60 protein-coding genes, 1 tRNA gene and 1 pseudogene (2 of these 62 cut by a window edge) are annotated in these 55,241 nt (G+C 68.5%); 21 read left to right on the top strand and 41 right to left on the bottom strand.

Translation table 11 applies throughout. The features are described 5' to 3' along the window. Positions 1-68, bottom strand: partial view of an excinuclease ABC subunit UvrB gene (gene uvrB, locus IU459_RS20755; protein WP_195131208.1) — the 5' end (the start) only. Its footprint begins 2,122 nt before the window's first position; only the first 68 of its 2,190 coding nucleotides appear in the window; it begins with the start codon at positions 66-68; its stop codon lies beyond the left edge, outside the window. Positions 69-495: 427 nt separating this feature from the next. Between uvrB and IU459_RS20750 the strand changes: the two genes are divergently transcribed. From IU459_RS20750 to IU459_RS20730, 5 genes are all read left to right on the top strand, one after another. Beyond that, entirely contained in the window at positions 496-1,146 is a 651-nt protein-coding gene (locus IU459_RS20750; protein WP_195131207.1) for a DUF402 domain-containing protein, read from the top strand. Positions 1,147-1,203: 57 nt separating this feature from the next. Continuing rightward, on the top strand, positions 1,204-1,728 hold the full coding sequence (locus IU459_RS20745) for a DUF402 domain-containing protein (protein ID WP_195131206.1): 525 nt from the start codon (positions 1,204-1,206) through the stop codon (positions 1,726-1,728). A gap of 99 nt (positions 1,729-1,827) precedes the next feature. Continuing rightward, a complete protein-coding gene (locus IU459_RS20740; protein ID WP_195131205.1) occupies positions 1,828-2,166 on the top strand; it encodes an ArsR/SmtB family transcription factor in 339 nt (112 codons plus the stop codon). Then, positions 2,163-2,699, top strand: a complete 537-nt coding sequence (locus tag IU459_RS20735; protein ID WP_195131204.1) for a pyridoxamine 5'-phosphate oxidase family protein — start codon at positions 2,163-2,165, stop codon at positions 2,697-2,699. Before IU459_RS20740 ends, IU459_RS20735 begins: the two co-directional genes overlap by 4 nt. Further along, positions 2,696-3,145 (top strand): SRPBCC family protein, encoded by a 450-nt coding sequence (locus IU459_RS20730; RefSeq protein WP_195131203.1) that lies wholly within the window; start codon positions 2,696-2,698, stop codon positions 3,143-3,145. Before IU459_RS20735 ends, IU459_RS20730 begins: the two co-directional genes overlap by 4 nt. Here IU459_RS20730 and coaE read toward each other — a convergent pair. Then, entirely contained in the window at positions 3,142-4,344 is a 1,203-nt protein-coding gene (coaE, locus tag IU459_RS20725) for a dephospho-CoA kinase (protein ID WP_195131202.1), read from the bottom strand. The genes IU459_RS20730 and coaE overlap by 4 nt on opposite strands. A 342-nt stretch (positions 4,345-4,686) precedes the next feature. Between coaE and IU459_RS38600 the strand changes: the two genes are divergently transcribed. Next, the gene (locus tag IU459_RS38600) at positions 4,687-4,899 is read left to right on the top strand and encodes a hypothetical protein (RefSeq protein ID WP_067467476.1); all 213 of its coding nucleotides are present in this window, start codon (positions 4,687-4,689) and stop codon (positions 4,897-4,899) included. A 79-nt stretch (positions 4,900-4,978) separates the two neighbouring features. Here the strand turns inward: IU459_RS38600 and IU459_RS20720 are convergent, their stop codons facing one another. The 3 genes from IU459_RS20720 to IU459_RS20710 all read right to left on the bottom strand — a co-directional run bounded on the left by IU459_RS20720 (position 4,979) and on the right by IU459_RS20710 (position 7,480). Further along, entirely contained in the window at positions 4,979-5,896 is a 918-nt protein-coding gene (locus tag IU459_RS20720) for an SDR family NAD(P)-dependent oxidoreductase (protein WP_195131201.1), read from the bottom strand. Then, on the bottom strand, positions 5,893-6,630 hold the full coding sequence (locus IU459_RS20715) for a TetR/AcrR family transcriptional regulator (RefSeq protein WP_195131200.1): 738 nt from the start codon (positions 6,628-6,630) through the stop codon (positions 5,893-5,895). The genes IU459_RS20720 and IU459_RS20715 overlap by 4 nt, the downstream gene beginning before the upstream one ends. A gap of 148 nt (positions 6,631-6,778) precedes the next feature. Next, positions 6,779-7,480: a TetR/AcrR family transcriptional regulator gene (locus tag IU459_RS20710; RefSeq protein ID WP_324198956.1), complete on the bottom strand. Its 702-nt coding sequence runs from the start codon at positions 7,478-7,480 to the stop codon at positions 6,779-6,781. 86 nt (positions 7,481-7,566) lie between these two features. Here IU459_RS20710 and IU459_RS20705 point away from each other — a divergent pair, with 86 nt between their 5' ends. Both IU459_RS20705 and IU459_RS20700 read left to right on the top strand, forming a co-directional pair. Then, positions 7,567-8,244: an NAD(P)-dependent oxidoreductase gene (locus IU459_RS20705; protein WP_195131199.1), complete on the top strand. Its 678-nt coding sequence runs from the start codon at positions 7,567-7,569 to the stop codon at positions 8,242-8,244. 140 nt (positions 8,245-8,384) lie between these two features. After that, the gene (locus IU459_RS20700; RefSeq protein WP_195131198.1) at positions 8,385-8,942 is read left to right on the top strand and encodes a hypothetical protein; all 558 of its coding nucleotides are present in this window, start codon (positions 8,385-8,387) and stop codon (positions 8,940-8,942) included. Between the two features lie 63 nt (positions 8,943-9,005). On the opposite strand, the gene rpsA is transcribed toward IU459_RS20700, so the two are convergent. Then, the gene (gene rpsA / locus IU459_RS20695; protein ID WP_195131197.1) at positions 9,006-10,472 is read right to left on the bottom strand and encodes a 30S ribosomal protein S1; all 1,467 of its coding nucleotides are present in this window, start codon (positions 10,470-10,472) and stop codon (positions 9,006-9,008) included. A gap of 241 nt (positions 10,473-10,713) precedes the next feature. Here rpsA and IU459_RS20690 point away from each other — a divergent pair, with 241 nt between their 5' ends. Continuing rightward, positions 10,714-11,559: a class I SAM-dependent methyltransferase gene (locus tag IU459_RS20690; RefSeq protein ID WP_195131196.1), complete on the top strand. Its 846-nt coding sequence runs from the start codon at positions 10,714-10,716 to the stop codon at positions 11,557-11,559. Here the strand turns inward: IU459_RS20690 and IU459_RS20685 are convergent. The 4 genes from IU459_RS20685 to IU459_RS20670 form a co-directional block, all read right to left on the bottom strand. Next, complete coding sequence (locus IU459_RS20685) at positions 11,546-11,854, bottom strand: hypothetical protein (RefSeq protein WP_195131195.1); 309 nt, start codon at positions 11,852-11,854, stop codon at positions 11,546-11,548. The two genes, IU459_RS20690 and IU459_RS20685, sit on opposite strands and share 14 nt — an antisense overlap. Before the next feature lie 154 nt (positions 11,855-12,008). After that, positions 12,009-12,197: a hypothetical protein gene (locus IU459_RS20680; protein ID WP_195131194.1), complete on the bottom strand. Its 189-nt coding sequence runs from the start codon at positions 12,195-12,197 to the stop codon at positions 12,009-12,011. Positions 12,198-12,209: 12 nt separating this feature from the next. Continuing rightward, positions 12,210-13,094, bottom strand: coding sequence for an SPFH domain-containing protein (locus IU459_RS20675; RefSeq protein ID WP_195131193.1), 885 nt, complete (start codon positions 13,092-13,094; stop codon positions 12,210-12,212). An 82-nt stretch (positions 13,095-13,176) separates the two neighbouring features. Further along, on the bottom strand, positions 13,177-14,532 hold the full coding sequence (locus IU459_RS20670) for an FAD-binding oxidoreductase (protein ID WP_195131192.1): 1,356 nt from the start codon (positions 14,530-14,532) through the stop codon (positions 13,177-13,179). Positions 14,533-14,603: 71 nt separating this feature from the next. Between IU459_RS20670 and IU459_RS20665 the strand changes: the two genes are divergently transcribed. Beyond that, the gene (locus IU459_RS20665; RefSeq protein WP_195131191.1) at positions 14,604-15,503 is read left to right on the top strand and encodes a LysR family transcriptional regulator; all 900 of its coding nucleotides are present in this window, start codon (positions 14,604-14,606) and stop codon (positions 15,501-15,503) included. Between the two features lie 21 nt (positions 15,504-15,524). Here the strand turns inward: IU459_RS20665 and IU459_RS20660 are convergent, their stop codons facing one another. The 4 genes from IU459_RS20660 to IU459_RS20645 all read right to left on the bottom strand — a co-directional run bounded on the left by IU459_RS20660 (position 15,525) and on the right by IU459_RS20645 (position 19,486). Then, the gene (locus tag IU459_RS20660; protein WP_195131289.1) at positions 15,525-16,277 is read right to left on the bottom strand and encodes an amino acid ABC transporter ATP-binding protein; all 753 of its coding nucleotides are present in this window, start codon (positions 16,275-16,277) and stop codon (positions 15,525-15,527) included. 32 nt (positions 16,278-16,309) lie between these two features. After that, complete coding sequence (locus IU459_RS20655) at positions 16,310-17,269, bottom strand: amino acid ABC transporter permease (RefSeq protein WP_195131190.1); 960 nt, start codon at positions 17,267-17,269, stop codon at positions 16,310-16,312. Positions 17,270-17,272: 3 nt separating this feature from the next. Further along, on the bottom strand, positions 17,273-18,196 hold the full coding sequence (locus tag IU459_RS20650; protein WP_195131189.1) for an ABC transporter substrate-binding protein: 924 nt from the start codon (positions 18,194-18,196) through the stop codon (positions 17,273-17,275). A 195-nt stretch (positions 18,197-18,391) separates the two neighbouring features. Then, positions 18,392-19,486, bottom strand: a complete 1,095-nt coding sequence (locus IU459_RS20645) for an isocitrate/isopropylmalate dehydrogenase family protein (RefSeq protein WP_324198954.1) — start codon at positions 19,484-19,486, stop codon at positions 18,392-18,394. 79 nt (positions 19,487-19,565) lie between these two features. Between IU459_RS20645 and IU459_RS20640 the strand changes: the two genes are divergently transcribed. Further along, positions 19,566-20,096 (top strand): 2'-5' RNA ligase family protein, encoded by a 531-nt coding sequence (locus tag IU459_RS20640; protein WP_195131188.1) that lies wholly within the window; start codon positions 19,566-19,568, stop codon positions 20,094-20,096. A gap of 47 nt (positions 20,097-20,143) precedes the next feature. After that, entirely contained in the window at positions 20,144-20,515 is a 372-nt protein-coding gene (gene trxA / locus IU459_RS20635) for a thioredoxin (protein ID WP_040777328.1), read from the top strand. A gap of 128 nt (positions 20,516-20,643) precedes the next feature. Here the strand turns inward: trxA and IU459_RS20630 are convergent, their stop codons facing one another. Next, entirely contained in the window at positions 20,644-21,081 is a 438-nt protein-coding gene (locus IU459_RS20630; RefSeq protein ID WP_195131187.1) for an alpha-isopropylmalate synthase regulatory domain-containing protein, read from the bottom strand. A 429-nt stretch (positions 21,082-21,510) separates the two neighbouring features. Here IU459_RS20630 and IU459_RS20625 point away from each other — a divergent pair, with 429 nt between their 5' ends. Further along, positions 21,511-21,822, top strand: a complete 312-nt coding sequence (locus tag IU459_RS20625; RefSeq protein WP_195131186.1) for a DUF6191 domain-containing protein — start codon at positions 21,511-21,513, stop codon at positions 21,820-21,822. A gap of 66 nt (positions 21,823-21,888) precedes the next feature. On the opposite strand, the gene IU459_RS20620 is transcribed toward IU459_RS20625, so the two are convergent. The 9 genes and pseudogenes from IU459_RS20620 to IU459_RS20585 form a co-directional block, all read right to left on the bottom strand. Continuing rightward, complete coding sequence (locus IU459_RS20620) at positions 21,889-22,383, bottom strand: beta-class carbonic anhydrase (protein ID WP_195131185.1); 495 nt, start codon at positions 22,381-22,383, stop codon at positions 21,889-21,891. A gap of 200 nt (positions 22,384-22,583) precedes the next feature. After that, positions 22,584-25,328, bottom strand: coding sequence for a DNA polymerase I (gene polA, locus IU459_RS20615; RefSeq protein ID WP_195131184.1), 2,745 nt, complete (start codon positions 25,326-25,328; stop codon positions 22,584-22,586). Positions 25,329-25,406: 78 nt separating this feature from the next. Continuing rightward, a complete protein-coding gene (locus IU459_RS20610) occupies positions 25,407-27,083 on the bottom strand; it encodes a DUF885 domain-containing protein (protein WP_228838256.1) in 1,677 nt (558 codons plus the stop codon). A gap of 49 nt (positions 27,084-27,132) precedes the next feature. Then, on the bottom strand, positions 27,133-27,828 hold the full coding sequence (locus IU459_RS38595; protein WP_228838255.1) for an ABC transporter ATP-binding protein: 696 nt from the start codon (positions 27,826-27,828) through the stop codon (positions 27,133-27,135). Positions 27,829-28,002: 174 nt separating this feature from the next. Then, positions 28,003-28,956: pseudogene (locus IU459_RS38590) on the bottom strand (ABC transporter ATP-binding protein); the annotation flags it as partial. Further along, entirely contained in the window at positions 28,953-30,371 is a 1,419-nt protein-coding gene (locus tag IU459_RS20600; RefSeq protein ID WP_195131181.1) for a branched-chain amino acid ABC transporter permease, read from the bottom strand. The gene IU459_RS20600 and the pseudogene IU459_RS38590, both read right to left, overlap by 4 nt. Beyond that, entirely contained in the window at positions 30,368-31,405 is a 1,038-nt protein-coding gene (locus tag IU459_RS20595) for a branched-chain amino acid ABC transporter permease (protein ID WP_195131180.1), read from the bottom strand. Before IU459_RS20595 ends, IU459_RS20600 begins: the two co-directional genes overlap by 4 nt. 94 nt (positions 31,406-31,499) lie before the next feature. After that, complete coding sequence (locus IU459_RS20590) at positions 31,500-32,741, bottom strand: branched-chain amino acid ABC transporter substrate-binding protein (RefSeq protein WP_440446515.1); 1,242 nt, start codon at positions 32,739-32,741, stop codon at positions 31,500-31,502. Positions 32,742-32,930: 189 nt separating this feature from the next. Then, positions 32,931-33,548, bottom strand: a complete 618-nt coding sequence (locus tag IU459_RS20585) for an ANTAR domain-containing response regulator (RefSeq protein ID WP_040777220.1) — start codon at positions 33,546-33,548, stop codon at positions 32,931-32,933. A 222-nt stretch (positions 33,549-33,770) separates the two neighbouring features. Between IU459_RS20585 and IU459_RS20580 the strand changes: the two genes are divergently transcribed. The 3 genes from IU459_RS20580 (at position 33,771) to IU459_RS20570 (ending at position 35,919) form a co-directional block, all read left to right on the top strand. Then, positions 33,771-33,854: transfer RNA gene (locus tag IU459_RS20580), tRNA-Leu, on the top strand. 875 nt (positions 33,855-34,729) lie between these two features. Beyond that, a complete protein-coding gene (locus IU459_RS20575; RefSeq protein ID WP_195131179.1) occupies positions 34,730-35,350 on the top strand; it encodes an arsenate reductase/protein-tyrosine-phosphatase family protein in 621 nt (206 codons plus the stop codon). 143 nt (positions 35,351-35,493) lie between these two features. Then, a complete protein-coding gene (locus IU459_RS20570; protein WP_195131178.1) occupies positions 35,494-35,919 on the top strand; it encodes a hypothetical protein in 426 nt (141 codons plus the stop codon). A 42-nt stretch (positions 35,920-35,961) separates the two neighbouring features. On the opposite strand, the gene IU459_RS20565 is transcribed toward IU459_RS20570, so the two are convergent. The 11 genes from IU459_RS20565 to IU459_RS20515 all read right to left on the bottom strand — a co-directional run bounded on the left by IU459_RS20565 (position 35,962) and on the right by IU459_RS20515 (position 47,507). Continuing rightward, positions 35,962-36,780 carry an acyl-CoA thioesterase gene (locus tag IU459_RS20565; protein ID WP_228838254.1) on the bottom strand — a complete coding sequence of 273 codons (819 nt, stop codon included), beginning with the start codon at positions 36,778-36,780 and terminating at the stop codon, positions 35,962-35,964. A gap of 95 nt (positions 36,781-36,875) precedes the next feature. Next, positions 36,876-38,294, bottom strand: a complete 1,419-nt coding sequence (pyk, locus tag IU459_RS20560) for a pyruvate kinase (RefSeq protein WP_195131177.1) — start codon at positions 38,292-38,294, stop codon at positions 36,876-36,878. Between the two features lie 103 nt (positions 38,295-38,397). Continuing rightward, entirely contained in the window at positions 38,398-39,066 is a 669-nt protein-coding gene (locus IU459_RS20555) for an amino acid ABC transporter permease (protein WP_195131176.1), read from the bottom strand. A gap of 10 nt (positions 39,067-39,076) precedes the next feature. Then, on the bottom strand, positions 39,077-39,802 hold the full coding sequence (locus IU459_RS20550; protein ID WP_228838252.1) for an amino acid ABC transporter substrate-binding protein: 726 nt from the start codon (positions 39,800-39,802) through the stop codon (positions 39,077-39,079). A gap of 218 nt (positions 39,803-40,020) precedes the next feature. Then, positions 40,021-40,515 (bottom strand): TM2 domain-containing protein, encoded by a 495-nt coding sequence (locus tag IU459_RS20545; protein ID WP_195131174.1) that lies wholly within the window; start codon positions 40,513-40,515, stop codon positions 40,021-40,023. A 253-nt stretch (positions 40,516-40,768) separates the two neighbouring features. Continuing rightward, entirely contained in the window at positions 40,769-41,881 is a 1,113-nt protein-coding gene (lgt, locus tag IU459_RS20540) for a prolipoprotein diacylglyceryl transferase (RefSeq protein ID WP_195131173.1), read from the bottom strand. Positions 41,882-42,065: 184 nt separating this feature from the next. Continuing rightward, on the bottom strand, positions 42,066-42,869 hold the full coding sequence (gene trpA / locus IU459_RS20535) for a tryptophan synthase subunit alpha (RefSeq protein ID WP_195131172.1): 804 nt from the start codon (positions 42,867-42,869) through the stop codon (positions 42,066-42,068). After that, positions 42,866-44,134, bottom strand: a complete 1,269-nt coding sequence (gene trpB, locus IU459_RS20530) for a tryptophan synthase subunit beta (protein ID WP_195131171.1) — start codon at positions 44,132-44,134, stop codon at positions 42,866-42,868. The genes trpA and trpB overlap by 4 nt, the downstream gene beginning before the upstream one ends. Next, positions 44,131-44,949 carry an indole-3-glycerol phosphate synthase TrpC gene (gene trpC, locus IU459_RS20525; RefSeq protein ID WP_195131170.1) on the bottom strand — a complete coding sequence of 273 codons (819 nt, stop codon included), beginning with the start codon at positions 44,947-44,949 and terminating at the stop codon, positions 44,131-44,133. Before trpC ends, trpB begins: the two co-directional genes overlap by 4 nt. Positions 44,950-45,132: 183 nt before the next feature. Then, complete coding sequence (locus tag IU459_RS20520) at positions 45,133-45,951, bottom strand: TIGR02234 family membrane protein (protein WP_195131169.1); 819 nt, start codon at positions 45,949-45,951, stop codon at positions 45,133-45,135. After that, positions 45,948-47,507 carry an anthranilate synthase component I gene (locus IU459_RS20515; protein ID WP_195131168.1) on the bottom strand — a complete coding sequence of 520 codons (1,560 nt, stop codon included), beginning with the start codon at positions 47,505-47,507 and terminating at the stop codon, positions 45,948-45,950. Before IU459_RS20515 ends, IU459_RS20520 begins: the two co-directional genes overlap by 4 nt. Positions 47,508-47,664: 157 nt before the next feature. Here IU459_RS20515 and IU459_RS20510 point away from each other — a divergent pair, with 157 nt between their 5' ends. The 3 genes from IU459_RS20510 (at position 47,665) to IU459_RS20500 (ending at position 49,732) form a co-directional block, all read left to right on the top strand. Then, entirely contained in the window at positions 47,665-48,120 is a 456-nt protein-coding gene (locus IU459_RS20510) for a peroxiredoxin (protein ID WP_195131167.1), read from the top strand. Positions 48,121-48,529: 409 nt separating this feature from the next. After that, positions 48,530-49,078: a permease gene (locus tag IU459_RS20505; protein ID WP_195131166.1), complete on the top strand. Its 549-nt coding sequence runs from the start codon at positions 48,530-48,532 to the stop codon at positions 49,076-49,078. Positions 49,079-49,279: 201 nt separating this feature from the next. Then, a complete protein-coding gene (locus IU459_RS20500) occupies positions 49,280-49,732 on the top strand; it encodes a MarR family winged helix-turn-helix transcriptional regulator (protein ID WP_195131165.1) in 453 nt (150 codons plus the stop codon). Between the two features lie 6 nt (positions 49,733-49,738). Here the strand turns inward: IU459_RS20500 and hisI are convergent, their stop codons facing one another. The 4 genes from hisI to priA all read right to left on the bottom strand — a co-directional run bounded on the left by hisI (position 49,739) and on the right by priA (position 52,479). Beyond that, positions 49,739-50,086 carry a phosphoribosyl-AMP cyclohydrolase gene (gene hisI, locus IU459_RS20495; protein WP_195131164.1) on the bottom strand — a complete coding sequence of 116 codons (348 nt, stop codon included), beginning with the start codon at positions 50,084-50,086 and terminating at the stop codon, positions 49,739-49,741. A 71-nt stretch (positions 50,087-50,157) separates the two neighbouring features. Beyond that, the gene (hisF, locus tag IU459_RS20490; protein ID WP_195131163.1) at positions 50,158-50,931 is read right to left on the bottom strand and encodes an imidazole glycerol phosphate synthase subunit HisF; all 774 of its coding nucleotides are present in this window, start codon (positions 50,929-50,931) and stop codon (positions 50,158-50,160) included. A 4-nt stretch (positions 50,932-50,935) separates the two neighbouring features. Continuing rightward, positions 50,936-51,751 carry an inositol monophosphatase family protein gene (locus IU459_RS20485; protein WP_195131162.1) on the bottom strand — a complete coding sequence of 272 codons (816 nt, stop codon included), beginning with the start codon at positions 51,749-51,751 and terminating at the stop codon, positions 50,936-50,938. Further along, positions 51,748-52,479: a bifunctional 1-(5-phosphoribosyl)-5-((5-phosphoribosylamino)methylideneamino)imidazole-4-carboxamide isomerase/phosphoribosylanthranilate isomerase PriA gene (gene priA, locus IU459_RS20480; protein WP_195131161.1), complete on the bottom strand. Its 732-nt coding sequence runs from the start codon at positions 52,477-52,479 to the stop codon at positions 51,748-51,750. The genes IU459_RS20485 and priA overlap by 4 nt, the downstream gene beginning before the upstream one ends. A gap of 269 nt (positions 52,480-52,748) precedes the next feature. On the opposite strand from priA, the gene IU459_RS20475 reads away from it, so the two are divergent. Both IU459_RS20475 and IU459_RS20470 read left to right on the top strand, forming a co-directional pair. Further along, positions 52,749-53,267 (top strand): nuclear transport factor 2 family protein, encoded by a 519-nt coding sequence (locus IU459_RS20475; RefSeq protein WP_195131160.1) that lies wholly within the window; start codon positions 52,749-52,751, stop codon positions 53,265-53,267. 273 nt (positions 53,268-53,540) lie between these two features. Next, positions 53,541-54,002 carry a hypothetical protein gene (locus tag IU459_RS20470; RefSeq protein ID WP_195131159.1) on the top strand — a complete coding sequence of 154 codons (462 nt, stop codon included), beginning with the start codon at positions 53,541-53,543 and terminating at the stop codon, positions 54,000-54,002. A 40-nt stretch (positions 54,003-54,042) separates the two neighbouring features. Here the strand turns inward: IU459_RS20470 and hisH are convergent, their stop codons facing one another. After that, complete coding sequence (hisH, locus tag IU459_RS20465; RefSeq protein ID WP_195131158.1) at positions 54,043-54,675, bottom strand: imidazole glycerol phosphate synthase subunit HisH; 633 nt, start codon at positions 54,673-54,675, stop codon at positions 54,043-54,045. Further along, a protein-coding gene (gene hisB, locus IU459_RS20460) for an imidazoleglycerol-phosphate dehydratase HisB (RefSeq protein ID WP_040777163.1) crosses the window boundary here: on the bottom strand, positions 54,672-55,241 show its 3' portion. Its footprint extends 45 nt past the window's final position; only the last 570 of its 615 coding nucleotides appear in the window; the start codon falls outside the window, past its right edge; the stop codon is at positions 54,672-54,674. Before hisB ends, hisH begins: the two co-directional genes overlap by 4 nt.

Raw genomic sequence — 55,241 nt, 5'->3', positions numbered from 1 at the left:
CGCGCGAGCGGGTGCTCCGCGGCCCGGTCCTCGTAGCCCTCCGCCGGAATCTCGGTTGCGAATGCCATGTTCACCAGCCTAGGCCCAGCCACCGACAGATTCCTCCGGCGGCGAATCCGCCCGATCCGATGACGCGGGCGGCCCGCTGTCGCGCGGCCATAGCGCCCGGGGCGGCATTACGGGCAGCCCGGCATCGGCCGCATTTCGCAACCCTCGGTGTGGACGAGATGCGCCGCGATCCCACCGTCGCGAGGTGTTCTCACAGCTGTCGCCAGCACTCTGGGCGCAATCGGTTACGTGTCCGAAATGTCCGTTACCGCAACATGTTTCGTGTTCGAGAACACTTTATCGGGAACCCCGCGAACGCCTCGCCCCGGGTGTAGCCTGACGGGGTTGTTCGGATGTTGAAGGATGAACCATGAGCGAGCGAAGCGAGCGAATCATCAACACGGCGCGCACCGCGCATGACGGAGCCGAGCGGAGCGAGGCGCAGTCATGAGCGGTTTGCTTCCCTTACTCGTCGCCGCACCCGCCGTCACCGGTCTTGCCGGATACGTCGCCAGAGATCTCCGCACGATGGTGCCCGCCATGTCCAGTGCCACCACGACCGCACCACCGGGGCCTGCCGAGCCGGCCACTCCGGCGCCGCACCGGCCCAGGGTCGAGTACTTCAATCTCGCCGAGCTCACCAATACCGACGCCAAGGGATTCGTCCGGCCGGTCGAACGCTTCCACGTCGAACCGTGGGGCCTGTACATGGGGCGCATGGTCGGCGGCCCCGATTCGCACTATCTCGAATCCTGGTTGCTGCCGGGACTCTCGCTGCGCGTCTCGGTCGCCCGGCCGAACCCGGCACACCATCGGGACCCCGGTTATCGCCTGGACGTCGGCGAGTTCAGCCGCATCGGCCCCAAGCGCTGGAAGTCGGTGGACCACTACCTGGACATCGTCGTGCGCCGCGGCCGCCCCGCCGAACTGCTCGGCGTCGACGAGCTGCTGGCCGCGCACGCCGCCGGGCTGGTCGACACGGCGCAGGCGCATGGCGCCTTCGACCGCGCCACGGCGGTACTGGACGCACTGGCGGCGCACGATCACAGCGTGGAGGACTGGCTCGCCACCCGCGGCATCACGCTCAGCTGGATGTAGCCGGCCGATTACCGCGTCCGGCTCGACGTGGTCGGGGCGGCGGTAGATTCTTGATGCATGACGCAGGCACCTTCCGTCGACGTGCACCGGCCCAAAGTCGAGTACTTCAATATCGCGGACCTGACCAACACGGACCCGAAAGGCTTCGTACGCCCGGTCGAGCGATACCACGTCGAGCCGTGGGGCCTGTACATGGCGCGCACCTCGGATCATCCGCAGTTCCACTACATCGAGTCCTGGCTGCTGCCGAAGCTGTTCCTCCGCGCGACCGTCTTCCACTACCTCCCCGCACATCGGCGCGACCAGGACTACTACCTCGACGTCGGGGAATTCACCGTGGTCGCGCCGAAGAAGTGGAAGTCCGTCGACCACTATCTCGACATCGTGGTGCGCTCGTCGCGCGAAACCCAGCTGCTGGACGTCGACGAACTGTTCGCCGCGCACGCCGCCGGACTGGTCACCCTCGCCGAGGCCGAGGCCGCCGTGCAGCACGCGACGGCGGCCATCGATGGCATCGCCGCCAACGGCCACACCTTCGAGGGCTGGATGGAGTCCATGGACATCAACCTGACCTGGCTGTAACGCCGTCCGCCCAGGAATGTCACGAACCGCTTGACACGGCTCTACATCGGGCCCAGTATTTAACCAGCAAGTTAATTAGCTAGCTGGTTAAATGAAGTCATGACGGACGATGCCCTCAGTCGAACCTTCGCCGCCTTGGCCGACCCGACCCGCCGGGCGATCCTCGCCCGGCTGGCCGAGGGCGAAGCCACCGTCGGCGAACTAGCGGAGCCGTTCGCGATGAGCCTGCCCGCGATTTCCAAGCATCTGAAGGTGCTCGAACGCGCCGGGCTCGTCACCCGCGGCCGCAACGCCCAGTGGCGCCCGTGCCGCCTGGACGCCGCGCCGCTCGGAGCGGCGACCGACTGGCTGGACCGCTACCGGAAGTTCTGGGATGCCCGCTTCGACCGCCTCGACGAACACCTGCACCGGATACAGAAGAAGGACCGCTCGATATGACCGACCTCCTCGACCTGCCGCAAGGCGACTTGCGCCTGCTCGGTACCGAACTCGCCCAGCGCTTGCTCGCCGCGGATCTCCCCGCGCGCCTCGCCTTCACCGCCGCCGACGGCACACCCCGCGTAATTCCGGTCAACTTCTGGTGGAACGGAACCGAACTCGTGATGGCCGGCTTCGCGCCCTCGAAGCGCTCGCGGCTGCTGCGCACCCGCCCCGATGTCGCGATCACCATCGACACCGACGGCGTCCCACCGGAGGTCCTCCTGATCCGCGGGCGCGCCGAAGTCGGCGAAGCGGACGGGCTGCTGCCCGAGTACGCCGCGGCGATGCGGAAAGGGGGATCCGAGCAGGTCGCCGAGTACCTGGACTTCCTGTCCGATCTGGCACCCCGGATGGAGCGCATCGCGGTGCGCCCGACCTGGGTCGGCCTGATGGACTTCCGGACCCGCTACCCCGAACGAGCGCCCGAATGGATGAAGGAACCGCCGGCCCCCGCGCCGCACCCCGCCCACGAGGAGACGACCCGACCATGAGCGACCGCGAATTCACCATCGTCCGCGTCTTCGACGCACCACGCGAGCTGGTCTTCCAAGCCTGGGTGGACCCGGACCAGCTCACCGAATGGGCCGGGCCGCAAGGCTTTTCCGCGCCGCGCGACCGGATCGTCGTCGAGCCGCGGGTCGGCGGCAGATACGACGCTGTGCTGGTGTCCGACGCCGACGGCAGCAGCTATCCGACCGCGGGCGTGTTCCGCGAGATCGTCGCACCTGAGCGCCTGGTGTTCACGTGGAGCGATCCGACGGGCAAGGAAAGCGTGACGCCCGAATCCGTCGTCACCGTGACCTTCGCCGAGACCCACGATGGCAAGACCAGCGTGTCCTTGCACCTGCTCGCACCTGGCCCGCTCAGCGCGGAGGACGGCGCCGAGGACGGCTGGGCACAGAGCCTGGACCGACTCGCCGCGCTGCTTCGGCTCTAGCGGTCCCGCCAGGCCACGGCTCGCGGATAGGCGGCGTCGAACCACGGCTCCTTGACCGCGAGGTAGGCCGAGGTCGCCTCCGCACCGGCCAGCCCCGCGGCCTTGGCCTCGCCTTCCCGTTTCACCGCGAGATACTCAGCGCGGGCGGCGGCGTCGTCGCGCAGCCAGTCGCGCAGCAGCAGGGCGTACTGCTGACCGGGCGAGCCCTCGGCCCGTATATGCACGTTGGCCAACCGGCCCGGGTCGGCGTTCTGATGGAATCGCTTGGTCCACAGCGCGGTGTCGACACCCGCCGGGTCCTGCGGCGTCGGTTTCGGATTGTCCTGGGTGGTCTCCGGCCGAACCGGGAATCCCGCGGCGCCGAGCGCATCACGCAGGCCGTCGGCAGCCGCCATATCGCGGACCGTGATCTGCAGATCGATCACGTCCTTGGCGGGCAGCCCCGGCACCGAAGTCGAGCCGATGTGGTCGATCCGGGACGCGGCGGCGCCGCAGGCCACCCACAGCCGGGCGATCAGCCGCTGCGCCTGCGCCGGCCAGTCCGGGTTCGCGGGCACGATCCGCAACTCGGTGCGTCGCGCCGTGGTCCCGGTCCGCAGGTTGCGCTCGAACGGCACCAACCGCTGCGCCCACAACCCGCGCACCTCGGCCTCGACCTCGCCGGGCGCGCCACTGTTGTCCAGCAACACATCGGCAACGGCTCGGCGTTGCTCGTCGGTGGCCTGCGCCGAAATACGCGCTCGGGCATCGGCTTCGGCGACACCCCGAAATTCGACCAAGCGGCGGACGCGCGTTTCGGCGTCGACATCCACGACGAGAACGAGATTCATCAGCGGCGCGAGACCGTTTTCCACCAAAAGCGGAATATCTTGCACGACAATAGCGTCCGGCGGCGCCGCGGCGATCAATTCCGCGGTGCGCTTTCCGACCAGCGGGTGGGTAATCGAATTCAGTTTCGCGCGTGCGGCGTCGTCACCGAAAGCCTTGGCGGCCAATGCGGGACGGTCGAGACCTCCGTCCGCGGTGAGAATATCGGCGCCGAACGCCTCGACCAGCGCCGCGAGGCCCTCGGTATCCGGCGCGACCACCTCCCTGGCGATCAGATCGGAGTCGATGATCACCGCGCCGAGGTCCGCGAGGACCTGGGCCACCGTCGACTTGCCCGCTCCCATGCCTCCGGTGAGGCCGATTCGTAACATTCGACCAGTCTTGCACCCGGCAGCCACTGGTGCCTGCGCCGCCCCGATCCGGCCGCCGAAGGCGTACCGCCCGGCGCCCCGAGCGTGCCAACGGGCCCGATGGACGGCAATCAGCCCGGTTACCCAATGCCGCCGCGCATTCCACCACTTCTGCCGCCATTTGCCCGATCCGTGACTACGCCGAGACCGATTCGCAACAATTCCGGAGGTTTCCGGTTCGGCGGGCCGAGTTTCCGACACGCCGAGGCAATTACTCGCGCAAAATACTTTGGCGGCCACTTTCGTTCGGCTAATCTTCGCCGTGGCGAACCAGGCCGACACCAGCAAAGCAAAGGAACAACATTGGGCACCAGAATCAACCAGACGGGTCGCCACCGCCTGGGTAAGGCGGGGCGAGTGCACTGCATTCGTATCCCTGCTGTGGCGGCGGCGCTCGCCGAGCACCGTCGCTCTTGGTTCACCGCGTTCATCAGTCCCGCACGGCACAGTTTCGCCGCCACGCGGAAGCGCGCGACCGCACCCGCGGTCCGCTGGGTACCTGCCACAGCCAGCTGAACCCCCGATGTTCGAAGTGGCCCAGCCTCTCGCCAAGGCTGGGCCACTCTGCTGTGCGCGGCGGCCTGCGTCGCGCGTATTACAACTTTTCGATGATTTCCACGCTGGTTTTCCACAAATCCTCGCCTTTGGCGATGTCATAGGACTCGGCTGAGGACTCGATCTCCCGTCGACCGGAGAAATATCGCCCGGTCGTCCCGGCCAATTCAGGTGCGAGCACGAGTCGAGCCAGTGCGGCAGCCGAACGGCGGGGGGTATGAACATTGATTCCCGGGATGATCGTCAGGGCGGGAAGTAGATAGCGCCATGCCCATCCTTGGATTCCGCGATAATCCCGGCCGAGCCCGGTACCCGGCATGAGACCCGGATCGAAAGCGTTCACCGTGACGGCCGGCGGAACCGTCCCGGTGTCGAGATACCGGGCGAATTCATAGGTCGCCAGAACGTTGCAGAGCTTGGACGTGGTGTACCGGCGGCGACCGGCAAGGCCGGGGCCTACCGTATCGGAGTCGTCCGGATGAGCGAGATCCCATGCCGTCGTGTAGACCGGCCGCGGCATACCGGTGGGCTTCGCCGGGTCGTGAGTGTCGCTGGCGACGAACACGATTCGTCCCGGCGTGGCCATGGTCGGCAGCAGTTCGCGCACCAGCAGGAAGTGTGCGAGGTGGTTGACCGCGAAGGTCTGCTCGATGCCATCGACGGTGCGCACGGCGCCCGACACGATCTGGGTACCCGCATTGCAGACGATCGCGTGCAGCGGTGGCAACCCCAACTCGCCGAACCCGCGGGCGAAACGCCTAACAGCGGGCAGCGAAGCCAGATCGAGGGACATTCCCACGGCCCGGTCGCCGAGCCGAGCCGCGGCCGCGTTCACCGCGTCGGCGCCCCGGCCGGTGATCACGACGACCCGATCCGGGTCCCGGAGAATCGCTTCGGCGGTCCGGAAACCGAGGCTGCCCGTGCCACCGGTGATCAACACTGTGCGCTGGTCGCTCATGACCGCACCTCGCCGGCGCTCGGCTCCGGCACGAGCGACGGCTCGGCTGTGTCCATCGTTCGCTCGCTACGCTCCTGGGCTGTCATGTCTTTCGTGCGGTGGGCGCGCGCGAGCGCGGCGGGCGCGAGCGCCCACAGCGCGGTGAGCAGATCGCCGTACATGATCTGCAAATCGGCGTCGCCGGGTTCGAGCTGCGTCGCGAAGAAGCAGCCGTCGGAGAACGCGACGGCGAACCGCGCCAGTTCCTCGGAGGCGCGCCGCGCGATCTCGGGTTCGGCCGCGTCCGCCAGCATCCCGTTGATCGCCTCGGCGAAGTAGCTCCGCGCGCGCTCGCGCACCCGCTGGACCAGTTCGGCGGCCACTTCGTCCGCAGCACCCTCCAGCGCCAGCAGGTAGAACAGGCGCAGAAAGAGGGGATGGCCGGTGACGGCGGTCGCGCCGCGACGCCGCACCTGCGCCGCACGCTCGCCGGCATCGCCAGGAAGGTCGTCCCAGCGCGGCAGCGACGCGAACCAGCGGGCTGCCCCGCGTTCCATCACCGCGGCAAGCAACCCCTCCTTGCTGCCGAAATGCCAGTACAGCGAGGTGGCCGCGACACCGACTTCCTTGCAGATAGCCGACACCGACGTGCCCGCATATCCGCGTTCGCTCATCAGCCGTTCCGCCACGTCGAGAAATTGCTCCCTCGACGGTGCGCTCTTGTTCTCCGCCTCGGCCCTGGGCTTCTTCGCCATACTCGCACTGTAGGGATCGTTACATACAGAATCAAGAGCATCGCCCCGCGGAAGGACGCCGACAAGCATTCGACAGGCCCAGCCAAAGGCCTGTCGGGGCCCTCGCCTGATCACGAATGCGATCTGCCACCAATCAGGCGGCTCGGGCCTACAGCCCGAGCGAGCCGACCAGGTCCAGCATCTCGGCGCGGAAAAGCTTTGCGGGAGCTTGTGATTGGGGCCGCAGATGACCGTACACTTCGAGAGCGATCAGGCCGTGCATCCGGCCCCACATGCGCAACGCGAGAGCCAGCGCGTCCGGGGGCAGCGCCGGAAATTCGGACCGAACGTGCTCGGTCAGGTTCGCGTCGAAGTCCGACCACGCACACTCACTCATGGTCTGCCGCTGCGCGGCATGCGGCCAGGCAGCCGCCGCGAGACCCACCAAGCCGGTGCAGGCGCGCATTTCGGCCGCAGCGGCGGGGCCGCCGGGTGGCGGCTGATAGCCCGGCACCGGGTCGCCATAGATGAGCCGGAATTCGGCCGGTCGCTCGATCGCCCAGTCGCGCACCGCTTCTCCCCAGGCCACGATGCGTCCGGCCGGGTCTTCGGCGGGCACGGCGTCGCGCGCCGCTTCGAGGCGGTCGACCAATGCGGTGTAGACGTCGGAGATGAGCGTGGAGATCAGGTCGTCGCGGGTGGCGTAGTAGCCGTAGACGGCGCCCGCCGTCATCCCCATCTCACGCGCGATGGCGCGCAACGAGATCGCGTCCGGCCCGCCCTCGGCCAGCAGGTTCATCGCGATCGTCTTGATGTCCACCAAGGTCTGCGCGCGCAGACGTTCCCGGCGACTCCTCACGATCTCGGCCACGGTTGACACTCTACAGCGTTTGACTACTATCAGCCGTGTCGTTACTGAACGGCGTGTAGTAAATGAACTATGCGTAGGGAGTAAGTGTGGAGATCGGGGTATTCGGGGCGACGGGCGTCATCGGTTCGCGCGTCGTCACCGAAGCATTGCAACGGGGGCATCGGGTCACCGCCTTCACGCGCGACGCCGCGCGGATCCCCGCAGGACGGGGACCGGAGACATGGGCGGTGGCCGACTGGCTGAATGCCGACAGCATCGCCGAGGCCATCGCGGGTCTCGACGTCGTCGTGAGCGCGGTGAACGCGGGACACGGGATCCCGGACACCATCGCCAACGCAGGCGATTTCGTCGTCGGCGCGCAGGCGATGGTCGCCGCGCTCCACCGGCAACCGCGGGTACGCCTGATCGCGGTGGGCGGCGCGGGCAGCTTGGAGGTCGCACCAGCGGTCCAGCTGCTCGATACCGGAGACGATTTCATCCGCACCCTCACCGAGGTGCTGGACGTACCGGCGGAATACGCCGAAGTGGTGCGCGCATTGCGCGATGCCTTGAACGTCTACCGCCTGTCCAATCGCAACTGGACGTACCTCAGCCCATCGTCGGGCCGGATCAATCCCGGCGCGCGCACGGGTCGCTTCCGCATCGGAGGCGACCAACTGCTCGTGGGCGGTGCGGACATCTCCGCGGAGGACGTTGCTGTCGCCCTCCTCGACGAAGCCGAGCAACCCCGATTCATCCAGCGCCGCTTCACCGTCGGCTACTGAGCGGGGATCACTCCGGCCGCCGAGCCCTGTCGCGCTCGCGGCAATGATTTCTGTCGGACCCCTCCGGCACAATAAAACGCGTCGGACGTCGATCTGGTTGCCACGCAAAGTAATCCGCAACCTGATAGATAGGGGGCACTATGCCCGAGGTCCATGCTTCGACGCCCGACCGATTCGCCGCGGACCACGAAGAATTCGTGGCCTTCGCGGTGGAGATCGAGCGACACCGGTCTCTGTTGCGCCCCGCGGCGGAGGACTACCGGTGGCGCGTCGCCCAGCGGGTCGAGCACTTGGACCCATCCGAGCAGGAGCCGTTTCTGCGGCAGGCGGAGCGGTCCATCGAGTCGCTGATGATCGACCCGGTCCGGCACAGCACGCTGGACCTGGACGCTTACCGGGCCATCCGGGACGGCGTGCCCGTGCGATTCGACGCTGAGCGCCGGACGTACGTCCTGTGCGGTCCGCAGCGGGATCCGCTGGTGATCCGGCCCGGATTACCGGAACATCGGCTGGGCGTCATCGCCCGGCTGGCCACGCTCGGACTGCGGCTCGAGCAAATCCAGGTCGTCGCGCTCACGACGGCTCAGCTGGTGGCGCCACACGAAGCGGCACAACCGCCCGCCGGAGGACCGCAAGTCCGTCGCGGTAGCAGGAGAACCTCGCGGCATGAGCACGCCGCCGAGCGCTGCGAGCGCTGATCGAAAGACGACTGCGCCCCACCCGGGATTCCGGCTGGGGCGCAGTCGTTCAGTCGTTGCCGATCAGGCGTTGCCGGAGAGCTTCTCCCGCAGGGCCGCCAGCTGGGCGTCGCTGGCCAGCGAACCGCCGGCGGGCTCGGCCTGGTTGGCGGAGGACTGCGCACCGCTCTCGGAGGAGTAGTTCGACGCGCCGCCGCCGTTCGCGGCCTCGGCCGCGGCGTCGGCCGCCATCTTCTCCATCTGCGCGGTGTGCATCTTGTGGCGGCGCTCCGCCTCGGCGTAGCGGCCTTCCCACTCCTCGCGCTGCTTCTCGAAGCCTTCGAGCCACTCGTTGGTCTCCGGGTCGAAGCCCTCGGGGAAGATGTAGTTGCCCTGCTCGTCGTAGCTGTCGGCCATGCCGTACTTCGACGGGTCGAACTCGGCGTGGTAGTCCTCGTTGGCCTGCTTGAGGCTCAGCGAGATCCGGCGACGCTCCAGGTCGATGTCGATGACCTTGACCATCGCGTCGTCGCCGACCGCGACGACCTGGTCCGGCACCTCGACGTGGCGCTCGGCCAGCTCGGAGATGTGCACCAGGCCCTCGATGCCCTCCTCGACGCGAACGAACGCGCCGAACGGAACGAGCTTGGTGACCTTGCCCGGCACGATCTGGCCGATCGCGTGAGTGCGGGCGAACTGCCGCCACGGGTCTTCCTGGGTCGCCTTGAGCGACAGCGAGACGCGCTCGCGGTCCAGATCGACGTCGAGCACCTCGACGGTGACCTCGTTGCCGACCTCGACGACCTCGGACGGGTGGTCGATGTGCTTCCAGGACAGCTCGGAGACGTGCACCAGACCGTCCACGCCGCCCAGGTCGACGAACGCGCCGAAGTTGACGATCGAGGAGACCACACCCTTGCGGACCTGGCCCTTCTGCAGCTGGTGCAGGAACTCGCTGCGGACCTCGGACTGGGTCTGCTCCAGCCAGGCGCGCCGCGACAGCACGACGTTGTTGCGGTTCTTGTCCAGCTCGATGATCTTGGCTTCGATCTCCTTGCCGACGTACGGCTGCAGATCGCGCACCCGGCGCATCTCGACCAGGGAGGCGGGCAGGAAGCCGCGCAGGCCGATGTCGAGGATCAGGCCGCCCTTGACGACCTCGATGACGGTGCCCTTGACGGCCTCGTCCTTCTCCTTGAGCTCCTCGATGGTGCCCCACGCACGCTCGTACTGCGCCCGCTTCTTCGACAGGATCAGGCGGCCTTCCTTGTCCTCCTTGGTGAGAACAAGCGCCTCGACCTCATCACCCACGGAAACGACCTCGTTGGGGTCGACATCGTGCTTGATGGAGAGCTCGCGAGAGGGGATGACGCCTTCGGTCTTGTAACCGATGTCGAGCAGGACCTCGTCACGATCGACCTTGACGATGGTTCCTTCGACGATGTCGCCGTCGTTGAAGTACTTGATCGTGGCGTCGATGGCGGCGAGGAAATCCTCGGCGGAGCCGATGTCGTTGACGGCTACCTGCGGCGAGGTGACGGTGGTGGGCATGTGTCGGTTTGCTCCGGACGGATTGTGGTCGGTTGCGGACATTGGAACTTTCGGTACGCTGCGATCTCACCGCGAGGTGTGAAGACGGACACTTAGGAACGTACCGCACGCAGCGCGCGTGAAACTCAGCACGGGTTGAACTTCGGTACGGTTGTACGGAAGACACTCGCGCGTTCAGCGTACGCGACCTTGGTCCGGCCGGGCAAACCGGTCGGGTCGGCACGCCGATAGTCTGATCGGCGTGTCGGAAGATCGCCATGCGCAAGCAAACGCACTGCTCGGAACGGCAAGCACGACTCGGACCCGGATCGGATCGCCGGCCAGCCGGCTGGCCAGCCGGCGCTGGTGGGATGCCGACGCCGCCCAGTACCACGAGACGCACGCGGAGTTCCTCGGTGTGGACTCCCCCGGCGGCGAGTTCGTGTGGTGCCCGGAGGGTCTGCACGAGGGCGATATGCGTTTCCTCGGCGACGTGGCGGGCAAGGTGGTCCTGGAGATCGGCTGCGGCTCGGCGCCGTGCTCACGGTGGCTGGCCGGGCAGGGCGCACGGCCGGTGGGACTGGATTTGTCGCGCGGGATGCTGGAGCGCGGGCAGGCGGTCATGGCCCGCGGCGGCCCGCGGGTGCCGCTGGTGCAGGCGGACGCGGAGGCCCTTCCGTTCGCCGACGCGTCGTTCGATCTGGCTTGCTCGGCGTTCGGCGCGGTGCCGTTCGTCGCCGACTCGGCGCTGGTCATGCGGGAGGTGGCCCGGGTGTTGCGCGCGGGCGGACGGTGGGTGTTCTCGGTGAATCACCCGATGCGCTGGATCTTCCCGGACGATCCCGGCCCGGCCGGCCTTACCGCCACCATCCCGTACTTCGACCGCACCCCGTATGTCGAGGTGGACGCCGACGGCGTGCCCACCTACGTCGAGCACCACCGGACCATCGGGGACCGGGTGCGGGAGATCGTCGCGGCGGGACTGGTCGTGGAGGACATCGTCGAGCCGGAGTGGCCGGAATGGCTCGAACGCGAGTGGGGTCAGTGGAGCCCGCTGCGCGGCGAGCTGTTCCCCGGCACCGCCATCTTCGTGACTAGGAAGCCGTAAGCGAGGAGGGGTGGTGCTCGTCGACCAGCTCGAGGATGGAGACCTCGTGAGAGACCAGCATCGCCTGCGCCTGCGCACTGTGGGTGATCTTGTGCAGTTCGTCCCGGAAGGCTTCGGCCGCCGCCGCGGTGTCGAAATCCAGGTCGATGAGCACCCGGTTCGGGTTGTGCGTGAACCGCTCCACCCGGCAGGTACGGGCTCCGGCGTCGGCGCGGAACTGTTCCAGACCATCGAACATGGTCTTCCACGCGTCGTAGTCGCGCACGGTGTTGTCGACGTGCACTGTCGTGGTCATCGGACTCCCCTTTCGATGCGGGCCGCTGGAAGGTTGCTGATAACCAGTCTTCGCGCCGTGGAGGTCGGGCACCAGCCGCCATCGCGGGTATTTTCGGTCCGGACCGGGAATGTGCGCATCAGAACGGGACAGGTCGAGCGCCGATGCCGCTGCGTCACTCGCTCGCCCCGGCCGACGCGGTTCCGTCACCGCTTTTCGGTTTGCGCCCGGCCTGTTCCAGCGCCAGGCGCAGCGCGTACTCGATCTGGGCGTTGATACTGCGCAGGTCGTCGGCCGCCCACTTCGCGATGGCGTCGTGGACGGCCGGGTCCAGGCGTAGCAGCAGCTTCTTGCGCTCAGCCATGGGCAGCCCGCCTCAGGAGTAGAGCGAACCGGCGTTGACGACGGGCTGGGTCGGACGATCACCGCAGAGCACGACGAGCAGGTTCGACACCATCGCCGCCTTGCGCTCCTCGTCCAGTTCCACCATGCCCTCCTGGGCGAGCCGCTCCAGCGCGAGGCCGACCATGCCGACCGCGCCCTCGACGATCCGGGTGCGCGCGGCGACCACCTGGGCGGCCTGCTGGCGAACCAGCATGGCCTGGGCGATCTCGGGCGCGTAGGCGAGATGGGTGATCCTGGCCTCCAGCACCTCGATGCCCGCCATCTCGGTGCGCTCCCGCAGTTCGACGGTGAGTTCCTCGGCGACCTCGGCGCCGTCGCGCAGGCTGGTGCGGTCGTCGTCGTGCGCGTCGTAGGGGTGCGTGGTGGCCAGATGGCGGACCGCCGCCTCGGACTGGGTCTCGACGTACTCCTCGTAGTCGTCGACGGCGAAGGCGGCCTTGAAGCTGTCCACCACTCGGTAGACCACCACGGCGGCGATCTCCACCGGGTTGCCGTCGGCGTCGTTGACCTTGAGCTTCTGGGTCTCGAAGTTGCGCACGCGCAGCGAGATGCTCTTGCGGTCGGTCAACGGGAGCACCGAGAAGAACCCCGGCTCGCTCACCGAACCGACGTAGCGGCCGAAGAACTGGACCACCTTGGCCTCGTTCGGGTTCACCACGGTCAGCCCGGTCGCGAGCAACAGCAGGACAACCACGACGACCGTCGCGGCCACCGCGCCGCCGATAGCGAGCGCGTTGCCGTCCTTGGCTCCCGTGACGAAACCGAGCGCCGCGGCGCCACCGAACACCCCCGTGAGCACGAACCAGGCCAACAGCACCAGAAAGCCGTTGGCGCGGAACGCGGAGCGAAACTGCATGACATCCTCCCAATATCAGAGTGATATCACGAAGATAGCATCTCGCCGCCGCGCCGACCAGAGCGCGACGGCGAGACGGGCGTCAGCGGGCGGGCCGGATATTGCGGTTGAAGCGGAACAGGTTGCGCGGGTCGTGCTCGGCTTTGAGCGCGGCCAGCCGTGCGTAGGTCTCGGGCCGATAGCCCGCGCGGGTCTGCGCCTCGTCGGCTTCGTTGCCGGCGCCGTAGAGGAAATTCAGGCTGTGCCCCAGCGCCCACGGCTCCAGCGCGGCACGGATCCCGGCCTGGGTCGCGGCGTCTTCGGGCCCGGTGATGATCCGCACGAGGTAATCGGCCGCACGGTGGTCCACCGCGATTCCGGCGTCGTCCGGACGAGCCAACGCCCCGCCGAGATGACGGACGTCGATGACCGCCCCCGCGCCGGAGTCCGGACCGGCGGCGGCCAGCAGCGCGGCGGCCGCGTCCGCGGTGAATGTGCCGAGCAGCGCGTTGGTCGCCGCGTAGGCGTGCGGATGGTCGGGATCGCTATGGATGGTGTGCGACTCGGTGTAGGGCATCGCGCGCAGGTTGTCTTCGAGCCGGTCGCCGACCGCGCGCAGCGGCGCGACCAAGCGCTCGCCTTCCTCGGCCGAGCCGGTGAAGGCGATCCGGATGGAAGCGACGTACCGCCCGCGCAGCGGCTCGGGCACCTGCGGGATGTCCGGGAAGGCGAGCATGGTGACCGTCGAAGTCAGCTCGTCCGGCACGGTCGCGGTCCAGCGCCGCCACGCGTCCAGCGCTGGTTCGACCAGCGGTGTACCGAACACCAATTGCCCGCCGTACACCTCGGTGAGCGGAACCAGCTCGACGTCCAGCGCCGTGACGATGCCGAAGTTGCCTCCGCTGCCGAGCACGGCGCCGAACAGCGCGTCCCCCGGCGTCAGCGTCCGCATTCTGCCGTCGGCGGTGACCAGCTCGATCGCCCGCACGTGCTCGGCGGCATACCCGAATTGCCGGGCGAGCAGCCCGAGCCCGCCGCCGAGCAGGTAACCCACCACGCCGACCGAGGGCGACGAACCGTTCAGCGGCGCAAGCCCGTGCTGGGCCGCCGCCTCGACCAGCGCGCCCGCGCGCACCCCCGCGCCGATGCGCGCGATCCGGCTCGCCGGGTCGATCCGGATGCGGGTCATCCGGCGCGTGCTGATGAGCACTCCCCCGTCGGCGGCGACCGACAGCCCGTGCCCGGTGGCTTGCACGGCGATCGGAAGGTCGTGGCGGGCGGCGTATTCCACCGCGGCGCGCACGTCCTCGGCGTGTACCGCGCCGACGATCAGTGCGGGCCGGTGGGTGTAGGCGGTCTGGAAACCGGCGACCTCCGCGTCATAGTCCGGCGCGCCCGGACGGAAGACCGGGCCGGTGAAGGCCTCGAGGTCGATGGTCTGTGTGGCGTTGTTTCCCATGACTCCGACGATGCTCTCCCGCCGAGAAGAAGTAAAACAGATAGTTCTTCTAGAATCTAGAATCAACAGTTATGGAACTGCGCCAGCTTCGCTACTTCGTCACGGTCGCGCGGGAGGCGAGCTTCACCCGCGCCGCGGCCCGGCTGCATCTGGCCCAGCCCGGGCTCAGCGCGCAGATCCGGCAACTGGAACGCGAACTCGGCCAGCCGCTGCTCGACCGCGGCGGGCGCACGGTGACGCTCACCGAGGTCGGCGCCGCCGTGCTGCGGCACGCGGAAGCGGCGCTTGCCGCTGCCGAGCGGATCACCCAGACCGTGGACGAGTTCACCGGCTTGCTGCGTGGACAGGTCCGGGTCGGCCTCATCTCGGGCGCGGCGGTCGAGGAATTCGATGTCGCCGCCGTGCTCGCCGATTTCCACGACGACCATCCGCAGGTCGGCATCAGCCTCAGCGAGGACACCTCCGAGCGGATGCTCGCCGCCCTGGGCCGAGGCGAGCTGGATATCGCGTTGGTCGGGCTGAGCGGCGCGGAACCGGATCCCGGCATCGGCATCGACGTGGTGCTGGACACGGCGGTGGTGGCCGCTGTCCCGGCGGCGGACCGCGACTACGACGCCGAGATTCCGCTCGACGCGCTGCGCGACCGTCCGCTGATCTGCCTGCCCCCTGGCACCGGCATTCGCGGGGTGTTCCAGCGTGCGTGCACCGCGGCGGGCTTCGAGCCCAGCATCGCCTACGAGGCGGCCGCACCTCCGCTGCTGCTGCGACTGGCCGCGCGCGGCCTCGGCGTCGCCGTGGTGCCCGCGCTCACCACACCGGAGGCCACGGCCTTCGGCGTGCGGACCGTGCGCATCGTCGAGCCGGAACTCCGCGGACAGCTCGCGCTGGCCTGGCGCACCGATCATCCGGGCAGCCCGGCGGCCAAGGTGCTGCTCGGTCAGCTGCGAATCGCTTTGCGGGCAGAGGCGTAACGGGACGAGCGACCGGCCCGCTCAGAGCAGCCGGGAGAGGAACGCCTTGGTGCGCTCATGCCGCGGGTTCGCCAGCAGTTCGCGGGGCGGCCCCGCTTCCACGACCACGCCGCCGTCCATGAAGACCAGCTGGTCGGCGACCTCCCGCGCGAAACCCATCTCGTGGGTGACCACGACCATCGTCATGCCCGACTCCGCGAGTTCCCGCATCACGGTGAGCACCTCGCCGACCAGCTCCGGGTCCAGCGCGGAGGTGGGCTCGTCGAACAGCATGAGCTTCGGGTCCATGGCCAGCGCGCGGGCGATGGCCACGCGCTGCTGCTGGCCGCCGGACAGCTGCGCCGGGTAGGCGTTCGCCTTCTCGGCCAAGCCGACCCGGTCCAGCAGGTCCCGCGCCCTGGTCACCGCCTCCGCCATGCGGACCTTCTTGACCTGCGTGGGCGCCTCGATGACGTTCTCCAGCGCGGTCCGGTGCGGGAACAGGTTGAAGTGCTGGAACACCATGCCGATCTCGCGGCGCTGCTTGGCCGCGTCGCGCGGATGCAGCTCATAGAGCTTGCCGTTCTTCTCCCGGTAGCCGACCAGCTCGCCGTCGACGTACAGCCTGCCCGCGTTCACCTGCTCGAGGTGGTTGATGCAGCGCAGGAAAGTGGACTTGCCCGAGCCGGACGGCCCGATCACGCACAGCACTTCGCCGCGGCCCACTTCGAGCGAGACGCCGTTGAGCACCCGCAGCGCACCGAAGTTCTTGCACACCTGATCCGCGACGATCATCGGCGGCGGTGTGGTCTTTCCGATATCGGTGCTCATTTCGCCTTCACCACCGCTTGGGCGTCGGCGAGTTCCTGCAGCTGCTTGGCCGTCAGCTGCCGGGAGACGCCGCGCGAGTAGTAGCGCTCCAGATAGTACTGCCCGACCATCAGCACGCTGGTGATCGCCAGATACCAGGTGGCGGTGACCAGCAGCAGCGGAATCGGCTGGAAATTCACGCCGTAGATATCGCGTGCCCGGCCGTAGAGGTCGGTGCTCAACGGGATGGCGGTGACCAGCGCGGTGGTCTTCAGCATGCCGATGAGCTCGTTGCCGGTGGGCGGAATGATCACCCGCATGGCCTGCGGCAGCACCGTCCTTCGCATGGTCTGACTCCAGGACATGCCGAGTGCGATGGACGCTTCGCGCTGCCCTTCACCGACCGAATTGATGCCGGCCCGGACGATCTCGGCCATATAGGCGGCTTCGTTCAGGCCGAGACCGATCACGGCGAAGGTGAACGCCGCTTGCAGCCCCTGCACGTCGAGCTCGAAGAACTGCGGCCCGAACGGAACGCCGAGGTGGATCTGCCGGTACAGCGAGGGGAACAGCCCCCAGAACACCAACTGCACGAACACCGGAGTGCCGCGGAAGATCCACAGGTACACCCACGCCGAGGCCCGCAGGACCGGGTTCGGCGACAGTCGCATCACGGCCAGCACCGTGCCGAGCAGGATGGCCATGGCCATCGCCAGCACGGTCAATTCCAGCGTCACGATGGCACCGGCGGTGATCCGGCTGTCGAACAAGTACTTCCCGTAGGTATCCCAGCGGTACGCCGGGTTGGTCGCGGCGCCGTACACGAATAGCGCCACCAAGACGAGGATGACCGCCGCCGCTATCCAGCGACCGGGCCTGCGCAGCGGAACCGCTTTGATCGGCTCCGGCTCCCCCGTCGAGTCCGCCCTGCCCGGCCCGGGATCGCCGGGCGCGGGCCGGGTGTCGTTGTCGGTCATCGATCAGCTCACGGCGCCGTTGATCACGGACTTTGTGATGGCGCCGTCCTGGACACCCCAGTTCCTGGTGATCTCGAGGTACTTACCGTTGTCGATCAGGTGCTGGACCGCCTTCTGCAACACCGCGGCCAGCGGCGCGCCCTTGGGCACCGCCCAGCCGTACGGCGCGGAATCGAACACCGCGCCTGCGGTCTCGATCTTGCCGTCGCTCTGCTTGATCGCATACGCCGTCACCGGGGAGTCGGCCGACATGGCGTCGACCTGACCGAGCACCAGCGCGTTGGTCGCGGCGCTCTGCTCGTCGAACGGCTTGATATCGATGGCGGGCTTGCCCTCGGCGACGCACTTGGCGCTCTTGGCGGGCACCTCGTCGGTGTGCTCCACGGTGGTGGCCTGCACCGCGACCTTCTTGCCGCACGCGTTCTCCGGGTCGACCGGCTTGCCCTTCTGCTGGGCCCACTGGATGCCCGCGTTGAAGTAAGTGGTGAAGTCGACCTGCTGCTCGCGTTCCTTGGAGTCGGTGATCGAGGACATGCCCACGTCGTAGGTGCCCGCCTGGATCGCGGGGATGATCTTCTCGAAGGCCGACTCGACGTATTCCGCCTTGACGCCGAGCACGCTCGCGACCGCGTCCATCAGGTCCACGTCGAAGCCGACGATCCGGCCGCTGGCGTCCTTGTACTCGTTGGGCTGGTAGGGGATGTTCACGCCGATGACGAGCTTGCCGGACTGCTTGATCTTGTCGGGGAGTTGCGCGGCGATCTCGTCGACCTTGTCCACTTGCACCTTGGGCACCGAGGGTCCGGACTCCTCGGTGTTCGTGGTACAGCCCGTCAGCACCAGTGCGCCCGCGGCGAGCACACCCAGTGCGCCTCGCAGGGCGCGCCTGCCGAGAAACGATCGATCAGACACAGCAGCCCTCCACATTTCGGTTATACGCAACCCGGGTGTCACCACCCGTTTGGCAATCTAAGCGACCGGGACGGTTCGCGCTGGGCAGTGCCGGAACAGCGACACGAAGTCGTTGTGAAGTGCCCTGGCGCCCACGTGCCGGTACATCGCCGCGACACCCTACCCGCTCGCTCGGTGACCAGCGGCTTTGGGATGCGGGCACCCGCACAGCTACCTGCGGTGCACCCTGGCGCACACCTGCTCGGTGAATTCACTCGTCGAAGCCAGCCCACCCAGGTCGGCGGTCGCGACGCCGACCTCGAACGTCGCGGCGACGGCCCGCTCGATCCGCTCGCCCGCCTGGGCGAATGCCGCTTCCGCGTCCCTGGCCGCCAACCACCGCAACAGCATCGCCGACGACAGCTGCAGCGCGGCCGGGTTCGCGCGATTGCGTCCGGCCAGGGTGGGGGCGGCACCGTGCACGGCTTGCGCCATGGCCCTGGTCGCCGAACAGTTCAGCGACGCGGCCAGTCCCAGCGAGCCGCTCAACTCCCCGGCCAGGTCGGAGAGGATGTCGCCGAACAGATTCTCGGTGACCAGCACGTCGTAGTCCGCGGCGGCGCGGACCAGGTGCGCGGCGGCCGCGTCGACATGCTCGTCGCCGACCTCGACACCCGGATAGGACTGCGCCACCTCATAGCAGACGTCCCGGAACAACCCCATGGTCAGCGGCAGCACGTTGGCCTTGTGCACGATGGTCACCCGCTTGCGCCGAGTTGCGGCCAGCCGGAACGCCTGATGGGCGATCCGCTCGCAGGCGGCGCGGGTCACCAGGCCGACGGACATCGCGATGTCCGGTGTCGGCCGGAACTCGCCGGTGCCCGCGAACATGTTGCGATCGGCGTAGAAGCCCTCGCTGTTCTCCCGGACGATCACCAGATCGATGTCCGGCGCTGTCGCGTGCACACTCGGAAACGCCCGCGCCGGGCGAATATTGGCGTACAGGTCGAAGCGTTTGCGGATCGCGCCGCCCGGCGCGACCGCGGCGCGATGTTCGGCGGGATAAGACGCGTTGTCGTGCGGGCCGAGAATCCAGCCGTCCACGCCGTCGAGCGCGTCGAGCGTCTGCTCGGGCAGCGGGTTCCCGAATTCGGCGATGGCGCGGTGTCCCATCGCCAGCGGCACCCATTCGACCGGCGCCGCGCCGACCGCCGACAGCGCCTCGTCGACCACCTGCCTGGCGGAGCGCACCACTTCGGGCCCGATGCCGTCGCCGTCGATCAGGCCCAGCCGCAGCGCCGCCCGGGGTTTGTTCGCGTCGTTCACCGGACCATCCTCCCGCCGCGGCGCCCCGACAGCGGAACCGGCCCGCGGAGGCACCCGATGCGGTTACCTTCGGGAGACCATGGTGCAGTCGGTCGAACTACTCCTCGATGACGCCGCTGACGCGGAGATCCGCCGGCAGTGGCGGATGCTGGCCGAGGCCGGCGTGTCGAGCTTGGCGGCGCGCACCGACGAAGCCAATCGCCCGCACATCACCGCCGCGGTGGCCAAGCAGGTCTGGCCGCGCATCGAGCAGGCGTTGGACGAGCAGGCCTTCTCGCCGATCTCGGTCCGGCTCGGCGGGCTGGTGGTCTTCGGGGCGCGCCGCCCCATCCTGGTGCGGCTGGTGGTGCCATCCGAGCCGCTGCTCGCACTGCATCGGCGGATATTCCACACGATCTCGCCCTGTCCCGGCATTCCGGCCAATCTGCATCCGGACGCCTGGACACCGCACATCACGCTGGCCAGGCGGGTGCCGCCGAACCAGCTCGGGGAGGCGATCCACGCCGTCGCGCGGGACCGGGATTTTCCGGCGACCGTGCTGGGTATCCGTCGATGGGATGGTGATCAGCGGCGCGAGTGGCCGGTCGGCCGGATCCGCCGTGGAAGATAACCGAGGCAGCCCGCGTTATAGCTGGCACACCGAAACGAGAGGACGTCATGGCCACCCAGACGCTGACCCAGCAGAATTTCGACGAGGTAGTCACCGGGAACGACGTGGTACTCGTCGATTTCTGGGCTGATTGGTGCGGCCCGTGCAAGAGTTTCGCACCGACCTTCGAGGCCTCCTCCGACAAGCACCCCGACGTGGTGCACGGCAAGGTCGACACCGAAGCCGAGCAGGGCCTCGCGGCGGCCGCCAACATCCGCTCGATCCCGACCATCATGGCCTTCCGGGAGGGCGTGCTCGTGTTCGCGCAGCCCGGCGCGCTGCCTCCCGCCGCGCTCGAGGATCTGGTGACCCAGGTCAAGGCGCTGGACATGGACGAGGTGCGCAAGCAACTCGCCGAACAGCAGGCCGGTCAGCAGTGACCGCGGCGCGGTAGGTTCCGCGCCCATTCGACGCCAGGCCGGGACGTCCTCTGTGGGCAGTCCCGGCTTCACCCATATGGCACGCTTCGACCGCGGGGTGGCGTACCGCCCCGCGGTCGAAATTCGTATCAGGACGCGCCGAGCAGGTTGACGCCCGCGATCATCGCGCGCACCGTCGACTCGGCGCCGTCGTCGGCGATGGCCGCACCCCAGCCGCGCCTGCCGTCGCACTCGCACTGCACGAAAGTGGCGGTGCCACTGGCGGTCCGCCGCTGGTGGAACTGCAGGATCTCCACCGGGTATCCCTCGTCGTAGAGGGCCGAGGTCATCGCCGCGACCGGGCTGCCTGCGGCGACGACGGTCCGCAGGTGCCCGGCGAACTCCAGGGTGGCGGTGAACTCGGCGGTGCGGCTGCCCGCGGGCGACCAGTCACCGAGTCTGACGGGGCCATTGTGCTCGCAGTAACGGCGGTGGAACTCCGCCGGGGTGAGGCCGGCGCTTTCGGCCCGCAGACCTTTGGGAGCGGCGGCATGGAACATGTCGGTATCGAGAGACAGGATGGTCATTGAAAGTAGGTCTTCCCGAAGAATGTCGTGGCTGAAGTTGACAGAGGCGACCAGCACTAACAAAGTCGAACAGCCCGCAGCGAGGGAGCCGGCCCGGATCAGACCCCGCTACGGCGAGCTACTACGAGGCCTCGACGACGCCGCGCCGCCATCGCGGTAAGCGGAATCAGCCCTGCACGATCCTCCGGCCCGGCGGCGGTGGCCGACGTAATCACGGAGGGCCCGGTGAGCGACGCCGTGGACACAGCGCGGTCGCGGTCTGCGACGCGGAGCGCTGCGCTGTGGCGGTCGGCGGGATTCGGCACGCGATCGAGGATAAGGACATCGCGGCGCAATAGCAACCATATTCGGGTGCCCGATTTGTCTACTGGCGAGTACTGTTTGCGCAGTTCAGGAGGTTGCGGGCAGCGCGAAGGTAACGTCGGTGGCATGGGTCTCGTCGCCATGACCATCCCGGGTCTGTCCCTCCTTCTGATCGCGCTCGCCTTCGCCGAGGTCGCGTGGAACAAACTCACCGGAAGCCGCGTGCTGCCCTGGACCCGCAAAAGGTCAGGTCGTCCGGTCTCGGCTGTGGGCTTCGAAGAGGTGACGGCATTGTTCCAGGGCGCGAAGCATTACGAATTCGAGCAGCGAATGACGACGCTGATGCACCGGGAGGACAAGTCCGACGGCGCGCCCCCGCGCGACGAGGTGGATCTCACGAGCGGTTCGGCACGCCTGGTGCGGCAACGCCCGGAGTGAAATGCCGCGTCGAAGCGCGATCGAGGCGTTCCCGAATCCCTCTGTCGCACAACGGAAGGCGCTGCGCTAGCGCGCGGATACCTCGTTCAGCTCGCCCGTGGCGACGTCGAAGACGAAGCCGCGGATGGCGTTCTTGTGCGGCACGAACGGGCTGGCGACGATCCGCGCGATCGATTGGCGCACATCCGTTTCCAGGTCCGAGAACGACTCGACCGACCACTCCGGCTTGATCCCGGTCTCCGCCTGGATGGCGGCCTTGAAGGCGTCGTCGGTGAAAGTGAGCATGCCGCAATCGGTGTGGTGGATCAGAATGATCTCCCTGGTGCCGAGCAACCGCTGACTGATCGCCAGCGAGCGGATCTCGTCGGCGGTGACCACGCCGCCCGCGTTGCGGATGACGTGCGCCTCGCCCTCCGCGAGGCCGAGCGCGCCGTAGACGTTGAGCCGCGCGTCCATGCACGCGACCACGGCCACGCCCTTCGAGGGCGGCAAGGGCAGCGGGCCTTGGAAGGCGCTCGCGTAGGCCGCGTTGTTCGCCAGGTATTCATCGGTGACAGTCATGGGCCATCCCCTGCGCTCGGTATGCGTGAATCCCCTATATGACCAGCCTCACGGTAGATGCCCGCGCGCGGCGGGACACCCGTCCCGTTCACGGTGATTCGTTTGCTGGCGCGGCGAGCCGATGATAGCTCCCGGAAAGCCGGCTGCCGGGCCCGTGCGGTCGGGCCCGGCATGTCCGCTCGATGTGTTTCGCGGGGTTGTCAGTGCGCGGCGGCGTCCCAGCTGCGGCCGACGCCCACCGAGACCTCCAAGGGCACCGACAGCGCGATCGCCGAGGACATCTGTTCGCGCGCCAGCGCCTGCAACGCCTCCCGCTCCCCGTCCGCGACCTCGAACAGCAACTCGTCGTGGATCTGCAGCAGCATCCTGGAGCGCAGCCCGGCCGCCTGCATCGCCCGGTGCACGTTGATCATCGCGACCTTGATGATGTCGGCCGCGGTGCCCTGGATCGGGGCATTGAGCGCCATCCGCTCGGCCGACTCCCGGCGCTGCCGGTTGCTGGAGTCCAGATCGGGCAGGTAGCGGCGACGGCCGAACAGCGTCTCGGTGTAGCCGACCTTGCGCGCCTGCTCGACCACCTCGTACAGGTAGTCGCGGATCCGGCCGAAGCGGGCGAAGTAGACCTCCATCTGCTCCTTCGCCTCGGTGGTGCTGATCTTCAACTGCGCGGACAGTCCATAGGAACTCAGCCCATAGGCCAGGCCGTAGGACATCGCCTTGATCCGGCGGCGCAACTCCGGAGTCACCTCGGTGATCGGGATGTCGAACGCCTTCGACGCGACGAAGCTGTGCAGGTCCTCACCGGAGTTGAACGCCTCGATCAAGCCCTCGTCCCCGGACAGGTGCGCCATGATCCGCATCTCGATCTGGCTGTAATCCGCGGTCATCAGCGACTCGTAGCCGGAGCCGACCACGAAGGTGTCGCGGATCTGCCGTCCGGTGTCGGTGCGGATCGGGATGTTCTGCAGATTCGGGTCGGTGGAGGACAACCGGCCGGTCGCGGCGATCGTCTGGTTGAACGTGGTGTGGATGCGCCCGTCCTCGGCAACGCACTTGAGCAGGCCGTCGACGGTGACCTTGAGCCGGGTGGCGTCGCGGTGCGCGAGCAGGTGCTCCAGGAACGGGTGCTGGGTCTTCTCGAACAGCGACTCCAGCGCGTCCGCGTCGGTGGTGTAGCCGGTCTTGGTGCGCTTGGTCTTCGGCATGTCCAGTTCGTCGAACAGCACCACCTGCAGCTGCTTGGGCGAGCCCAGGTTGATCTGCTTGCCGATCACGTCGTAGGCCGCGTTGGCCGCCTCGGTGACCCGGTCGGCGAATTGCCGCTGCAATGTCTCCAGCTGGTCGGTGTCCACCGCGATGCCCGCGTCCTCCAGCCTGGACAGCACCCCCAGCAGCGGCAGCTCCATATCGGCGAGCAGCGGCGTGGACTCGATCTTGCGCAGTTCCTCGTCCAGCGCGTCGGCCAGATCGGCGACGGCGCGGGCGCGCAGCATCTGCGCCCGCGCCAGTTCGGCGTCGACAGTGTCTTCCTCGTCGAGCAACGACAGCTGCGCGGTCTCGGCGGTCTCGGCGCGCAGCTCCCGATGCAGGTAGCGCAACGAGAGATCGTCGAGGTTGAAGGTGCGCTGGCCGGGGCGGACCAGGTAGGCGGCCAGCGCCGTGTCGCTGGTCAGCCCGCCGAGGGTCCAGCCGCGGCCGCGTAGCGCGTGCAGAGCCGCCTTCGCCTCGTGCAGCGCCTTGGGCACGGCCGGATCGGCGAGCCAGGCGCCCAGCGCGGCCTCGTCCTCCGGAGTCAGCACGGTGACGTCGATGTAGCCGCTCTCGCCGTCACCGGCCGCGATGGCGAGCGCGCGCACGTCACCGTGTGCCGGAACACCCGTTCCGACGATCGAGACTCCGTGACGCACACCGGCTTTCGCGTGCTCGGCGAGCCAGGCGGCGACGGCGCCGATCTCCAGCGCGCCGCCGCTGATCTCGAAACCGGCCTCCGCCTCGGGTTCCGGCGGGGCCAGCGTCTCGAACAGCCGGTCGCGCAGCACGCGGAACTCGAGGTCGTCGAACAAGCGGTGGATCTTCTCCCGATCCCACGGGCCCTGCGCCAGCTGGTCGGGCGTGTACGGCAGCGGCACCTCCCGCATCAACTCGGTGAGCTGGCGGTTGAGCACCACACTGCTCAGGTTGGCCCGCAGCGCGTCGCCGACCTTGCCCTTCACCTCGTCGACCTTGTCGACCAGGGTGTTCAGGTCGCCGTATTCACGGATCCACTTGGCGGCGGTCTTCTCGCCGACACCGGGGATGCCCGGCAGATTGTCGCTCGGGTCGCCGCGCAACGCCGCGTAGTCGGGGTACTGGTTCGGTGTGAGGCCGTATTTGGCCATCACCTCGTCGGGGGTGAACCTGGTCAGATCGGAGACGCCCTTGCGCGGGTACAGCACGGTGACGTTCTCGTCGACGAGCTGGATTGCGTCCCGGTCGCCGGTGACGATGAGCACGCGGAAGCCCTCGGCCGACGCGCGCGTGGTGAGCGTGGCGATGATGTCGTCGGCCTCGAAGCCATCGATCGCCATCACCGGAATGCCCAGCGCGCCGAGCACGTCCTTGGTGAGTTCGACCTGCCCGCGGAACTCGTCCGGCGTGGTGGTGCGGTTGGCCTTGTACGCCGGATACGCCTCGGCGCGGAAGGTCTGGCGCGACACGTCGAACGCCGCGGCCACATGCGTCGGCTTCTCGTCGCGCAGCAGGTTGATCAGCATCGCGGTGAAGCCGTACACCGCGTTGGTGGTCTGCCCGGTGACCGTCTTGAAGTTCTCCGCCGGTAGCGCGAAGAACGCGCGGTAGGCGATCGAATGCCCGTCCAGCAGCAGCAGCGTCGGCCGGTCGCCCGAGCCGGGATCGCTGGAGCCGGACGCGGTGGCGGGACGCGGAGCGGTCGTGGGTGAACTCACGCTCCAGAGTCTAGGGACCGCCACCGACAAGCCGATACGCCGATACCCACCATCCGTGGCGGCGGGATTCCCGCTGGCTCAGAGCGCGGCGACCAGCTCACGCAGCACCGGCAGGCTCACCGATCCCGAACCGAGCACCATGTCGTGGAAAGCCTTGATGTCGAAGTCCGCGCCGAGCCGCTCGTGGGCGGCCACCCGCTGGCGCCGGATCTCCAGCTGGCCCACCTTGTAGCCGACCGCCTGCCCCGGCATGGCGATGTAACGGTCCACCTCCACGGTGATCTCGGCCAGGCCGACCGGCGCGTTCGCCACCATGAAGTCGATGGCCTGCTGTCTGGTCCAGCCCTTCGCGTGCAGACCGGTGTCGACCACCAGACGGCAGGAGCGCCACGAATCCCCCGCCAGCATGCCCAGGCGGCCGAGATCGTCCTCGTACAAACCCATTTCGTCGGCCAGCCGCTCGGTGTAGAGCGCCCAGCCCTCGACGAAAGCGGTGTTGGCGAAGGACTGACGCTGGAAGCGCGGGAGGTGGTCCAGCTCGTTCGCGATGGTGAGCTGAAGATGATGGCCGGGGATCGCCTCGTGGTAGGCCACCGACGCGGTTTCGTAGCGGCCGCGGCCGGTGGGATGGTGCTGGTTGACGAAGTAGGTGCCGGGCCGGGATCCGTCGGCGGCGGGCGGGAAGTAGTAGGCCGCGGGGGCGTCCGCGGCGAGGAAATCCGGCACCGGCACGATGTCGCAGGATTCCCTGGGCAGCCGCCCGAACCAGTTTCCCATCTCGGCCGTGGCCAGCGACAGCGCCCGCCGCGCGTCGAACATGATCTGCTCGGCGTCGTCGTAGCACAGCGCGGGATCGTCGCGCAGCCGGGCGAACACCTCGCCGAGATCCCCGGTGCCGAACAGCCGCTCGCCCACCGTGGCGTATTCCTCGCGCAGCTTCGCCAGTTCGCTGAGGCCGAGTTCGTGGATCTCCTCGGCGCCGAGATCCGGCAGCGTGGTGTGATGGCGCAGCAGCCGCCGATAGATGTCGTCGCCGTCGGAGCCGAGCCAGCACAGGCCGGGCTTGTCGTCGGGGCGGCTGGCCGGCAGCAGTTCGTCGTAGAGCGCGTCGCGGTAGACCTGGAACGCCGGACGGATGACATCCTTTGCCACCCCGGCCAATTCGGCCCGCCACGCGGCCTCGCCGTCCCATCCGTCCGGTCCGGGGAACGTGACGAACGGGTCGGCGGCGAGATCGGAGTCCAGATAGCCGTCGAGCTGGTTGAGCGAGCGCTCGATGGTGATCCGGGCGGGCGCGCGACCGGCGGCCAGACCCGACCGGAACCGTTCCACGGCTTGGCCGAGCATGGTGCCGAACTGCCGGTAGCGCTGGACCAGCGCCAGCGCGTTCTCCGGGCGCGGCGCGTTGGTCTGCGGCGCCACCATCAATATCCCGGCGTGCACGCCGGTCATCTGGTCGGACGCCATCTCCACCGGCCGCCACTCCAAATGCTCGACCGCCCCGCCTAATTCGGTGCGCAGCAGACTGCGGGTGATGCGGTCGGCCGGGTTCAGCCGGTCGGCGTCGAGCGCGTCCACCGCGCGCAGCAGCTCGCGCCAGGTCGAGAGCAACCGCTGCTCCGCCTCGGCGGACAGGTCCTCGATCCGGTCGTCGAAGCGGCGGTCGCCGAGCAGGGTCGCCTCGCTCGGCGCCGCCTCGAGCACACAGTCCCAGTACCGCTCGGCCAAGCTCATCAGCTCGTCGTGACCATCCATGGTCACGATCATGCCTCGAGCCGGGCCGCGCGGCACCGGGCTCGGGGGTTCAGCCCACGCCGAGATACGCCGACTTCACCGCCGGATCGGTGAGCAGTTCGCCGCCGCGGCCGGTTTTGGTGACCTCGCCGGTCTCCATGATGTAGGCGCGGTGGCTGCGCGCAAGCGCCTGCTGGGCGTTCTGCTCGACCAGCAGCACGGTGGTGCCCTGCTGATTGATCTCGCTGATGATCCGGAAGATCTGCTGGATCACCATGGGCGCCAAGCCCATCGACGGTTCGTCGAGCAGAAGCAGCCGCGGCCGGGCCATCAGCGCACGGGCGATGGCCAGCATCTGCTGCTCACCGCCGGAGAGCGTGCCGCCGACCTGCTTGCGCCGCTCGAGCAGGCGTGGAAACAGCTCGAAAACCCACTCCAGCGTCCGGTCGTACTCGGCCTTCTGCTTGAAAACCCGTCCATAGCAACCCATGTCCAGGTTTTCCTGCACCGTCATGCCGGGGAACACGCCCCGGCCCTCCGGCGCCTGGATCAGCCCGCGCCCGACGCGTTCGTGTGCCTTCATCTGGGTGATGTCGCGGCCTTCGAACAGGATTCGCCCGCGGGTCAGCGGCAACAGCCCGGACATGGCGCGCATGGTCGTCGTCTTGCCCGCGCCGTTGGCGCCGAGCAGCGTGACCAGCTCGCCCTCCGCGACGGTCAGCGAGATCCCGTGCAAAGCTTGGATCCGGCCGTAGTTGACGACCATGTCCTCGACTTCGAGCAGCGGAGAACCGGCGGACTTTCCGGGCTGCGTGGCGAGCTGTGCGACCGTCGGCTTGCCCAGCGGGGCCTTCCCCGACCTGGACCGCGCATCGCCACCAGTCGCGCCGCTTTCGCCTGCGGCACTGCCGGATCCGTCGCCGGCAGCACCGGTTTCGCCCACCTCGGTGTCCGGCACGCCCAGGTACGCCGCGATCACCGCCGGGTTGTCCCTGATGTCGGCGGGCAGTCCGTCGGCGATCTTGCGGCCGAACTCCAGCACCACGATCCGGTCGGTCACGCCCATGACCAGCCGCATGTCGTGCTCGATCAGCAGCACCGTGAACCCGTCGTCGCGAATCTTGCGGATCAGGTCCATGAGCGCGGACTTCTCGCTCGGGTTGAACCCGGCGGCGGGCTCGTCCAGGCACAGCAGCTTCGGCTCGGTGGCCAGTGCCCGGGCGATCTCCAGGCGGCGCTGGTCACCGTAGGAGAGGTTGCGCGCCTTCTCCACCGCTCGCGGCGCGATGCCGACGAACTCCAGCAACGCCATACCGCGTTCGATGGCGTCGCGTTCCTCGCGCCGATGCCGCGGCGTCCGCAGAATCGCGCCCGGCACCGAGGTCTTGTGCCGCGCGTCGGTGCCGACCACCACGTTCTCCAGCGCGGTCATCTCACCGAAGAGCCGCACGTTCTGGAACGTGCGCGCGATGCCGAGGCGGGTGATCGCGTTGCGCTTGGTCTTCGTCAGCGGCTTCCCGTCGAAGTACACCAGTCCGGAGGCGGGCTGGTAGACGCCGGTGATCGCGTTGAAGCAGGTGGTCTTGCCCGCGCCGTTGGGACCGATGAGGCCGAGGATCTCGCCGCGACGGATCTCGAAGCTCACGTCGTCCAAGGCGGTGAGGCCGCCGAACTTCACCGTCAGGCCATCGGTGCGCAACAGCGGTTCACCCACCGCGGTCTCGATGACACGATGCGGCGCGACGACTTCCGCGACCGTCTCGGAGTCGGCGAGAACCGGGAGCACCGCGGTCACGTCCACCGTGCCCGCGCTCTGGACCTCCGGTGCGGGCGCATAGCCGGCGGCCATGTCCTCGTTGTCGAACAGCGCGTCGCCCGCGCCGGGCCCGGTCATCGTCCCGCTCCGATCAGCTCGCGCGCGGCCGGTCTGCGCACGGCCTGATACACCTGTCTGCCGTAGGTGAGCAGCTTCTGCCGCACCGGGAACAGACCCTGCGGACGCAGAATCATCATCACCACCAACGCGATACCGAAATACAGATACTTCAGGTCACCCAGCGATTGCGCGCCGCCCTTGCGGAACAGCAACACGCTGCCCAGCAGCAGCAGCGCCAGCACGCCGCTGGCCACCATTCCCGTGATCACCCCGCGGCGCGGCCACACACTGAGCCGGTCGGCCCACAGCCGCCACACGACGATCAGCGCGACGAACACCGCGACGTCGATCGCCAGCAGGACGTACCCGGTCGACTCGTTGCTCACCAGGTTCACCGACTGCAGTCGCGCGGGCAGATAGGCGATGACGAACGCGCCGAAGATCACGCCGAGCTTGTTGCCCTGACCACCGATGACCACCGCGCACAGGAACAGCATCGAGTTGATGATGTTGAACCCGGTCGGGTTGATGAACTGCACCTGTCCGGCGTAGATCGCGCCGGACATGCCGCCCACCGCGGCGCCGATCATGAACGCCCACAGCTTGAACTTGAACGTCGGCACGCCCATGATCTCGGCCGCGTCCTCGTCCTCGCGGATGGCCACCCAGGCGCGCCCGACCCGGCTGCGCTCCAGGTTGCCGACCATCAGCAGCACGATCACCACCAGCGCCATGCCGAGCCAGTACCAGTAGGTGCCGTAGCTGGCGCGGTCGAGGAGGTTCACGGCGTCCGGGTCACCGCTGTTGCCGCCGGAGAACACGCCCTCCGGCCTGCTCTCCGACTCGCCGACGTGCGGGTAGGCTACGCCCGACAAACCGAGGCTGCCGTTGGTGATCTCGGTGAGGTTCTCCGCCAGCAGCCGGACGATCTCACCGAAGCCGAGTGTCACGATCGCCAGGTAGTCACCGCGCAGGCGCAGCGTCGGCGAACCGAGGATCAGGCCCGAGACAGCGGTGACCGCCACCGCGAGCGGCAGGCAGGCCAGCCACGCCCACTCCGGATCCAGCCAGCCGCCGTCGGTCTGGTTCCACGGGCTGTTGGGGCTGGTGAGCAGGCCGACGGTGTACGCGCCTACGGCGTAGAAACCGACGTAGCCCAGGTCGAGCAGGCCCGCCTGCCCGACCACCACGTTGAGGCCGATCGCCAGCAGCGCGTACATCGCCACCTGCGCCATCACCAGGCCGAAGTTGTAGGAGGGCGTGTTCAGCAGCGGCGGAGGGAACAGCGGCAGCAGCGCCAGCAGCAGGAGGATCGGGACGCCGACGCCCCACTGCGCGGGCCTGCTCAGGCCCTCCCACCAGGTGCGGATCGCGTCGCCGAGGCCACGCCGCTCGGTGTCCGGCGCGGGCGCCGTCTTGGTCGTGTCGATCATGCGCGTGCCCTTCCGAGACTCTCGCCGAGGATGCCGGTCGGGCGAATCATCAGCACAAGAACCAGCACCACGAACGCGACCACGTCACGCCATTCGGTGCCGAACAGGATCTGGCCGTACTGCTCCACCACGCCGAGCAGCAGGCCGCCGAGCAGCGCACCGCGCAGATTGCCGATGCCGCCGAGCACCGCGGCGCTGAACGCCTTGATGCCGAGGATGAATCCGCCGGAGTAGATGATCCCGTTCGGGATCTTGAGCGTGTACAGCATCGCCGCCGCGCCCGCGAGCACGCCGCCGATGAGGAAGGTCAGCATGATGACCCGCTCCCGCGACACACCCATCAGCGTCGCGGTGTCGGGGTCCTGGGCCACGGCCCGGATGCCGCGGCCGAACTTGGTCTGATTGATCAGGATCTCGGTGACGATCGCCAGCACCACGGCGGCGACCACGATGAGCAGCATGATGTTGGTGATGTCCGCGCCGCCGAAACTGAACTGCACGGTGGGCTCCACGAGCCGGATCGCCTGCTGCGCGTTGGTGCCGCCGAGGTCGGGGCGGATCTTCGGCAGTACGAAGTGCACCAGTTCCTGCAGCACGAACGACATGCCGATCGCGGTGATCAGGAAGGCCAGCGGTTTGGCGCCCCGCTTACGTAGCGGTCGATACGCGACCCGTTCCAATCCGACGGCCGCGCCACCGGATACCACCATGCCCACGACCATCGCCAACCCCAGATAGACGACGGTGAGCACGACACCTTGGGTGTAGACGTCGGGACTCGCGACGAATCCGAAGATCATCAACCCGATCAATTGCCCGAACAAGCCGAGCATGAAAATTTCCGAATGGGCGAAATTGATCAGGCGCAATACGCCGTAGACCAACGTATAGCCCACGGCGACCAAGGCATAGATGGCGCCATAGGTCACTCCGTCGACGGTCAGTCGCCAGAAACTATCGATCAACCCCTCGTAGTTGAAGTCGATCGAGCCGCCGAGGAGTTGTGCCCCACCGGCCAATGCCGTTGATTTCATTTATTTCTTGCCCTCATCCATTCGCCCGCGGAACAACGGCACGTACCGGGGTTCGCGCGAACCCCGGTACGTGCCGTGCGTCCGAGTCCCAGAGCTACTTGACCTCGTACACCCAGATCAGCGCGTTCGACAGCTCACCGTTCGGATTCCACTTGTACTGACGCGCGAGGCCGGCACCGTCGTACGTCCGCACATATTCGAGCAGATCCGGACGGGTCACCTTACCGCCGTCTATGCCCTTGGCCAGGATGCTGGTCAGGTCGTACGCCTCGACCGAGTAGACACCGGGCGCCTGGCCGTTGAGCGCCTGGTAGTCCTTGGCGAACTTGTCCGGCGCGGGACCGCACGGGCACGACAGCTTCGCGCCCTTGGCCGCGCTGCCCGCCTGCGAAACGAACTGCGGATCGTTGGTGCCGTCGGCGGACACGAAGACCGCCTTCACGCCACCGGACTTCAGCTGCTGGGCCAGCGGCGCGGCCTCGGAGTAGTAACCGGAGTAGAAGATGGCGTCCGGATTCGCGCCCGCCACCTTGGTGACCGTCGCGGAGAAGTCCTTGTCGCCCTTCTTGATGCTGGCGGCGCAGGCCGGATCGGCCACCGGGCCCAAGCCCTCGGTGATCGACTTCGCCAGTCCGGTGCCGTAGTCGGTGTTGTCCTGGATGACGCAGACCTTCTTGTAGCCCGCGGTGTTGACCAGGTACTTCGCCACCGACGGGCCCTGCACGTCGTCATTGGCCAGGCCGCGGAAGAAGGTGGTCCAGCCGTTCTGGGTCAGCGTCGCGTTGGTCGCCGAGGAGGTGACCGCGACCAGGCCCGCGTCACTGAGGATCTTGCCGGTCGCCTTCGTCTCACCGGAGAACGCCGGGCCGACCAGGCCGATGATCGACTTGTCGTTGACGATCTGCGGAATCACCTGGGTGGCCTTCTGCGGGTCGCCCTCGGTGTCGAACTGCTTCAGCTCGATCTTGCAGCCGGGATTGGCCTTGTTGTGCTGGTCGAGGGCGAGCTTGACGCCGTTGACGATATTGATGCCGAGCGCGGCGTCCGGACCGGTCAGCGCGCCCGCCATAGCGATGGACGTACCCGGCGCGCAGGTCGCCTTGCCGTCGCCCGCGGGGTCGGCCGCCGTGGCGGTGTCGGCCTTCGGCACCTCTTTGCCCTGCTGGTCGACTTGCAGAACCGGCTGGATGGACAAGCCGCCCGCGCCATTGGTGCCCGAGGAATCCGAACCGCTGCTGGTGGACTTTTCGCTACAACCGGTCAGCACCAGCGCGGCGGCAGCGCCGACGGCCAGAACACCTCGCGTCGATCGACTGCGCCATGTCGAACTAAGCACGATTCACCTCATCTAAGTTCTGTGCTCCCCCGGGCTCGCCGAGGAGGCCGACCACGTCAGCCCGGTCAGAACATAGCGTTGGTACGTTAGTTCCGCATCACATTCGGATCATGCGCGCAACATTGTGTCGAATTCTTGTTCACGACCGTGTTTCGACAGCGTAAATTTTCCCGCCCGCGCGCACCGATGTCACTTCGGCGTCAGGTTCTCCAACACGACTTCCGCGACCGCCTTCATGGTCGTGCGGCGATCCATTGCCGTGCGCTGAATCCACTTGAACGCCTGCGGCTCCGAAAGGCCCTGAGTCTGCATCAGCACACCCTTGGCGCGCTCGACCAGCTTCCGCGTCTCCAGCCGATCGGCTAGATTCGCCACCTCGCTCTCCAGCGCGGTGATCTCATGGAAGCGGCTGGCCGCCAATTCGATCGCCGGGACCAGGTCCGATTTGGTGAACGGCTTCACCAGGTAGGCCATCGCACCGGCGTCGCGCGCCCGCTCCACCAGGTCGCGCTGACTGAACGCGGTCAGGATGACCACGGGCGCAACACGTTTCGACGCGATCTCGGCCGCCGCGTCGATCCCGTCCCGGCGCGGCATCTTCACGTCCATGATGACCAGATCCGGACGGTGCTCGACCGCGAGATCGACCGCCTGCTGGCCGTCGCCCGCCTCGCCGACCACCTGGTAGCCCTCTTCGGTCAGCATCTCGACCAGATCCATGCGAATGAGCGCCTCGTCCTCGGCGACGACGACCCGCTTCGCCCCGGCGTCCCGTTTGGTGCCGGCGCCCCCAGCTGCTGTGCTCATAGGTAGACCCCTCTGGTTCCGATGCCCTGTACCCGACACGCCGAAAATAGGCCGCGATCGCACGGAAGACCACCGCGGGCCATCAGGCTGCCGAGTGATGTAAAGAGTACCTTTCACTTCGGCATAGAACGCATATACCCTGCGCAAACCGCGCGCTAGCGCCCCCGAGGCCAACCCATTCGCTTCCACGGCACCCGACCCGCTATAGTTTCCACCCGGTGCGCCGAGTTGGCGGAACTGGCAGACGCGACGGTCTCAAAAACCGTTGTCCGAAAGGACGTGTGGGTTCGAGTCCCACACTCGGCACTCGCTCCCGAGGTGAGCCCTGTTCGCGGGGAGCGCTCACCGGAGGGGAGTTCGTCATTGTTCTGGGGGTGCAACCCCCAGGCCCCGCTCGGCGGGGCTTCGCCCCCGAACCCCCCATGCGTGTGGTTGCGTTCGGTGGAACGCGTCTCGTGGTGGTCGTTGGTGCGATCCGGGGTTTCGGCCAGCGGCGGTTATCAACGACTGACAGCTGTCTTCGTCTGCCGAGAGCGCTTATCTGGGGAACTCATCATGCTCTCGGTGCAACCCGGGGCTCCGGTGGTCCATCGTCGGCGCTGTGGGGCCGCGCGCGTTGGCCAATCGGGCGGAGCGTCAGGGCCGGGTGACCGTCCCATTTTGCGGTCGGCGAATGTTACGGGCGGTCGTGAGTTGCGTTCATAAATTTCGCGCAGGGGATGCGGTTCCGATGGTTCGTGCTCCGGATCTCGTGGTCGTCTATCTCGGCATGCGGGTGCGGCGGCATCGATGCCATGTACGACGACATGGATCCCGCCACCGGCCTCGCGCGGTTCGCGCCCGTGGCCCCCTCCTCGCGGGAAGAGGTTCACCACCCGCGGACGCGTCGAGGACAGACCCGCCGAGTTCGAGCCCGTCGCGCCCGAATCCGCTTACTACGACGGCGAATCCGGGTAGTCTGCGCAAGCGGTCTTATCACGGAGCAATCACAATGCAGCGTTTCGCTGCGCCCGCTACGGGGTACGCCGAGTGCGGGGAACCGAACCGCACCTCCCGCGTAAGTGACGTACGTCGCAGGCCTCGTGTACGGCGCGCTACAAGCAGATGAATATGTTGTTCCCACACCTGGGACTACTGAATCGGGACGTTCTGGTAGCTTCCGCGCGGCTTATCGTGTTCCTATGCATGTCCTGTTCGTCTGCAACGGCAACGTTTGCCGTTCGGTAATCGCCGAGCGGCTCACCCGCGCCGTGGCGGCCGAACACGCCATCCCCCACCTCACCACCGAGAGCGCGGGAACCCGTGCGCTGGTGGGATTTCCGGTCGAACCGCTCGCCGCGCAGACCATCGCGGGGCTCGGCGCCGACCCGGCCAACTTCCGGGCCAGACGCCTGCGGCCCGAGATGATCGACAAAGCCGACTTGGTCCTCGCGATGACCGAGCAGATCCGCGACCAAGCGATCGAAATGGCCTTCGGCGCCCGTCCGCGCACTTTCACGCTGCTGGAAGCCAGCCGTATCGCCCACGTCACCGGCGCGCGCACCGTCGCCGAACTGCATTCCGCGCGAAACGATCTCTCGCTGGTCGGCCGGGAGAACATCGCCGACCCCGTCGGGCTGTCGGCCCAGGCGTTCTGCGAGGTCGGCGACCGCATCGCCGACGCGCTCGTGCCGCTGCTGCTGGCGCTCGCCCCGCACGAGCAGCCCCGCCCGCACGACGACGAGCACACCGGACTGGTGATCCGCCCCGGCGCGTCACGCGCGCCCCTGGCGACCTTCCTCGCGGCCCAGCGCGCGCGATAACACGTCACCGGGTCGGCCAACGTCGAATACCCGGCCAACTCGCCTGTCACGATTCGCTATGTCCATTCCGGGCCTGGACGGTTTACACTCCCGCGGACAACACTCTCCGCCGTTGCTGCTTCGACACAGGACAGGAATCAGACATGCCGAAGCGAATTTCGGATGTTTCGCTCCATGTTTATGTGACACCGGAGGCTCTGGAACGCGTCGTCGAGACCGTGCGCGAGGTGGTGGACGACTATCTCACCGACCGCGACGTGTTCGCCTGGCGCTTCACCTTGCCGGTCGATACCGATGACCCGGCCCATGCGGCCCTGGCGAGCCACTGCGCTACCGATCGGCTCGACGACGCACCGGAGAACCGCCGCACATACGAAATCGCGCTCAGCCTCGTCGGGGCGCCGGACCAGCTGACCGACGCCGACGTGGCCATGCTGGAACGGCAACTGCTACGCGGCATCTCCGGACTCGCGCGAACCGAGCCGGGACGGCAGATCCCGGTCTCGATCCGCGCCTCGCAACGCACCGACGTCGATCTCGACATCGATCGCGACCGCGAACTGCTCTGACGCGGGTCGACGGACTCGGCCGAACGAAGGCCGAGGCGTGGGTCAATCCCGCCGGCGCGAGGGGAAGTGGCGGATGAGCCCCTCCTGCACCGTGGTGGCCAGCAGGTCTCCGCTGCGGGAGTAGAACCGTCCGGTCGCCAGGCCGCGGGAGCCCGCTGCCACCGGCGACTCGGTGGCATACAGCGCCCACTCGTCGAAACGGAACGGGCGGTGGAACCAGATCGAGTGGTTGACCGTGGCGGCCACGATCCGGTCCAAGCCCCACGACAGCCCGTGGGTGGTGATGATCGAGTCCAGCACTGTGGTGTCGGACGAGTAGCCGAGCATCGCCACGTGGATCAGCGGGTCGTCGGGCAGCCTGCCGTCCGCGCGCATCCACACCCGGTTGTGGTTGAGCCGCTCCCCCGTGCCCTTCAGAATCCAGGCCGGGTCGTTGGTGTAGCGCATATCGATCGGATGCGGCGCGTTGACGAACATCTCCAGCTTGTCCTCCAAGCCTTCGAAGCTCTCCTCCACGCGAGGCAGCGTCTCCGGATCGGGCACCTCCGGCTGGGCGTGCGCGTGCTCGAGCCCCGTGCCCCAATCCTGGAACGCGGCGAGCATCACGAACAGCTCTTGGCCATCCTGGGTGGCGGTGACCGTGCGATTGGCGAACGCGCGGCCGTCGCGATGGCGGTCCACCCGGTACTCGATCGGCTTCTTCACGTCCCCGCCGCGCACGAAATGCGCGTTCACGGCGTGCACCGGACGGTCACCGACCGTGCGCCCCGCCGCGATGATGGCCTGCGAGACGAGCTGCCCCCCGAAGGTCCGGCTCCACACCTTCTCCGGGTGCTGGCCGACGAAGACATCCTCGTCCATCTGTTCCAGATCGAGCAGGCCGAGCAGCACGTCCAAGTCGGAGCGCAGTGCGGGCGGCTCCGCGACGATGACGGGGCTGCCTAGGGAAGCACTCACTAATGGTCCTCCTCGCCGATGCGATGCACGTGGATCAGATTGGTGGAGCCTACGGTGCCGGGCGGCGATCCCGCCACGATCACCACCAGATCACCCTTCTGGTATCGGTCCATCGACAGAAGTGCTACATCCACCTGGTGGATCATCGCATCGGTGCTCTCCACGGTCGGCACGATGAAGGTTTCCGTGCCCCAGGTCAGCGCCAGCTGGCTGCGCACCTCCGGCAGCGGCGTGAACGCCAGCAGCGGCAGCGGGGTGTGCAGCCTGGCCAGGCGGCGCACCGTGTCACCCGACTGGGTGAACGCCACCAGCGCCTTGGCGTTGAGCCGCTCGCCGATGTCGCGGGCGGCGTAGGAGATCACTCCGCGCTTGGTACGTGGCACGTGGGTCAGCGGGGGGACCCGGGTCGACTCGGTTTCCACCGCGTGCACGATGCGCGCCATCGTGCGCACCGTCTCGATCGGGTACTTGCCCACCGAGGTCTCACCCGAGAGCATCACCGCGTCGGCGCCGTCGAGCACCGCGTTCGCCACGTCCGAGGCCTCGGCGCGGGTCGGGCGGGAGTTGTCGATCATCGACTCCAGCATCTGGGTGGCGACAATGACCGGCTTGGCGTTCTCCCTGGCCATCTGGATGGCGCGCTTCTGCACGATCGGCACCTGCTCCAGCGGCAGCTCGACGCCGAGATCGCCGCGGGCGACCATCACCGCGTCGAAGGCGAGGACCACGGCCTCCAGGTTGTCGATCGCCTCCGGCTTCTCCAACTTGCCGATCACCGGCACCCGGCGGCCGATGCGATCCATCACGTCGTGCACCAGCTCGACATCGGACGGGGACCGCACGAACGACAGCGCGATGAAGTCGACGCCGAGTTTCAGCGCGAACTCCAGGTCCTCGATGTCCTTCTCCGAGAGCGCGGGCACCGACACGTCCATGCCCGGCAGCGAGACGCCCTTGTTGTTGGAGACCGGGCCGCCCTCGGTGACCCGGCAGACCACGTCGTTGCCGTCGACGCGGGTGACGACCACCCCCACCTTGCCGTCGTCCACCAGGAGGCGGTCGCCGGGCTTGGCGTCCTTGGCCAGTTCCTTGTACGTGGTGGACACCCGGTCGTGGGTCCCGTCGATGTCGTCGACGGTGATGCGGACCTCTTCGCCCGTCGCCCAGACGGTCCTGCCCTCCAGAAAGCGGCCGAGGCGGATCTTGGGACCCTGGAGGTCGGCGAGAATGCCGACGGCTCGGCCGAGATGGTCGGCGGCCTGCCGCACCTTCTTGTAGTTCTCGGCATGGTCCGCGTGCTCGCCGTGGCTGAAGTTCAGCCGCGCTACGTCCATACCGCTCTCGACGAGTTCGCGGATACGGTCCTCGGTGGCAGTGGCCGGGCCGAGCGTGCACACAATCTTCGTCCGTCGCATCACGAGTAGAGCCTAGTCCCGGTGGGTGCGCAGGTCTCGCCGTGGCCATGGTGAAACCTTGGTGAAAAATATGAACGAGGGGCCGTGAGCGGGTACAAACGGATACTCAGCGCGCGACATGCCGGGCCAGCCTCGTTTCCAGCCGGGTCTGCGCGAATCCGAGGATCAGGCAGATCACCCAGTAGTACAACGCCGCGACCCCGTAGAGCGCGAAGAAGTCAAAGGTGGGCGCCGCAGCGAGCTGGGCGACCCGCAGTAACTCCGTCACCAGGATGGTCGACGCCAGTGAGGTGTCCTTGACCAGCGAGATCAGCGTGTTGGACAGCGGGGGCACCGCGATCCGGGCCGCCTGCGGCAGGATGATCAGCCGCAACATCATCGGATAGGACATGCCCAGCGCCTCGGCCGCCTCCCACTGGCCGCCGGCGACACTGAGGATGGCGGCGCGCACCACTTCGGCAGCGTAGCCGCCCACGTTGAGGCTGAACGCGATCACGGCGGCGGGGAAGGGGTCGATCACGACACCGAATTGCGGCAGCGCGTAGAACACGATGAACAGCTGCACCAGCAGTGGAGTGCCGCGAATGATCGAGATGTAGAACCGGGCAGCGGCCGACAGCGGCCACACCGGCGACATCCTGGCCAGCGCGAGGAATAGCGCGAGCACCAAGCCGATGGCGAAGCTGATCGCGGTCAGCGGGATGGTCTTGGTGACGGTGGCCTGCAGCATCGGCCACAGGTTGTGCCAGATGAGATCCCTGGTGGCGGCGTCCATGAAGGGGCGGCTACTGACTGACGTCGGCGCCGAAGTACTTCTCGGAGATCTTCGCCAGGGTGCCGTCGGCGCGCAGCTGGTTCAGCGCGTTGTCCACATCGGCGATCAACGCGTCGCCCTTGCGCGCGGCGAATGCCTGCTTGCTCTCCGCTCCGGTCTTGCCCGCGATCTTCACGCTGCTGTCGCCGGTCTTCTTGGTGTACTCCGCGACGGCGAGGGTGTCGTTGACGGTCGCGTCCACGCGGCCGTTCTTCAACAGCTGGATGGCCTGCACGAAGCCCTCTACCGCCTCGACTTTCGCGCCCGCGTCGGTGGCGACCTTGGTCCAGTTGCTGGTGGCCGACTGTGCGCAGGTCTTGCCGTTGAGGTCGGCGAGACGGGTGATCGCGTTGTTGTCGGCGCGAGTGACGATCACGCCGGCCGACGTGGTGTACGGCACCGACAGCGCGTACTTGGCTTTGCGCTCGTCGTTCACGGTCACCTGGTTCGCGACCAGGTCGAAGCGCTTGGACTCCAGCCCGGCGAAGATGGCGTCCCACGGCGTCTGGACGAACTCGACCCTCTTGCCGAGCTTGTCGCCGACCGCCTGGATCACCTCCACGTCGTAACCGGTGAGCTTGCCGTCGGAACCCTGGAAGCTGAACGGCGCGTAGGTGCCCTCGGTGCCCACCTTCAGCACGTTCGGGTCACTGTCGCCGCACGCGCTCAGGCCCGTGGCGGCGACGATGGCGAGCATGGCGGCGGCGAACAGCTTGCGACGCACGGAATCCCTCTCTTCAGTGCGTGGAGCTCCACACACGACACGCGAATCCGGCCATGCTACGCGCGGACCCACCGCCACGACAGTATCCCGATCATCCTGCGCGGAAGGATTGTGCTCATTGATTTCGCCCGGCGTACGCAGGGAGGCGGACAACGCGGGCCCGCCTCCCTGCCGTGCCGGTGCGGCCGCGATCAGTCGCGCAGCGGGCGTCCCTGCGGATCGGGGACCTTGCCGACGAGGATCAGGATGCCGTCGATGAGACCCCAGATGCCGCCGAGGCCGCAGGTGAGAATCGTGACCACCAGCTGGGCGATGCCCAGCCCGGTGTAGCCGAGATAGAAGCGCCCGACGCCGAAGCTACCGAGGAAGATCTGCAGCAGGCCCGCGATCAGCTTCTGCTTCTCCGACAGCGGTACGCCGAAGGGGTCGCGGCCCCACGGCGCCTCGGGGTCGTTCGGGTTGTACCCCTGCGGCGCACCCGGATACGGCGCGGGCGGGTAGCCGCCCGGCTGCTGGCCGTAGGGGTCGGCGGGCTGGCCGTATTGGGGCTGGCCGTAGGGGGCCGACGGCGAGCTGTACTGCGGCGGGGTCTGCGCCTCCAGCGGCTTGGTCAGATCCGGACCCGTCCCGGGCGGGCCGTACTGCGGGCCCGGAGAACCCGGAACCTGCTGGTTAGGGTCGGTCACTCATGTCCTCCTCATTCGTGCGGGCACCCTCTTGTCGGCCCCCGTCCTTGCTGGACCGCCGATTTGCCACTCGCGACGATCACGAGACATTGTCACCGGGATCGACCAGGTTGTCGCCCCCGATGTTTTCGGCCCTGCGAGGAGTTATCGCCGTGTGTCGCCGATTCGTTGCCGTGAACGGGAAACCCGGCGTGGGCGACGGCGGGCCGGCGCTCGCCGCATCCGCCACCGCACCTGGACCGGACGGCACCGATCAGCTCTTGTCCGAACCTGCCTTCTCCGAACCGGTCTCGGCGGACGCGCCGCCGAACGTCGCGGGACCGGACTCGCCCGCGGATGTCTCCCCGCCGGTTCCGGCGGTGCCCGCATCGCTCACGGTCTGCTCGGATACCGCTGCGTCCGAAGGCTTCTCGGCCGACGCCGTGCCCGCGGCGCGCAGCGCGCGGCGCTGCCACGGCCACGGGCGAGGACTCGCGCCGGGCTGCAACTGCTCGGGCGTCTCGCGGCCCTTGGTGGCGAACACGAAGTAGGCGATCGCGCCCAGGAACACCACGGCGGAGGTGAACGAGTTGATCCGGATGCCCGCGATCTGGGTGGCCTCGTCCGCGCGCATCAGCTCGACGAAGAACCGCCCGAAGCAGTAACCGGCGACGTACAGCGCGAACAGGCGGCCGTGGCCGATCCGGAAACGTCGGTCCACGTACACCAGCAGCACGACGACGAGCAGGTTCCAGACCATCTCGTACAGGAAGGTGGGATGCACGATCTTGTCGACCACGCCGGTGGAGACGCCGTTCATCATGTCCAGCTGACCGTCGTCGCCGACCCGGCGGAAGATCTGCAAGCCCCACGGCAGGTCGGTCTCGCGGCCGTACAGCTCCTGGTTGAAGTAGTTGCCGAGCCTGCCGATGGCCTGGGCGAGCAGGATCGGCGGGGCCACCGCGTCACCCAACGCGGGCAGTGGAATCCGGTACACCCGGCAACCGATCCACGCGCCGATGCCGCCCAGCAGCACCGCGCCCCAGATGCCGAGTCCGCCCTGGTAGATCTTCAGCGCGTCGACCGGGTTTCCGTCCGCACCGAAGTACTTCTGCCAGTCGGTGGCCACGTGGTAGAGCCGGCCGCCGACCAGACCGAACGGCACCGCGAACATCGCGACGTCCAGGATCGCGCCGGGCTGGCCGCCCCGCGCGCGCCAGCGGCGCTCACCCCACCAGATCGCGACGACGATGCCGAGAATGATGCACAAGGCGTACGCCCGTAACGGGAAGGGCCCGAGCTGCCACACCCCCTGCGGGGGGCTGGGAATGTAGGCCAGCACGTCGCTGTTGGCCACGACACTGTCTGCCAGGACTTGTAAGGTCACGGTCGCCACCGTAGCGGAGTGCGCTTCAGTCGCAAGCTCCACGGTCGGGCGTCGCCAGATCCGGCGGCACCTTGTTGCTCAGCACCACGGCACCGGCCTGATGCTGCGGACGTCGAGGGACTGCGTCATCGCGAGGCAGCCGCCGTCGGACGACCGCCGCGGCCATGGAGCTACGGCCCGTGAGTCAACTCGCGAACGCGATGGGCGAACGGACTCCGGCCGCGAGTTCGGCGGTGAGTCGCCGCACCGCGTCGAGCCCGTCGGCGGCCGCGGTGACCAGCGCCGAACCGACGATCACACCGTCGGCGTAGCCCGCGATTTCGGCGGCCTGCTCGCCCGAGCGCACGCCGAGCCCGACGCCGATCGGGATGTCGGAGTGGGCCCGGATGCGCGCGCACAGCGCGGGCGCGGCCGAGGAGACCACGTCGCGGGCTCCGGTGACGCCCATGGTGGAGGCCGCGTACACGAAGCCGCGGCTGGCCTCGAGCGTCTTCACCAGGCGCTCCTCGGTGGAGGACGGCGCGACCAGGAAGACGCGGTCCAGGTTGTGCGTGGACGAGGCGACGAACCAGTCGTCGGCCTCCTCCGGGATCAGGTTGGGGGTGATGACGCCGGACCCGCCAGCGGCGGCCAGATCGCGCGCGAAGCGATCGACGCCGTACTTCAGCACCGGATTCCAGTAGCTCATCACCACGGCCTTGCCGCCTGCGCCGGTGATCGCCTCGACGACGGAGAACACGTCACGCACCCGCACGCCGCCGCGCAGCGCCTGCTCGGCGGCGGCCTGGATGGTCGGGCCGTCCATCACGGGATCGGAGTAGGCGACGCCGACTTCGATGATGTCGCAGCCGGATTCGACCATCGCGCGCACGACGTCGATCGAACCGGCGAGGTCGGGGAATCCCGCGGGCAGATAGCCGATCAGCGCGGCGCGGCCCTCGGCGCGGCAGGCGGCGAAGGTGTTCGCAAGACGAGACTGCTGACTCACGACTGCGCTTCCTCCGTCTCGGCGTCGAACAGCCCGAACCACCGCGCTGCCGTGTCCATGTCCTTGTCACCGCGGCCGGAGAGGTTCACCAGGATGATCGCGCCGGGACCGAGCTCCTTGCCCAGTTGCAGCGCGCCGGCCACCGCGTGCGCCGACTCGATCGCCGGGATGATGCCCTCGCTGCGGCTGAGCAGCAACAGCGCGTCCATCGCCTCGGTATCGGTGATCGGCCGGTACTCGGCGCGGCCGATGTCTTTGAGGTAGGCGTGCTCGGGGCCGACGCCGGGGTAGTCCAGTCCCGCCGAGATCGAGTGCGATTCGATGGTCTGGCCGTCCTCGTCCTGCAACAGGTACGAGTACGCGCCCTGGAAGGCGCCCGGCGTCCCGCCGGTGAAAGTGGCCGCGTGCCGCCCGGTGTCGACGCCGTCACCGGCCGCCTCGTAGCCGATCAGCCGGACGTCGGCGTCATCGAGGAACGCGTGGAAGATGCCGATGGCGTTGGAGCCGCCGCCGACGCAGGCGACGACCGCGTCGGGCAGCCGGCCGGTCGAGGCCTGCACCTGGGCGCGGGCCTCCATGCCGACGATGCGCTGGAAATCGCGCACCAGCATCGGGAACGGGTGCGGGCCCGCGGCGGTGCCGAAGCAGTAGTAGGTGTCGTCGGCGTTGGTCACCCAGTCGCGCAACGCCTCGTTGATGGCGTCCTTGAGGGTCTGCGAACCGGAGGTGACCGAGATCACCTCGGCGCCGAGCAGCCGCATGCGCGCGACGTTCAGCGCTTGACGCGCGGTGTCGACCGCACCCATGTAGATGATGCAGTCCAGGCCGAGCAGCGCGCAGGCGGTGGCCGTGGCCACGCCGTGCTGGCCCGCTCCGGTCTCGGCGATCACCCTGGTCTTGCCCATTCGCTTGGCCAGCAGGGCTTGGCCGAGCACATTGTTGATCTTGTGCGAGCCGGTGTGGTTCAGGTCTTCGCGCTTGAGCAGAATGCGCGCACCGCCCGCGTGCTCGGCCAGCCGGGTGCACTCGAACACCGGCGACGGGCGGCCGGTGTAGTCGCGTTGCAGCCGGTCGAGCTCGCCCAGGAACGACTCGTCGAGCCGGGACTTCTCGTATTCGGCGGTGACCTCCTCGATCACCGCCATCAGCGCCTCGGGGACGTGCCTGCCGCCATAGACGCCGAAGTGCCCGCCCGCGTCCGGCTCGTGGCCGCTGCGCTGGGCGACGCCGTCGCTGGCCTGAGGTAATGCCGCCACGCGCGTCACCGGCCCCGCCGCGCCGGCTTCGGGCAGGACGGGTGCGTGCCCGCGGTCACCAGCTCCGACACCGCGGCGCGGGGGTCGCGGCTGGTCACCAGGCCCTCGCCGACGAGGACGGCGTCCGCGCCCGCGCCCGCGTAGGCCAGCAGGTCGGCGGTGCCGCGGATGCCGGACTCGGCGATCCGGATGACCTCGGTGGGCAGTCCGGGCGCGATCCGGGCGAACACGTCGCGATCGACCTCGAGCGTCTTGAGGTTGCGGGCGTTCACGCCGATCACGGAGGCGCCCGCCTCCAGCGCGCGGTCGGCCTCCTCCTCGGTGTGCACCTCGACCAGCGCGGTCATCCCCAAAGATTCGGTGCGGTCGATCAGCGAGGACAGCACGTCCTGCTGCAGCGCCGCGACGATGAGCAGGATGACGTCCGCGCCGTGCGCACGAGCCTCGTGGATCTGGTACGGGCCGACCACGAAGTCCTTGCGCAGGATCGGGATGTTCACCGTGGCGCGGACCGCGTCCAAGTCGTCCAGCGACCCGTTGAAGCGGCGGCCCTCGGTGAGCACGCTGATGACCCGCGCGCCGCCGTCCTCGTAGGCCTTGGCGAGGCTGGCCGGGTCGGCGATGTCCGCGAGTTCGCCCTTGGACGGGCTGGCCCGCTTGACCTCGGCGATCACGCCGATGCCGTCCTCGAGCAGCGCGGCGCGGGCGTCCAGCGGCGCGGGCGCGGCGGCTGCGGCGGCCTTCACCGCCTGGAAGTCGAGAAGGGCTTCCCGAGCGGCCACATCCGCGCGGACCCCGTCGAGAATCGAGTCGAGTACCGTCATCTGGCTCGAATCCTTTCTGGGGAGACGGACTTGCTACCTGAGAATCCCCCCAGGCGCTGTCTCACCGATGCTGACAAAGAATAAATGGACCTACCGGGCGCGTTTGCGCCGGGGCTCGAGTTGGACCACGCGGAAGGGCTTCGCGCAAGGTGGTACCCGCCACACCCGGCGCACGGGGGCAGCTCAGCGCGCACGTCGGCCCGCCTCGCCGGAGTCCGGTTCGTCCGGAGGTTCCTCGGTCGGGTCGGTACCGGCGTCCAGTGCGTCCCACAGCACACGCTCGGACACCTGCGGCTCGGATCCCTGCTCCGAAGACTGTGTGCGCCGCTGCGTGACCTCCGCTGTCGCGGCGGCGCGCCGGAATACCGGATTGTCGTATCTGCCGGACAGCCGCGCGGCTTCCGCGGGCATCCGGGCCAGCAGCACGCCCGCGCCGAACGCGGCGATCGCGCCGAGCAAGGCGAGCACGGCCGGGAAGGCCGACGTGGTCGCCTCCTGCACCTGCGCGCGGGCCGGGAGTTCGGCGAGCTTCGCGGCCCGCTCGGCGATCGCGCCGGAGTCGGTCAGCAGCGCGAACGCCGGCACCGCCGCCACCGCGGCGACCAGCGCGATGAGCACCCCGACCACCCGGCGCAACCAGCCCCTGGTGGCCAGCACGGCCGCGATCGAGGCGAGCAGCACCAGCGCGAGCGGTGTCAAGGCGCCGAACCACACCCCGCCATCGAGGTGATCGGTGCGCGGCTGGGTGAGCCCGTCGGAGGAGGTGACGGTCACCCACGTCATCCGGGACGAAGCCCAGAGCGCGGCGGCGGCGATGCCCAGCAACACGACGGGGCCGACCGGATACCTGCGGCGAGAATCGGCGTCGCCGTGCGACGACTGCGCGGGCGCGGCGGAATCATCCGGTGCTGGAGCGGATTGCGGCTCTGCCGTGGCGCTCGCGTCGACGGCCGGTTCCCGGGCCCGGCCCGGTTCCTGGTCGGAGTCGTCGGCCGCTGTCATCGCGGTTCGCCGTTCCCCGCATCGAGTTCCGCGCCGTAGGCCCGCACGGTTCCGGCGGCCGCGACGGCCTTCAGCACCGCCATCGCCTTGTTGCGCGATTCCACGTCCTCGTACTCCGGGTCCGAGTCCGCGACCACGCCCGCGCCCGCCTGGACGTAGGCCGTGCCGTCCTTGAGCAGTGCGGTGCGGATGGCGATCGCGGTGTCGGCGTCACCCGCGAAGTCCAGGTACCCCACCACACCGCCGTAAATGCCGCGGCGGGTCGGCTCCAGTTCTTCGATCAGCTCCATCGCTCGCACCTTCGGCGCGCCGGACAGGGTGCCCGCCGGGAAGCAGGCCCGCACCGCGTCCAGCGCGATGCGCCCGGGCGCCAGCCGCCCCGACACCGTCGACACCAGGTGCATCACGTGGCTGTAGCGCTCGATGTGCCGGTACTCGGTGACCCGCACGGTGCCCGGCTCGCACACCCGGCCCAGGTCGTTCCGGCCGAGATCGACGAGCATCAGGTGCTCGGCGTTCTCCTTCTCGTCGGCGAGCAGGCCCTTCTCCAGCAGCAGGTCCTCCTCCTCGGTGACACCGCGCCAGCGGGTGCCCGCGATCGGATGAGTGGTCGCCACACCGTCTTTCACGGTCACCAGCGATTCCGGGCTGGAGCCGACGATGGAGAACGCGGTGCCGCCGTCGCCGTCCGGGATGTGCAGCAGGTACATGTAGGGGCTCGGGTTCGAGGCACGCAGCATCCGGTACAGGTCCAGCGGCGAACCGTCGTAGTCCATTTCGAAACGTTGCGACAGGACGACCTGGAACGCCTCGCCCGCCTCGATCTCCTTGACCAGTCGGCGGACTCCCGCGCCGAACTCCTCGGTGGTGCGCTTGCGCCGGTACTGCGGCTCGGGCTGGTCGAACACCGACACGGTGGAATCGGCGGGCGCGCCCAGCGCGGCGGTCATCCGGTCCAGCCTGGCCACCGCGTCGTCGTAGGCTTCGTCCGCCCGCTCGGCGGTGCCGTTCCAGTTGACCGCGTTGGCGATCAAGGTGATCGCGCCCTCGTGGTGGTCGAACGCGGCCAGGTCGGTGGCCAGCAGCAGCACCATCTCCGGCAGGCCCAAGTCGTCCAGCGCCAGGTTCGGCAGCCGTTCGATCCTGCGCACCGCGTCGTAGCCGAGGTACCCGACCATGCCGCCGGTCAGCGGAGGCAGTCCGGGCAGGCGCTCGGTGCGCAGCAGTTCCAGGGTTTCGCGCAGTGCCACCAGCGGGTCGCCGCCGGAGGGCGCGTCGGCCGGGATGTGACCGAGCCAGGCCGCCTCGCCGTCGACGACGGTGAGCGCCGAGGGGCTGCCCGCGCCGATGAACGACCAGCGCGACCACGAGCGTCCGTTCTCCGCGGACTCGAACAGGAAGGTGCCGGCCCGGTCACCCGCCAGCTTGCGGTAGGCCGACAGCGGAGTCTCGGAGTCCGCCAGCACTTTTCGGGTCACCGGGACCACCCGGTGCTCCGCGGCCAGCAGATGGAACTGTTCGCGGGTCGTGGTGGTGGGAGTGGACGTGCCTGGCATGGACACATCATCCCAGGCCGGGCCGACAAGCTGGTGAGCGGTGCCGCCGACACGGCCACAGAGGCGACAAACCGGACCAACCAGATCGGTTTCCGGTGCGAGAGGTGTGGCGGCTCTCACTCGACTCGCAGACCAAGCGACCGGTAAGTTCTCGATCATGCAGCCAGGACAGCTCGCCCCGCACTTCGAGCTTCCCGATCAGTCCGGAACGCCCCGCTCGCTCGACGCGTTGCTGGCGGACGGCCCACTGGTCCTCTTCTTCTATCCGGCGGCCAATACCCCGGTATGTACGGCCGAAGCCTGCCATTTCCGCGACCTGGCCGCCGAATTCACCGCCCTCGGCGCCACCTGCGCCGGCATCAGCGCCGACGGAGTGGACACCCAGGCCGGGTTCGCCGAGAAGCAGCGCCTCGGCTATCCACTGCTGTCCGACGCCGGCGGCGCGGTGGCCGCACAGTTCGGCGTGAAGCGCGGACTGCTGGGCAAACTGGCGCCGGTGAAGCGGCAGACCTTCGTCATCGACACCGACCGCACCATCCGCAAGGTCATCAGCGGCGAGCTGCGCGCGAACGTGCACGCCGACCAGGCACTGGCGTACCTGCGCGCCAGGTAGATCACGCGCGGCGCCGGGTGCAGGCGGCCGGGTTCGCGCTGGTCGGCGGCATAACGAGCGCAGCCGGACCAAGTCCGACCGAAGCCCGCGCGCCGGCCGAGCGAAGGCTGCGGCAGCCGCAGAAAAGGCGCAGCCGGACGAAGCCCCTCGGTAGCCCGCGCCGGGCAGGGCGCAGGCTGACGCAGCCGAAGGAAAGGCGCAGCCGGAACGAAGCCGCTCAGTAGCCCGCGCGCCGGGCAGACCCCCGGCTGAGGCGGCCGCAGGAATGGCGCAGCCCGAAGTCCGTCGATAGCCGCGCGCCGGGCCGAGCGAAGGCGAGGCAGCCGCAGAAAAGGCGCAGCCGGACGAAGTCCGTCGACAGCCGCGCGCCGGGCCGAGCGAAGGCGAGGCAGCCGCATAGGCTTTCTGCATGACTTCGACCGAGGTCCATCCCGGCGGACGCAAATCCACGGCCGCCGTCTGGCGCACACGGATCATCGTGGGCGCCGCGATCCTCGCTCTCTTGGTCTTGACCTACTTCATCCTGGCCGCGTTCATTCCGCGCTGGTGGGCCCAACGGGTGGGGTCGATGGTGGGCGGCAGCTTCGCCAAGGGCATCGGCTGGGGCTTGTTCTACGGCGGGTTGTGCACCGTCGTACCGCTTTTCCTGCTGCTGTTCGCCGTCTTGGTCTGGCGCAGGAAGGCAGGCCGGTTCCTGGTGGGGGCGGCCGCGGTCGTCGCGATCCTCTTCGCGATCCCCAACCTGATGACCCTCACCATCGTGCTGGGGAACAGCAGCGCCGCCCATGCGGGCGAGCGGATCCTGGACGTGGACGCGCCCGCGTTCCGTGGCGCCGCGCTCGCCGGCGCGATCGTCGCCACGGTGATGTTCCTGCTCGCGGTGGGCCTGTTGCTATTGCGAAAGTGGCGGCGCACGCACCCGCGCGCCGCGCCGGCGGCAGGCCCGGACCAGATGTGAGTGAACTCACGTCATGCGCGATCTTTATGACGGTCGAGCGAAGTCGTGGCAAACTCATGGGCGCAGGTGACTGTGCACATGCTCTTCCACGACCCCTAGGACCACGAACCCGACCACGTCACTTGGCTTGAAAGAAGGCACACAGTGACGAAGTGGCTCGACCCTGTCGAACAACGAGCTTGGCGCGCCATCGTGGCGCTGATGACACGTCTACCAGCGGCATTGGACACCCAGCTGCAGCGTGAGTCCGGCGTGACGCATTTCGAGTACTGGGTGCTGACCCTGCTGTCGGAAGAGCCGGGGCACCGACTGCAGATGAGTGAGCTTGCCCACAAAGCAAACGCATCGCTATCGCGCCTGTCGCATGTGGTGTCCAAGCTGGAGCGCATGGGTTGGGCCGAGCGTTCCGCGACCGCGGGGCGGCGCGGCGTGCACGCCGTGCTCACCGACGAGGGATACCTGAAGGTGGTCGAGGCCGCGCCAGGGTATGTGGACGCCGTGCGCCACCTGGTCTTCGACGGTTTGGACGACGGGCAGAAGGCCCAGCTCGCCGAACTGGGCGAGCTGCTGGCCGCGCGGCTCGCCGACCGGTTGGATCAGTCCGGCGGGCTGACCTCGGCCGGCAAGGACGACGACCGCACGTCGGGTGCGTAACCGCGCTCAGGATTGCGCGCCGAGCAGCAGATCCGAGTCGAAACAGGTGTGCGTGCCGGTGTGGCAGGCCGCGCCTTCCTGATCGACCACGAGCAGGATCGTGTCGCCGTCGCAGTCCAGCCGCACTTCGTGCACGTACTGGGTGTGGCCCGAGGTCTCCCCTTTGACCCAGTACTGCTGTCGCGAGCGCGAATAGTACGTCGCTTTCCGGGTTTCCAGCGTCCGTGCCAGCGCTTCGTCGTCCATCCACGCGACCATCAGCACGTCACCGGTGGCGCGTTCCTGCGCGACGGCCGACACCAGTCCGGCGTCGTTGCGCTTGAGACGGGCGGCGATGGCGGGATCCAGACTCATAGCACCGTTATAACAGTGCCGGCGATCGGGCGGCCGCCCGCCATGCCCGGCGTTCGGATTCCCGCCGAGCGCTATCGGACGACGATTTTCTCCGCCCGCATCGCATCCTTGACCTGACCGATGGACAGCTCGCCGAAGTGGAACACGCTGGCCGCGAGTACTGCGTCGGCGCCGGCGTGCACGGCCGGGGCGAAGTGCTCGACCGCGCCTGCCCCGCCGCTGGCGATCACCGGCACGGTGACCGCGGCCCGCACGGCGCGGATCATCGGCAGGTCGAAACCGGCCTTGGTACCGTCGGCGTCCATCGAGTTCAGCAGGATCTCACCGACACCGAGTTCGGCGCCCCGCACGGCCCATTCGACGGCGTCGATGCCGGTTCCGCGTTTGCCGCCGTGCGTGGTCACCTCCCAGCCGGACGTGGTGTCCGGCCGGCCGTCCGGGACGGTGCGCGCGTCCACCGAGAGCACGATGCATTGCGAACCGAACCGTTCGGACATCTCGCGCAGCACCTCGGGCCGCGCGATCGCGGCGGTGTTCACCGAGACCTTGTCGGCGCCCGCACGCAGCAGCCGGTCCACATCCGCCACGGTGCGCACCCCGCCGCCGACGGTGAGCGGGATGAAGATCTGCTCGGCGGTGCGGGTCACCACATCGATCATGGTGCCGCGGTCGCCGGTCGAGGCGGTCACGTCGAGGAAGGTCAGCTCGTCGGCGCCCTGCGCGTCGTACAGGGCGGCCAGCTCGACGGGATCGCCCGCGTCGCGCAGGTTCTCGAACTTGACGCCCTTGACCACCCGTCCCGCGTCGACGTCCAGGCACGGAATCACTCGTACGGCCAACGTCATTGCCTCACCCTTTCTCCGCGGCCGTCGGGTCGGCGACCGTGCAGATCATGTCGAGCAGTTCTTCGTGTACGCCCGGCGCGGCCGCCAGCACGGAGCCGGAGGTGATGGTCCACGGCCGGCCCGCCAGGTCGGTTACCACGCCGCCGGCCGCGCGCACCAGCGCGACGCCCGCGGCATTGTCCCAGGGATGGTGCCCGAAGACGATCGCGCCGCCGAGCACGCCGGAGGCGGTGAACGCCAGATCGATGCCGGTGGAGCCGTGCATGCGCACCCGCGAGGACAGCCTGCTCAGCGGGCCGAGCAGATCGAAGCGGAACTGTCCGGGGATGCGGCCGTGCGAGTCGACGTTGAACGCGCCGAATCCGATCATCGACTCGGCCAGCGCGCCCCGGGGCAGCGGGGGCAGCGGGCGGCCGTCCAGCAGCACCGGGCCACCGGCCACGGCCGCGTATCGACGGCCGAGCAGCGGCAGCCAGGTCAGCCCGAGCACCGGCTCGCCGTCGCGCACCAGCGCCAGGAGCATGCCCGAGAGGGGATGTCCGGAGGAGTAGTTGAAGGTGCCGTCGATGGGGTCGAGCACCCACGCGGTGCCCGAGGTGAGCTGCGGGCCGCCGAACTCCTCGCCGTGCACTTCGATGCCGGTGCGCCGGTGCAGCTCGGCGGAGATGGTGCGCTCCAGCTCCAGGTCCAGCGCGGTGGCGAAGTCGTTGCGTCCCTTGACGACCGCGCTCGGCGCACCGATGCCCTCGACGAACCGCGAGCACACCGAGTCGAGGACCTCGCTCGCCTCCGCGAGCAGTGCCGACAGCGCCCGGGTCATCTCACCGCGGCCAGCGCCTCGGGCAGGGTGAACCTGCCCGCGTAGAGCGCCTTGCCGACGATCGCGCCCTCGACCCCTTCGGGCACCAGCCCGGCGATCGCGACCAGGTCGTCGATAGTGGAGACGCCGCCGGAGGCGATGACCGGCGCGTCGGTGGCCGCGCACACCTCGCGCAGCAGATCCAGGTTGGGGCCGGTGAGCGTGCCGTCCTTGGTCACGTCGGTCACCACGTAGCGACCGCAGCCGTCGCGCTCCAGGCGTTCGAGCACCTCCCACAGATCGCCGCCGTCGCTGACCCAGCCGCGGCCGCGCAGCCGGTGCTCACCGTCGACGATGCGCACGTCCAGGCCGACGGCGATGCGCTCGCCGTGGCGGGCGATGGCCTTGGCGCACCAGGTGGGGTCCTCCAGGGCCGCGGTGCCGAGGTTCACCCGGGCGCAGCCGGTGGCCAACGCCGCCTCCAGGCTCTCGTCGTCGCGGATGCCGCCGGAGAGTTCCACCTTGACGTCGAGCTCGCCGACGACGCCCGCCAGCAGCTCCCGGTTCGAACCGCGCCCGAAGGCAGCGTCCAGGTCGACCAGATGCACCCATTCCGCGCCGGCCTCCTGCCAGGCCAGCGCGGCCTCGCGCGGCGAACCGTAGCTGGTTTCGCTGCCTGCCTCTCCTTGCACGAGGCGAACGGCCTCTCCGTTGGCGACATCGACGGCGGGTAGCAGCACAAGACTCACGAGAGCAGCCTAGTGGTTACCCGGCCGTGTCCGAGTCACGGGCCTGGGCGAATGGGACCTCGATCACCGGCCGCGGTCGGCACTGCGGGGCTCCAGGATGCGGGTCAGCAGGGTGGCCAGGGTGCGGCGTTCCGCAGCGGAGAATCCGGCGAGCAACTCGTCCTGGGGGCCGGCCACTCGGACAAAATTTGTTGACGACACCCACAATCTGATAACGTTGGACACGCCAACGTTGGAACTTCCAACGTTCTACTGGAAAGGCCCCTCCGATGCGCAAGATTCGCCTCGCCCTCCCCTTGCTCGCCCTCCCGCTGGCCGCGCTCACCGCCGCCTGCACTTCCAGCACCACGACCGACGCCGAGGAAGTCCGCGGCATGCTGGACCGCCAGCAGATCACCGCGCTGGTCGACCGGCTCGGCCGCGCGTTGGACGAGGGTCGCTTCGACGACCTGCGGGCGATCTACACGCCCGACGCGATCGCGAAGACGCCCGGCGGCACGGCCGAGGGCCGCGATGCGCTGATCGCCCAGGCGAGCCGCAATCACACCGCCGACAAGCACATTCAGCACGTCATCAGCAACGTGCTGGTCGACGTGCGGGGCAACGCCGCCGACGTCCGGGCCAACCTCATCGCCACCTTCGCGCCCGCCTCGGCGAATGGGACGATTCCGCAACCGCAATACACGCTCGGCGAGATCTACCACTTCGACGCGGTGCGCACCGCGGAGGGCTGGCGACTCTCGCGCGTGGAGACCACTCCGATCTGGTCCACCGGCACCCGCCCGTAACCAGCGCGTGGCCGACAGCGCGGCTGCGAACAAGACGATCCCGCAGCCGCAATTCACCCTTGGCGGGATCTACCGATTCGACACGGCCGAGGCGTGGCGGCTGTCGCAGAGGCAGATTGCCCCGGTCTGGTGCACTGGCACCCGCCCGTGATCACCAGCCGCAGTACACACGCTGGGGCGGCGAGACTGCCCCCGGAACGGGCAGGGCGGCGGTATCGTCTGCGCTCGGCGATCAACCCCGGTCGCCGCTTTCCCCTCGCACCGAGGAAGTGCATGTCACGATCCACACTCGCTGCCGCACTGATGTTTTCGGCAGCCACCTGCTCCGCGGCGACGATCGCCGCACCCGTCGCCGCCGCGGCCCCGCCTGAGGAGGCACGCCTGGCCGGGTGCGAATTCGGCACCGCGGCAGCGACATCCGACTACGCGCGGTTCGGCGACCACGTCCGCACCGTGCTGCAGCTGAGCACCGGAGAATTCCGGGCCGAGTTCGAGAACTTCCGCGCCAATCTCCAAGCGAGCGCGGAAGCCACGCACTTGCGCGCCCAGGCCGACTCGGCGGACTGCCGGGTCGTCTCGGGCGATGACAACCGGGCCGTGGTGGACGTGGACGTCACCCGCACGGTGACCAGCGACGAAACCGACGGCCTCCCGCAGACCGGCCGTATGGCGATGACCGTGACCGTCGACAACGTCGACGGGCGCTGGCTGGTCAGCAAGGTCGTGTCGCGCTGAGCCGATCGACGATCCCGCGCCGGGGTGCGCGGGATCGTCGCTACAGCGAGTTCACCCAGTTGCGCAGCAGATGGGCGCCGGCGTCGCCGGACTTCTCCGGGTGGAACTGGGTCGCCGAGAGCGCGCCGTTCTCCACCGCCGCCAAGAAAGGCACCCCATGGTCGGCCCAGGTGAGCTTGGGCGCGGCGAAGTGCTCGCTAGGGGGCAGATCCCACGCCTGGGCGGCGTAGGAGTGCACGAAGTAGAAGCGAGTGTCCGCGTCGAGGCCCGCGAACAGGACGCTGTCGGCGGGGGCTGAGACGGTGTTCCAGCCCATGTGCGGCAGCACCGGCGCGGAGAGGCGTTCGACGGTGCCGGGCCATTCGGCGCATCCGTCGGTTTCCACGCCGAACTCGACACCTCGCTCGAAGAGGATCTGCATGCCGACGCAGATCCCCAGAACCGGGCGTCCACCGGCCAGCCGCTGACCGATCAGCCGCTCGCCCCGCACCTCCCGCAGACCCGCCATGCACGCGGCGAAGGCGCCCACGCCCGGCACGACCAGACCGTCGGCGGCCAGCACCACCTGCGGGTCGGCCGTCACATCGACCTGGGCGCCCGCCCTGCTCAGTGCCCGCTCGGCGGAGTGCAGGTTGCCGGAACCGTAGTCGAGCAGGGCGACGGATTTCCTCACAGCGTTCCCTTCGTGGACGGGACCCCGCTCACCCGCGGGTCGAGTTCCACCGCGGCGCGCAAAGCCCGCGCGACCGCCTTGAATTCGGCTTCGGTGACGTGGTGCTGGTCGCGGCCGTAGAGCACCCGCACGTGCAGGGCGATGCGCGCGTTCAGGGCGATCGACTCGAAGACGTGGCGGTTGAGCACGGTCGAATACGGCGCACCGGGGCCGGAGCCCGGAATAACCGCGTGCAGCAGGTGCTCCGGTTCGCCGGTGTGCACGCAGTAGGGGCGGCCGGACACGTCGACCGCGGCGTGCGCCAGCGTCTCGTCCATCGGGATGTAGGCGTCGCCGAATCGGCGGATCCCCGCCTTGTCGCCCAGCGCCTTGCCGAGCGCCTGGCCGAACACGATGGCGGTGTCCTCCACGGTGTGGTGCGCCTCGATCTCGATGTCGCCTTCGGCGCGGACGGTCAGGTCGAAGCTCGCATGCGCGCCGAGGGCGGTCAGCATGTGGTCGTAGAACGGGACGCCGGTGGCGATCTCGGTTTTGCCGGTGCCGTCCAGATCGAGTTCGACGACGAT

This window comes from Nocardia amamiensis, from assembly GCF_015477605.1.
Classification (GTDB): domain Bacteria; phylum Actinomycetota; class Actinomycetes; order Mycobacteriales; family Mycobacteriaceae; genus Nocardia; species Nocardia amamiensis_A.
This window is presented reverse-complemented; position numbering and strand designations above follow the sequence as displayed.

Coding starts and splice junctions, on each gene's coding strand:
- IU459_RS20750 (WP_195131207.1), top strand. CDS start 496: ATGAGCGGTTTGCTTCCCTTACTCGTCGCCGCACCCGCCGTCACCGGT.
- IU459_RS20745 (WP_195131206.1), top strand. CDS start 1,204: ATGACGCAGGCACCTTCCGTCGACGTGCACCGGCCCAAAGTCGAGTAC.
- IU459_RS20740 (WP_195131205.1), top strand. CDS start 1,828: ATGACGGACGATGCCCTCAGTCGAACCTTCGCCGCCTTGGCCGACCCG.
- IU459_RS20735 (WP_195131204.1), top strand. CDS start 2,163: ATGACCGACCTCCTCGACCTGCCGCAAGGCGACTTGCGCCTGCTCGGT.
- IU459_RS20730 (WP_195131203.1), top strand. CDS start 2,696: ATGAGCGACCGCGAATTCACCATCGTCCGCGTCTTCGACGCACCACGC.
- coaE (WP_195131202.1), bottom strand. CDS start 4,344: ATGTTACGAATCGGCCTCACCGGAGGCATGGGAGCGGGCAAGTCGACG.
- IU459_RS20720 (WP_195131201.1), bottom strand. CDS start 5,896: ATGAGCGACCAGCGCACAGTGTTGATCACCGGTGGCACGGGCAGCCTC.
- IU459_RS20715 (WP_195131200.1), bottom strand. CDS start 6,630: ATGGCGAAGAAGCCCAGGGCCGAGGCGGAGAACAAGAGCGCACCGTCG.
- IU459_RS20700 (WP_195131198.1), top strand. CDS start 8,385: ATGCCCGAGGTCCATGCTTCGACGCCCGACCGATTCGCCGCGGACCAC.
- rpsA (WP_195131197.1), bottom strand. CDS start 10,472: ATGCCCACCACCGTCACCTCGCCGCAGGTAGCCGTCAACGACATCGGC.
- IU459_RS20685 (WP_195131195.1), bottom strand. CDS start 11,854: ATGACCACGACAGTGCACGTCGACAACACCGTGCGCGACTACGACGCG.
- IU459_RS20680 (WP_195131194.1), bottom strand. CDS start 12,197: ATGGCTGAGCGCAAGAAGCTGCTGCTACGCCTGGACCCGGCCGTCCAC.
- IU459_RS20675 (WP_195131193.1), bottom strand. CDS start 13,094: ATGCAGTTTCGCTCCGCGTTCCGCGCCAACGGCTTTCTGGTGCTGTTG.
- IU459_RS20670 (WP_195131192.1), bottom strand. CDS start 14,532: ATGGGAAACAACGCCACACAGACCATCGACCTCGAGGCCTTCACCGGC.
- IU459_RS20665 (WP_195131191.1), top strand. CDS start 14,604: ATGGAACTGCGCCAGCTTCGCTACTTCGTCACGGTCGCGCGGGAGGCG.
- IU459_RS20660 (WP_195131289.1), bottom strand. CDS start 16,277: ATGATCGTCGCGGATCAGGTGTGCAAGAACTTCGGTGCGCTGCGGGTG.
- IU459_RS20655 (WP_195131190.1), bottom strand. CDS start 17,269: ATGACCGACAACGACACCCGGCCCGCGCCCGGCGATCCCGGGCCGGGC.
- IU459_RS20650 (WP_195131189.1), bottom strand. CDS start 18,196: ATGTGGAGGGCTGCTGTGTCTGATCGATCGTTTCTCGGCAGGCGCGCC.
- IU459_RS20640 (WP_195131188.1), top strand. CDS start 19,566: ATGGTGCAGTCGGTCGAACTACTCCTCGATGACGCCGCTGACGCGGAG.
- trxA (WP_040777328.1), top strand. CDS start 20,144: ATGGCCACCCAGACGCTGACCCAGCAGAATTTCGACGAGGTAGTCACC.
- IU459_RS20630 (WP_195131187.1), bottom strand. CDS start 21,081: ATGACCATCCTGTCTCTCGATACCGACATGTTCCATGCCGCCGCTCCC.
- IU459_RS20625 (WP_195131186.1), top strand. CDS start 21,511: ATGGGTCTCGTCGCCATGACCATCCCGGGTCTGTCCCTCCTTCTGATC.
- IU459_RS20620 (WP_195131185.1), bottom strand. CDS start 22,383: ATGACTGTCACCGATGAATACCTGGCGAACAACGCGGCCTACGCGAGC.
- IU459_RS20610 (WP_228838256.1), bottom strand. CDS start 27,083: ATGGATGGTCACGACGAGCTGATGAGCTTGGCCGAGCGGTACTGGGAC.
- IU459_RS38595 (WP_228838255.1), bottom strand. CDS start 27,828: ATGGTCGTCAACTACGGCCGGATCCAAGCTTTGCACGGGATCTCGCTG.
- IU459_RS20600 (WP_195131181.1), bottom strand. CDS start 30,371: ATGATCGACACGACCAAGACGGCGCCCGCGCCGGACACCGAGCGGCGT.
- IU459_RS20595 (WP_195131180.1), bottom strand. CDS start 31,405: ATGAAATCAACGGCATTGGCCGGTGGGGCACAACTCCTCGGCGGCTCG.
- IU459_RS20585 (WP_040777220.1), bottom strand. CDS start 33,548: ATGAGCACAGCAGCTGGGGGCGCCGGCACCAAACGGGACGCCGGGGCG.
- IU459_RS20575 (WP_195131179.1), top strand. CDS start 34,730: ATGCATGTCCTGTTCGTCTGCAACGGCAACGTTTGCCGTTCGGTAATC.
- IU459_RS20570 (WP_195131178.1), top strand. CDS start 35,494: ATGCCGAAGCGAATTTCGGATGTTTCGCTCCATGTTTATGTGACACCG.
- IU459_RS20565 (WP_228838254.1), bottom strand. CDS start 36,780: ATGGACGAGGATGTCTTCGTCGGCCAGCACCCGGAGAAGGTGTGGAGC.
- IU459_RS20555 (WP_195131176.1), bottom strand. CDS start 39,066: ATGGACGCCGCCACCAGGGATCTCATCTGGCACAACCTGTGGCCGATG.
- IU459_RS20550 (WP_228838252.1), bottom strand. CDS start 39,802: ATGCTCGCCATCGTCGCCGCCACGGGCCTGAGCGCGTGCGGCGACAGT.
- trpC (WP_195131170.1), bottom strand. CDS start 44,949: ATGACGGTACTCGACTCGATTCTCGACGGGGTCCGCGCGGATGTGGCC.
- IU459_RS20520 (WP_195131169.1), bottom strand. CDS start 45,951: ATGACAGCGGCCGACGACTCCGACCAGGAACCGGGCCGGGCCCGGGAA.
- IU459_RS20515 (WP_195131168.1), bottom strand. CDS start 47,507: ATGCCAGGCACGTCCACTCCCACCACCACGACCCGCGAACAGTTCCAT.
- IU459_RS20510 (WP_195131167.1), top strand. CDS start 47,665: ATGCAGCCAGGACAGCTCGCCCCGCACTTCGAGCTTCCCGATCAGTCC.
- IU459_RS20505 (WP_195131166.1), top strand. CDS start 48,530: ATGACTTCGACCGAGGTCCATCCCGGCGGACGCAAATCCACGGCCGCC.
- IU459_RS20500 (WP_195131165.1), top strand. CDS start 49,280: ATGACACGTCTACCAGCGGCATTGGACACCCAGCTGCAGCGTGAGTCC.
- hisI (WP_195131164.1), bottom strand. CDS start 50,086: ATGAGTCTGGATCCCGCCATCGCCGCCCGTCTCAAGCGCAACGACGCC.
- hisF (WP_195131163.1), bottom strand. CDS start 50,931: ATGACGTTGGCCGTACGAGTGATTCCGTGCCTGGACGTCGACGCGGGA.
- IU459_RS20485 (WP_195131162.1), bottom strand. CDS start 51,751: ATGACCCGGGCGCTGTCGGCACTGCTCGCGGAGGCGAGCGAGGTCCTC.
- IU459_RS20475 (WP_195131160.1), top strand. CDS start 52,749: ATGCGCAAGATTCGCCTCGCCCTCCCCTTGCTCGCCCTCCCGCTGGCC.
- IU459_RS20470 (WP_195131159.1), top strand. CDS start 53,541: ATGTCACGATCCACACTCGCTGCCGCACTGATGTTTTCGGCAGCCACC.